Source organism: Streptosporangium sp. NPDC000095 (assembly GCF_042899335.1).
Taxonomy (GTDB): domain Bacteria; phylum Actinomycetota; class Actinomycetes; order Streptosporangiales; family Streptosporangiaceae; genus Streptosporangium.
In genome coordinates this window covers 357,054-414,724 of sequence record NZ_JBIAZS010000005.1, presented here as the reverse complement: position 1 = coordinate 414,724, position 57,671 = coordinate 357,054, and the positions used below count along the sequence as shown (strand labels likewise).

The window sequence follows — 57,671 nt, the reverse complement described above, 5'->3', positions numbered from 1 at the left end:
GCATCTGCATCGCCCGCAACTCCTCCGAGGGGTCCAAGCACGAGGGCATCACCTACTTCCTGGTCGACATGAAGGGGGCCGGTGTCACGGTCAGGCCGCTCACCGAGATGACGGGGGAGAACCTGTTCAACGAGGTCTTCCTCGACGACGTGTTCGTCCCCGACGAGCTCGTCGTCGGCGAGGTCGGGCAGGGCTGGAAGGTCGCGAGGAACACGCTGTCCAACGAGCGGGTCTCGCTCTCCTCCGGTTCCGGCGGCACCGGCTCGTCCGTCCCCGACCTGCTCGGCCTGACCGGGCGCCTCGGCAGGGAGCTGGCCCCCGCCGAGCGCCAGGAACTGGCCCGCGTGGTCTGCGAGGGCCACTCGATCGCCGCGCTCGGACTGCGGGTGACCCTGAAGCAGCTGACCGGCCAGGAGCCCGGCGCCGACGCATCGGTCCGCAAGTTCCTGTCCACCTCGCACGCCCAGCACGTCTCGGAGTGCGCGGTCTCGTTGCTCGGTTCCTCGGCCGTCGTCGCCGCCGACATGAAGCTCGGCGACGCGGGCTACTGGAACCGCGCGGTCCTCTCCACCCGGGCCATGACGATCTACGGCGGTACCACGGAGGTGCAGCTCAACATCATCGCCGAACGCATGCTCGGCCTGCCCCGCGACCCCGAGCCGGGGAAGTGAGCCGTTTGCCGTGGTGAGGGGACGTGCTCGGTTCGTCCCGAGTGCCCGCGCCCGGGGAGTGACCCGCCTCCCGTCGTGAGCGTAAGGAAGGCGCGTTCTCGCCCGCCCGTGATCCTGCGGGCGGGCACCGCAGGTCAAGGCCGGTTATTTCAGTACAGGTCGGGTTTGACCCCTTCGGTTAGGCTTCGCGCATGTCGATGCGGTTCCGGCCAGGTGTGGTCGTCCGGAGCGCCGTGGCCGGCGCGATCCCGCTGCGCTGGTTCGGCGCCCTGATCCGCCGGGTCTACCCCCGGCTGGACGCCGAACTGGCCCGTGCCGAGGAGTTCGTGCCACGCGGCGGCACCGCCGTCGACGTGGGCGTCTGGTACGGGCCGTGGACCGCGAGGCTTCGGCGGCTCGGCTGCGACGTCGTCTCGATCGAGGCGAACCCCCGCCTGGCCGCCATGCTCGGGCGGACCTTTCCCGACGTCCGGGTGATCGCGGCGGGTGCCTCGGACAGCTCGGGCACGGCGCGGCTGTGGATACCCGGCGGCGGGCGGGGAGCGGAGGCCACGGCCTCGCTCGTCCACGGCGAGGGGGAGGGGGTGCCGGTGGACATCCCGACCGTCACCATCGACGAGCTGGACCTGAAGGACGTCCGTTTCATCAAGGTCGATGTGGAGGGTCACGAACTCGCCGCGCTGCGCGGCGCCGCGCGGACCGTCCACCGGGACCGGCCCGTCCTGCTGGTCGAGCTGGAGACCAGACACCAGGACATCGGCCTGGTCGTCGACCAGCTCGCGGAGTGGGGCTACACCGGCTCCGTCCTCACCGGCGGCACCTGGGTTCCGCTGGACGGCTTCGACCTGGCCGCCCACCAGGCGGCGGCGGTCGCCGAGGTGGAGCGGAGCTTCGTCTCCCGTCTCGTCAGGCCCGGCGGTGAGTACGTGAACATGGTGCTGTTCCGTCCCACCGTCTCGTAGTGCGCGCTCCCCGCGTGTCCGCTCTCGGCGCCCTCGGTGCCATCGCCTCCCGCGTCTCCGCCCTCCGCGCGCTCACCCCCCGAGCCCTCACCTCCCGCGCGCTCGCCCCCCGCACCCCCGTCCCGCACCCGGCCGCGGGGCACGCCTTCGCGTCGTCCCTGGTCCCGGCCCTGGTAGGGCTCGCCCTCGGGGTGCTCGCGCTCTGGCCCGCGCTCGGCTCCGGTTTCGTGCTCCGCTACGACATGGTGTTCGTGCCCGACCCGCCGATCCCGGCGCGGAGCGGCGGTTTCCCCCGTGCCGTGCCGAGCGACCTCGTGGTGGCCCTGCTCTCCTCGGTCCTTCCCGGCCAGATCGTGCAGAAGGCGATCCTGTTGGGGATCTTCGTGCTCGCCGCGACGGGCGCCGCGGCCCTGGTGCCGGGGGAGCGCCGGGTCGCCCGGCTGGTCGCCGCGGTCTTCTACGCCTGGAACGTCTACCTCGCCCAGCGGTTGCTGCTCGGCCAGTGGGCGCTGCTGCTCGGGTACGCGGGCCTGCCGTGGGCGGTACGCGCGGTCACCCGAGGGGGGATGTGCAGGACGGTCCTCGCGCTGATCCCCGCGGCGATCGGGGGTTTCCAGGCGATGCTCGTCTCGGCGATGTCGGTCGTGCCGGTGGCGGGCCGCCGGGCGCCGCGAGCGCTGCTCGCCGTCGCCGTGCTGAGCCTGCCGTGGCTGGTCCCGGCGCTGGGCAGCTCCGCCGTCACCGATCCGGCCGGGGTCCGGGCCTTCGCACCACGGGCGGACGGGCCTTTGGGCACCCTCGGCAGCCTGCTCACCCTCGGCGGCGTGTGGAACTCCGGAGCGGCCGTACCGGGACAGGAGACCTGGTGGTCGGCCCTCGTCCGGCTCGTGGTGGCCGTGGCGGCGGTGACCGGGTACGCCCTCCTCACGCGGGGGTGGCCGTCGGCGGGCCACGTGGCCGGGGGCGGGCCGGTCGCGAAGAGCGGACGGGGTACGGCTGGAGGCGGGCGGGACAGCGGGCGGCCCGCGTACTGGGGTGGGCTGACGGTCGCCTCGGTGGCGGGGCTGACGGTGGCGTGTGCCGGGGCCTTCCTGCCGGGGGCGGTGGAGGCGCTGGTCGGGCTGTGGCCCGGCTTCGGGCCGCTCCGCGACGGGCAGCTCTATCTCGCCCCCTTCGCCTTGCTGCAGGCGGTCGGCCTGGCCGCGGTGACCGCGCGCCTGTCTCCGGTGATCCGTCCCGGCATGCTCGTGCTGCCCCTGCTGGTGCTGCCCACCTTCGCGTTGGGGGCGTTCGGCAGGCTGGTCGCGGTCGACTACCACCCGGACTGGTCCGGGGTGCGGAGCGTCGTGGACGCGGATCCCGCGCCGGGGGCGCTGCTGACGCTGCCGTGGGGGGCCTACCGGGTGTTCGGCTGGAACGGGGGCCGGGTGGTGCTCGATCCGGCCGTCAAGTCCTTCCGGCGCGAGGTCGTCTGGAACGACGGTCTGCCGGTCGGGCTGGGAGACGGTCGTACGCTCGTCCTCGCGGGCGAGGATCCGAGGGCGCGCAGGGTCGGCGCGATCCTCGCGGGGTCCGGCCCGCTGACCGGGCCGCTGGCCGCTGAGGGGATCAGCCACGTGCTGGTCCAGAGGTCGAGCGAGAACTTGTTTCGTTCCAGACTGCCCGGCGCGCGGCTGATATTCGCTGGTCAGGAGCTCGTGCTGTACCGCCTCTGATCCTCTGGGACGCGAATACACCGAGATTTACCAGCTGGTAGCATTTTCCACACACTTTCGGCGATTGACTAGCTGAGTACCTGTATCAGGTTCTACTGTCAGGCAGACCGCACGACCGCGCGTTGGAGGGAGAACTCGGGTGTTGCGAGTGATTGCCGCTCTGGCGGTAGGGGCAGTGCTGGCGGTCGGAGCCTCGGTGGCCGTCGTGAACGTCGCGGCACCGACCCCCGAGCCGCCCAACAGGCCGCTCTACAACTACGGCAACAGGTGACGCGCGAAGGCCGCGGATCGGTCCTGGCGCTCACCTGAGCATCCGGCCCTCGGGGGCGGAGACCCGCTCCGGATCACGTCGACGAGACAGGGCCTGGCCGCCGCATGCGCGAAAACCCTCGGTGCCGTCGTTCTCGCATGCCGGACAGCGACATTCACCCCATAAAGTGACACCTCGTCCGGAGAGTGCGGAGCGTACAGGGACACGGAGCGCTCGGAGAATTCGGAGATAGGAGTGGTCGTGGCCGGACAGGGCGCCAGGGCGACCCGCCGGGCGTCGGGCCCGTCCCCCGCGGGCCTGGTGGCCGCGACGGCGCGGCAGCGGCCGTTGCTGCGCGGGGTGCGCGTCGCCGTCCTGAACTTCCGTGAGCCGCTGCAGTCGGTGGCGGGGGGCGCCGAGGAGTACGCCTGGCAGGTGAGCCGCCACCTGGTGGGGCAGGGGGCGTCGGTCACCTTCGTCACCTCCAAGGAGGCGGGGCAGTCCTCGGCCGAGGAACGCGACGGCATCGCGCTGCGGCGGATGGGCAACCCGTTCCTGGTCTATCTGCTGGTCCCGCTCTGGATGCTGCTGCGGCGCCGGCGCTTCGACGTCGTCATCGACTGCATGAACGGCATCCCCTTCTTCGCCCCCCTGGTCACCGGACGGCGCACGGTCGTCATCTCCCTGGTGCACCACGTGCACGACCGCCAGTTCTACGCCTTCTTCCCGCGCTGGCTGGCCCGTATCGGCTGCTTCATCGAGGGGCCGGTCGCCCGGCTGGTCTACCGGCGCCGCGCGACCGTCACGGTCTCCGAGTCCTCCAGGAAGGAGTTGCGCGAGCGGCTCGGCTGGCTCGCGCCGATCCAGATCATCCCGAACGGCAGCCCGGTGGCGCGCCTGGTCGCGAGCGGCGAGGGCGTGGCGGGGGACCCCTCGGTGGTCTACCTCGGCAGGCTCGTGGGCCACAAGCGCGTCGAACGGGTGGTGGACCTCGCCGGAGACCTCGAAGGGGCGTGGCCGGGCATCCACGTGCACGTCATCGGACGCGGCTGCGAACAGGAGCGGCTCACGGCACACGCCGCCCGCCGCGGCCTCGAAGACCGGGTCCACCTGCACGGCTTCCTGTCCGAGGCCGCCAAGAACGCGATCCTGGGGGCGGCGCGGGTCAACGTCACCGCCTCGGAGTTCGAGGGCTGGGGGCTGACCGTCATCGAGGCCGCCGCGCTCGGCGTCCCGACCGTCGCCTACGACGTCGCGGGACTGCGCGACTCGGTGCGTGACGGTGTCACGGGCTGGCTGGTCGGAGAGGGGGAGGTGCTCGCCGACGTGGTGGACCGCGCGCTGCGGGAACTGTCGGACCCGGCCAGGCGCGAGGAGATCCAGCAGGCGTGCAGGCTCTGGGCGGCCGAATTCACCTGGGGGAGAACGGGCGCTACGATGACCGGACTAATCACCACAGAACTATCTAAAAACGGCCGCCACCTTCATGTATCCGATCTCTGTCTCGCCGCGGGTGAGACCGACCCGCCATAAGTGACGGTGATCCCCGAGGCGTGGATCACCCGCCTTTCCGCACCTCCCTCCGAGTTCGGAGCCTCCGACACCGGGCTTCGCCGCAGGCTCAGGCTGCTCGCCGGGTGCCTCTTCCTCGCCGCCGTCGCCTTCCACATGGCGCCGGGCATGCTCATCGCCGAGACGAAGCTGGACATGCCGATCAACCCGATCGGCTTCCTCTCCCAGGCGCTGAGCATGTGGGACCAGGACTACCTGGGACACCTGCAGAACCAGGCGTACGGCTACATCTTCCCGATGGGTCCCTTCTACACCCTGCTGATCAACGCGGGCATGCCCCCGTGGGTGGTGCAGCGGCTCTGGGTGACGCTGATCCTGTGCGTCGCCTTCGTCGGCGTCGCCCAGCTGGCCAGGGCGCTGCGGATCGGCGGGCAGCTCGCCGGGGTGCTGGCCGGTCTCGCCTACGCGCTCGCCCCGCACGCGCAGGCGCTCATGGGCTTCAACTCCGTGGAGTTCGCCCCCAGCGCCGTCCTGCCCTGGGTGCTGCTCTTCCTCGTCAGGGGCGCGCAGGGGGAGACGAGCCCGCGCAGGGCCGCCTGCCTGTCGGCGCTCGTGTTCCTGTTCGCGGGCGGCATCAACGCCGCCGCCGAACTGGCCGTGCTCGTGGTGCCGATGATCTACCTGCTCACCCGGGCGCGCGGCCCGCGCAAGCGGCGGCTCATCGCCTGGTGGCTCGCCGCGATCGCCGCCGTGTCGTTCTGGTGGCTCGTCCCGCTGGTGATGCTCGGCCGCTACGTCTTCTCCTTCATGCCCTTCACCGAGAACGCGTGGACGACCACGGTCGTGGGCTCGCTCACCAACGTGCTGCGCGGCATGAACAGCTGGGTCGCCTTCCTGCCGGTGGACGGACGCCCCTTCCTGCCCGCCGCCTACGAGCACGCCACCGTGCCCTGGCTCGTGCTGGTCACCGCGCTCGTCGCCGGGCTGGGACTGGCCGGGCTCACCCTCGCGCGCACGCCCGAGCGGACCTTCCTGATCCTGACCGCGCTCGTGGGTGTCGCCGTCCTCGTCGCGGGCCACGCCGGGCCGCTCGCCGAACCCCTCAGGGCGCTGCTGGACGGCCCGCTCGCGCCGTTCCGCAACCTGCACAAGTTCAACGCGCTCGTACGGCTGCCGCTGGTGCTCGGACTCGCCGCGTTCGTCTCCTACGTGGGAGCGCGCAGGCCCGCCGTCCGCCTCCCCGCCGTGGTGGTGGGGGCCGGGCTGGTCGGGCTCACCCTCGTCCCCGTCGCCACCGCGGGCATCGCCCCGAGCGGCGCCTTCGCCGACGTCCCCGAGCACTGGCGGCAGGCGGCCTCCTGGCTGGACGACCGGGCCGAGGAGGGCACCGTGCTGGTCCTGCCCGGAGCCCGGCGAGGCGAGTACACCTGGGGGCGCCCGCTCGACGAGCCGTTCCAGCCGCTGCTGAAGAAGGCCCGCTGGGTGAGCAACACGATCGTGCCGTGGGGCACGGCCGGCTCCAACCGGCTCGTCAAGGCGATCGACGACCGCTTCGCCAACGGGCAGGGATCGGAAGGGCTCACCCGGACGCTGCGCCGGATGGGGGTGCGCTACCTGCTGATCCGCAACGACCTCGACAGGGTCGCCTTCGGTGACGCGTGGCCCGCCCGGGTGCACGAGGCGCTGGACCGCTCTCCCGGCCTGACCCGGGTGCGCGGCTTCGGGCCCACGGTCGGCTTCGAGGACTCCCAGACCGGCGCGAGCTGGCTCGACCAGCCGTACGCGTCCCTGGAGATCTACGAGGTCACCGGGGCGCGTCCCGTCGTCGGCACGGTCGCGGCGCAGCGGCCGTTGCGGGTCTCCGGCGGTCCCGAGGCACTGCTCACCATGGCCGAGGAGGGGGTCCTCGAAGACGACCGGCCGGTGATCCTCGGCGACGACCCCGGAGCGGACGCGATCCCCGCCGCCGACACGGTGCTCACCGACACCATGCGGCGGCGCGAGCTGGTGGTGAGCGACCTGCGCAGGCCGTACGGCGAGACGATGACGCCGGACGAGCCCTACAAGGGGTACGGGCCCGCCTACGACCTCACCGACCCCGGCTGGTCCGATCCCGGCACCGTCGCGGCCTTCATCGGGATCAAGGGGGTGACCGCCTCCTCCTCGCAGTCCGGGCTCGGGGTGACCCCGGGAACCCGCGACAGCGGGCAGCAGCCGTACGCGGCGGTGGACTTCGACCTGCGCACCGGCTGGCGCTCCACCGGCTGGAAGCCCGCCACCGAGCAGTGGCTGGAGGTACAGCTCGCCAAACCGACCTCGGTGCCCTTCATCCAGGCGGTCTTCGAACGCTCGGAGGAGACGGTGACGGTCTCCGAGGTCATGGTCGAGACCGACACCGGCAGGGTGCGCACCCGGCTCGGCCTCACCTCGCTGTGGGAGCGGCTGAACGTTCCGCAGGGCGAGACGTCCCGGATCCGGATCCGGGTCACCGGCGTCCTGCGTGACCCCAACCCCCGGGTCGGCATCACCGAACTGTCCATTCCCGGGGTCCGCGCGGAGCGCACGCTCGTGGTGCCGCCTGTCTCCTCGTCCGCCTCCTCGGCCGACCCCGCTTCGCCCGGGCAGACGGTCGTGACCAGCCGGACGGACACCGCCCCCGGCTGCATGCTCGGCTCCTACGCCTGGACCTGCGCGGACAGGCTGCGCTTCGTGGGCGAGGACGGTTACGCCTTCGACAGGTTGGTCCCCGTCGCCGAGGGAAGGCAGGCGCTGGAGGGCAGGGCCGTGCTCACCGACCGGCGGGTGGCCGAGACCGTGCTGATGCCGGAGGGGAGCTTCCCCCGCGTCACCGCCTCCTCCACCGCGAGCGACATCCCGGCCACCGGCGCCTACGCGGCCTTCGACGACGACCGCAGGACCATCTGGTACGCCGGGGACAAGGACCTGGAGCCCTCGCTCTCCTTCGAGCTGGGCAGGGAGGTGAACCTGTCCCGGCTGCGCGTCGACTTCCCCGACACCAGGCTGGGCGCTCCGCCGGTCCGGGTCACCGTCACGACCGACGACGGCGTCCGGTACGCCTGGGCCTCGAAGGACGGGTGGATCCACTTCGCGCCGATGAGGGCGAGCCGGGTGAAGCTCACCTTCGCCGCCCTCGGCTCCTGGCGGATGGAGGTGCTCGGGGTGGCGATCCCGGGGGTCGAGCCGCTGCCCACCCCGGACACGCAGCCGGTGAGGATGCCCTGCGGGCTCGGCCCGACGCTCACCGTGAACGGGGTCGCGACGCCCACCGAGATCCACAGCGGGACCCTGGGCGACCTGCTCAACGGCCGTCCGGTCGGCTACCGGGCCTGTGAGGCGGTGGAGACGCGGGACGGCACGCTGCGGGTGCGCGCCGCCGCGCTCCAGGGCTTCCGGGTGGACTCGATGGTCCTGCGCGCCGCCGACGCGGAAGGCGAGGGGAGCGGCGACGGTGCCGCGAACGACGCCAAGAATGCCGCAGAGAGCCCGAAGAGCCCAAAAAGCCCGAACAGAAGCGGTGCCGGGAGCACCGGGAGCACCGGGAACGCGGGGAGCGCCGGGAACGTCGCGGCGCCGGAGGTGATCCTGCGGCCCGCGACCGTGGAGAGCTGGGAGGCGGGGGAGCGCCGGGTGAGGGTCTCCACGACGGAGCCCTCCTACCTGGCGCTCGGCGAGAACTTCAACAAGGGCTGGCAGGCGTCGTTCGACGGACGCGTGCTGGAACCGGCGAGGCTGGACGGGTGGCGGCAGGCGTGGCTGCTGCCCCCCGGGAGCGGGACCGTGGTGATGACGTACGCCCCCGACGGCCTGTATCGGATGTCGCTGGTCGTGGGATGGGTGCTGGTCGCGCTGGTCGTCGCGCTCGCCCTGGTCCGCCCCCGCCGCCCGCTCCGCGAGCTTCCCGCGTCGCCGCCCGCGGTGCTGCGGGCGGCCTGGCTGTGGCCGCCGGCCCTCGTGCTGGGCCTGGTGGCCGAGGGGTGGGCCGGTGCCGCCCTGGCCGGTCTGGTGGCGGCACTCGCCCTGTGGCTGCGAGGCATCGCGGGGGCCGAGCACAGCGCGGGCGGTCGGCTGTACAGGATCGGCCGGGTGCTGTTCACGCCGTTCCCGGTGGTGGCGGCGCTCGGCGCGGCCGGTCTCGCGCTCGGCTACGGCGGAGCGGCGGGAGCGGCGGGAGCGCAGTATCTCTCCCTGGTCGCCGTGGGCCTGTTGTTCGCCGCGGCGCGCGTGTCGAGGTCGCCCCGCCGTTGGCTACGGGCGTGGGAGAAGGACGATCCCCTCCAACCCGTGGAGCGACGATGATCGGCCGGAGACCGCGCGGTGTGCTCGTCCTGGTCGCCGGTGCCTTCCTGATCACGCTGGCCGCGCTGGTGCGCCTCTACATCTATCCCAGCGGCCTGGTACTGCCCGCGGAGCAGGACCGGATCACCAAGCTGACCACCGAGTCCGGCTCCTACTTCGACACCGCCACCCTGCGCACGCACCGGGGCGTCCCGCTGGAGACGGCCGTGGCCAGATACGGGGACACGGTCAGGTCCACGCCGGACGTCGCGGTGTGGACGGAGTTCGTCTCCCTCGCCACCCGCGACGGGCGGCGCATCGACTACCACGAGCGGCGGGCCGCGTTCGACCGCCGTACGGGGCAGGCGGTCAACTGCTGCGAGAACTACGTCGACGAGAACGGCAACCCCGCCCCGCGCGGGTTGGTGTTCCGCTGGCCCTTCGGAGCCGGGCCGGTCGCCTACCAGGTCTACGACCCGCTCGTCCGGCGTCCGGTGGCCGCCCGCTTCGAGGGGATCGAGACCCTGTACGGCGTCCGGGTCAACCGCTACGCGCAGCGTCTGGTCAACGAGCGGCTCGTCCAGCGGGCGATGGAACTGCCGGGGACGGTCCTCGGGCTGGGCGGCAGGGAGACGTTCCCCGTCAACGCCTACCTCGAAGGGACCCGTACCTTCTGGGTGGAACCGGAGAGCGGGATGGTGATCGGGATCAGGGAGAACCTGGTCAAGACCCTGCGCACCGACGACGGTGCGGGACGGCTGGTCGCGCTCGCCGCCGACATGCGCACCAGCACCGGGGACGAGCGGTGGAACGCGGGGGAGGCGCGGCAGTTCCTTCGCTGGGCGATGCTCGTCAATCGGGTGATCCCGCTGTCGTGCGCCGTGCTCGGCGTGCTGCTGCTGTTCGCGGGTTTGCGCCTGCAGAGTCGCGCCTCCGCCGCCCCCGCCCCCGCTCCCGGCGCCGGAGCCGCAGCGCCGGAGCCTCGATCAGCCGATGGCTGAGGTCGGCGAGCAGGACGGTGAACGCGGTGCACACCACCAGCGTCGTGAGCAGATCGCCGCTGAAGCTCTGCTGCCCGGTCAGCTCGTACCAGCCCACGATCACCACGAACTGCCACAGGAAGACGCCGTAGGAGATGCGGCCGAGATAGCGCATCACCCGGTTGCCGAGCAGCGAGCGCAGCGGCGAGGGTTCGGAGGTCTGCAGGGCCACGGGAGAGAGCAGGGCGAGGACGAAGACCGTGTAGAGGGTCATCTCGAAGATGTCCGTCCACAGGTCCTGGACCTCGAAGAGGCGGCCTCCCGCGATGGGGCTGGCCGCGACGGCGTAGACGAAAGCGGCGATGATCCAGCAGGTCACCCACGACTCGCGCACCCCCCTGGTGAGCCGCCGCACCGGGGCGTCGGGGTCGGTCTCGGCGTGCGCCCAGAACGAGACGACGGCGAGGGCCATGCCCGTCGCGAAGTAGAGCATCGACCGGGGGAGCCAGAGCCCGAGTTCGGGGCGGTGCGCGGGGATGTGGCTGAAGACCGCCCAGAGGGGGGAGACCAGGGCGAGGGCGCCGATGCCGACGAGCAGCCGCTTGGCCCTGGCCGCGGGGTCCGCGCCGCGCCGCGCGAGGGCGCGCAGCGCGACGGCGAGGAGCGGGAGGGCGAGATAGAAGGTCATCTCGACCGAGAGGCTCCACATCTGCCCGAGCCCCGGCGGGCTCGCGCCGGCCCACCACGGCTCCGGCACGTAGTTCTGCACCAGCAGCAGGAAGGGCAGCCAGTTGACGGGTTCGGCCGCCTGCGGCCACGACCACAGCGGCAGCGCGACGGCGACCACGAGCCAGTACGCGGGCAGGATGCGCAGCGCGCGCTTCCACAGGTAGCCGCCGGCGCCGGGGGGCGCCTCACCCCGCACGACCTCGCCGGCCCAGGGCCGGTAGAGGAGGAAGCCCGACAGCAGGAAGAAGATCGGCACCCCGATGTCGCCCCTGGAGAGCAGGGCGGGCAGGAAGCCCTCCCTGAGGGAGGCGCCCGTCGTGCTCGCCACGTGGTAGAGAAGGACACCGAAGGAGGCGACCGCGCGGACGCCGTCCATCGCGTCGAGATGCCCGCCGACCGCGGGAAGATCCCGCACGTCCCTGCCGGTGGACCCCTGGTGAACCGGCATAGAACCTGTTTCGGTCACTTTTCGGCATCCCTGGTGACTGTGGATGTTTGCCAGCACTAACATATCGCGAAATGGAACTTGTTATAGGGTGAGCGGGATATATGTGTAGCGGGCGGCCCCAGGAGGAGCGATGCGTCGCGTCATCGGTTTGATATTCATCGGACTCGGGGCGTTTCTCATCGTTCTGGCACCGCTCGTGCGGTTCCAGGTGGCGACCGGTCTCATCGCCGCCCCCGCCGACCAGTACGGCATCAGCAAGCTGGAGGCCGTCGACGCCCAGTACTTCAGCCCCGGGGACCTGAAGGTGGTGAAGGGCAACCTTGACATTACCGTCACCACCAGGGGGGACGTTACCGCGGCCGAAGGCGACCGGGTCGTCTGGGAGGAGGCCACGGCGGTCAACGACGTCACCAACCAGAACCCCCTCATCTCGTTCAGCGAGCGTCGCAGCGCGTTCAACAAGTACACGGGCGAGGGCGTGAACTGCTGCAACGTCAACGTCGACAAGACCCCCGTGCAACTCCAGGGGCAGATCTACAAGTGGCCCTTCGACGTCGAGAAGAAGACGTACAGCGTGTTCAACGCGATCACCGGCAAGGCGTTCGACGCCAAGTTCGTCGGTGAGGAGCAGGTCGGAGGGCTCTCGGTATACCGGTTCGAGCAGACCGTCCCGCCGACCAAGATCGACACCGTCACCGTCCCGGCCTCCATCCTCGGCATGGACGATCCCGGCGACGTGCAGGCGGACCGCGTCTACGACGGCGTGAACACCTTCTGGATCGAGCCGGCCACCGGCTCGCCGGTGCGGCAGGAACAGCAGCGCCACGACGTGCTCAAGACCTCGGACGGCGTCGAGCGCTCGCTCGCCTTCGCCGCCGACGTGAAGATGACCCAGAACACCGTGGACGACCTGGTCAAGAACGCGCTCGACAGCAGGAACAGCATCACGCTGCTCAAGACCATGATCCCGCTGGTGCTCCTGGTGATCGGCCTCGCCCTGGTCGTCACCGGCGTCCTGCTCGTGAGGCGCCGCAGGGACATGTGAGAGACCGGGGGCGCCGGGCCCTCGACGGGGAAGGTGTGGAGGGAGGCCGCGGGCGCGCGCCCGCGGCCTCCTTTTCCGTTCGCCGTGAACCTCGTGAACCCTCGTTCCCGGACGCACCGCTGGAACGCGTTCCATCGTTTTCCCCGCTTCATTACTCACGAGTAGCTTAGGTTTTCGGTCGAAAGAAAGGTTCTCTACTAGAACGCGTTGCAGTTAGTTTGACGCGGTCGTACAGTCGCAGCATGCGGACACGTGTTACCGACATGCTCGGGATTGAATTTCCGATCTTCGCGTTCAGCCACTGCCGTGACGTCGTCGCCGAGGTCAGTCGCGCGGGGGGGATGGGCGTGCTCGGCGCCCTCTACTTCACCCCCGAGGAGCTCGAGATGGAGCTCAAGTGGATCGACGACCACGTCGACGGCAAACCGTACGGCGTCGACGTGGTCATGCCCGCCTCGTACGCGGGCTCCGACCTCGGCGTCGACTCGCCCGAGGACCTCGTGGGACGGCTCCAGGGGATGATCCCCCAGGGCCACCGGGACTTCGTCGACGGCCTGCTCGCCTCCCACGGCGTGCCACCGCTCTCGGCCGACGCGGACGCGGGCAAGGTGCTGCTCGGCTGGACCGACGCCACCGCGCGCCCGCAGGTCGAGGTGGCCCTGCGGCACCCGATCGCACTGCTCGCCAACGCGCTGGGCCCGCCCCCCGCCGACGTGGTCGACCAGGCGCACGCCAAGGGGGTGAAGGTCGCCGCGCTCGCCTCCACCCCGCGGCACGCGATCAAACAGGTCGAGGTCGGGGTGGACATCGTCGTCGCCCAGGGCACCGAGGCGGGCGGGCACACCGGGGAGATCTCCACGATGGTCCTCATACCGCAGGTCGTGGACGCCGTTGACGTCCCCGTGCTGGCCGCGGGCGGCATCGGCGACGGCCGCCAGATGGCGGCCGGGCTCGCGCTCGGCGCCGAGGGCGTGTGGACGGGATCGATCTGGCTCGCCGTGGAGGAGGCCGACACCTCCGAGGTGGTCAAGCGCCGCATCCTGGGGGCGACCTCGCGCGACACCGTGCGCTCGCGGTCGTGGACCGGCAAGCCCGCCCGGCTGCTCAGGAACGAGTGGACCGACGCCTGGGAGTCCCAGGAGTCGCCCGGCACGCTCCCCATGCCGCTGCAGTTCATGCTGATCTCCGACGCGCTCCGCAGGATCGGCCGTTCCGACGCGACCGAGCTGGCGACCTTCCCGGCCGGGCAGATCATCGGCGCGATGAACCAGGTCAGGTCCACCAGGGACGTCGTCTTCGGCATGATCGAGCAGTACGTCGAGGCAATGGAACGATTGGGTCGCATTACCGGTGAGTAGGTAGCTCATGTCCGAAGGAATGGGCTAAGAACTCATCAGAGCCGATGAGTTTGGAGAATGATGGCGTCCCCGCAGGTCACCGATGGTGTCACTGACGATGTCACCGATCCCCCGACAGGACCTTCGCGGTCCTTTCCCGAGGGACGGCGGGTGCTCGGCGCCGCGCTCGTCCTCATCGTGGTCCAGCTCGCCTGGCGGGCCGTGATCCTGCACCGGGGCGGCTTCTTCGGCGACGACCTCAACATGGTGGGCAGGGCCGCGGCCGAACCCTTCGGGCTCGACTACCTCTTCGGCGTCTACTCCGCGCACGTGATGCCGGTCGGGATGATCGCCAACACGGTCGTCACCTCGCTCGGCGCGTACGACTGGACGGTGACCGCGGCGGCACTGCTGCTCTTCCAGCTCGCCGCCTCGCTCGCCGTGTACCGCATGCTGCGCGTGCTGTTCGGTGCCCGCTGGATGATCCTGGTGCCGCTGTCCCTCTACCTGTTCACACCGCTCGCCCTGCCCGCCTTCTACTGGTGGGCGGCGGCGGTCCAGGCCCTGCCGCTGCAGATCGCCATCGCGATGGCGGTCGCCTCGCACGTGACGTTCCTGCGCTCCGGGCGCGGCGTGGACGCGGTCGTGACCGGGCTGTGGTTCCTGTTCGGGCTCGGCTCCTTCCACCTCAAGGCCGTCTTCGCCATCCCCCTGCTGCTCGTCCTGGTCACCGTCCTGTACTTCCCCGTCCGTGAGCGCCTGCGTTCCCTGGCGACGGTGTTCGGCGCGTACGCGGTCATGGCGGGCGCCTACTCGATCCTGTTCCTCCTGCAGCTCGACCGCCTGCACGGCCAGGAGATCGGGGCGCCCTCCTCCGAGGTGGCCGGCCGGGCCATGGCGCGGATGCTGGGCGTCACCCTCCCGGTGCTCGCGGCAGGGGGACCCGGGCCCTGGTGGTACAAGTTCTACGCGGTGCCGCCGCAGGCGATGGTCGGCGCGGCCTGGGCGCTCATCGGGGTGGTCGTCGCCGTCACCCTGCTCCTCAGGCGGGGAGCGTGGAAGGCGTGGCTGATCCTCTGCCTCTATCCGCCCCTCCTCATGGTGCCGATCCTGGCCGGACGCTCCCTGGACCGGGCCCTGGGCGAGGAGGCCCGCTACCTCGCGGACGTGACCCCGGTGATCGCCCTCTGTCTGGGGCTGGCGATGCTCCCGCTGCTGGGCGAGGCGCGCCCGTACCGCTGGCGGATCCCGGCCCGCGTCGCCGGGACCGGCTGCGCGTTGCTGGCGATGACGGTCGCCGCCTTCTCCGTCTACTCCGCGCACAGATACGTGATGGGGACGGAGCCGGGGCGGGCCGAGATCCGCTCCTACCTCGCCTCGGTGCGGGCCACGCTCGCCTCCGCCCCGCCGGGCAGTGACATCTATCCCCAGCAGACGCCCTACGACCAGTTCGGCTTCGGGTACGGGGACGAAGGGCTCAGCCACCTCACCCTCAGCCCGCTCGCCCCGCCCGAACTCGCCGCCCTCATGCGCAACCCCCGGCCCGCCGTCGCCCCGCTCGTGCTCGACCCCACCGGGCGCCGCCTCGTCCCGGTCCGCCTCACCGGCCCCTACGTCGCCGCTCCCGGCGGCTGCTTCCCCCAGTTGGGCGGCACGATCTCGATCCCCCTCGCGCACAAGGGCGGCATGGTCGTCCTCGGCCTCGACTACCGCTCCACCGCCAGGACGGCGGCCTACGTGCAGGTGGGGGAGCAGGAGGTCGAGATCGTCCTCGAACAGGGAACCGGCAGGATCCACATCCCCTTCACCGCCCCCGGCGCCTCGGTACGGATGGAGGTCCTGTCCGCCGACACCCGGGTCTGCGTCATCGGCGGCCTCTTCGGAGGCCCGGTCCCGGGCTAGAGGGGCGGCTCCGAAGCGCGGTCGGTGATCGGTGGTGCGGTCGCGCCGGAGCGCGACGTCCTCTTCTTTTGCCGTGATAGGTATGACTTTTGCTGGTTTTCGGCATATACGTATGGGCAAGTGGAAAATCTTGCTTTAGATTACGGCCAGAGCGGCATTAACTCCTCCCCGTCACAGCGAATCAGGTCCGGCATCCGCCATCCGATCAGTCACACCGGCGGTGCCGCATCCCCCACGCCGCGCCGAAAAGCGGCCTCCTCACCGAGATGGAACGGTCATGCGGAAATCCCCCCTGTTATCCGTCTTACTGCTCACCGCGCTCTCATGGCTCGCCGTACCCGCTCAAGCACACGTGGCAGTGCCGCCACAGGTGCCGGGCGTCACCCTGCGCACCTACGACGTCCAGGTCGAACTGTCCAAGCTCTGCACGCTCAAGCCCGGTCAGACACCCAACGTGGACAAGCTGATGCCCACGATCGACTGGAGCTCCGACGCCGACTTCGGCCTGACCGACATGTTCGTCACCGAGGCGATCGGCAACATCTCCATCGCCACCGCGGGCACCTACGAGTTCCGGCTCACCAGCGACGACGGCTCTCGGCTGCGCATCGACGACACCGTCGTGATCACCAACGACGGGCGGCACGGGCCGATCGCCGTGGACGGCACGATCACCCTGACCACCGGTTACCACGCGTTGCGCGTCGACCACTTCGAGCACCTGTACGGCCAGCAGCTCAAGCTGGAGTGGAAACCACCGGGATCCTCGGGGTTCGCCCTCGTGCCGAACTCGGTGCTGAGCACGGACGCGGACGTGGTGCGGGTCACCGCCCCCGGGCGCAAGGAGTGCGAGAGCGGCGCCGACTCTCCGGGCGACGGGCTGCCGCTGGAGTCGGTACACCCCGACTTCACGCTCACCGACCTGCGACCGGAGGGTTTCCAGCCGCAGGTGACCGCGATGGACTGGCTGCCCGACGGCCGGTTGGCGGTCGCCACGTGGGGCGGCTCGGAAACCAAGCTCGGCGAGGTCTACCTGCTCGACAACGTCACGGGCAAGACCTCACCCGCGCAGGTGACCACCAAGAAGATCGCCGGTGGGCTCCAGGAGCCCATGGGGATCAAGTACGTGGATGGCAAGCTCTACGTCTCGGAGAAGTCCCGGCTGGTGGAGCTGAACGACACCGACGGCGACGAGGTCGCCGACAACCTCAGGACCGTGGCGACCTGGCCGTTCGGCGGCAACTTCCACGAGTTCGCGTTCGGGCTGCTCTACCGTGACGGCCACTTCTACATCAACCTCTCCGTCGCCATCAACTACGGCGGTGCCACCACCGACCCGCAACCGGCGCCGGACAGGGGCACGACCATCAAGGTCGACAAGGCCACCGGCAAGGTCGAGTACGTCGCCGGCGGCCTGCGCACGCCCAACGGGCTCGGCTGGGGCCCGAACGACGACCTGTTCGTCATGGACAACCAGGGCGGCTGGCTGCCCGCCTCGAAACTGGTGCACGTCAAGAAGGACCGGTTCTTCAACCACTACACCAACCCCGACGGCCGGTTCGACGACAACGTGGTGAGCGCGCCCGTGCTCTGGCTGCCGCACAACGAGATCGCCAATTCCCCCAGCACGCCACTGCTCATGAAGCAGGGCAGGTACGCGGGGCAGATGCTGTTCGGCGACGTCACCTACGGCGGGATCCAGCGCGGCTACCTGGAGAAGGTCAACGGCGAGTACCAGGGCGCGGTCTTCCGCTTCACCCAGGGCCTTGAGGCGGGGGTCAACCGGATCAGCCTGGGGCCCGACGGCGCCGTCTACGCCGGAGGTCTCGGCGCCGGCGGAAACTGGGGCCAGCCGGGCAAGCTCACCTACGGACTGCAGAAGCTGACCCCCGGCGATGACAAGACCTTCGACATCCTGAAGATGCGCGCGATCGAGGGCGGCTTCGAGCTGCAGTACACCCAGCCGCTGTCGGCCGAGACCGCCGCGTCGCTGGCGGCGAGGTACCAGGCCACCCAGTGGCGGTACGCCGCGGCCTCCACCTACGGTGGCCCCAAGGTGGACGAGGAGCCGCTGACCGTCACCTCCGCGGACCTGAACCCCAGCGGTAAGAAGGTCACGCTGAAGATCGCCGGTCTCAAGCCGGGGCGCGTGGTGCACCTGCGGTCGCCGCGCCCGTTCAGTTCGGCGTCGGGGCAGCCGCTGTGGAGCACCGAGGCCTGGTACACGCTCAACTCGATGGTCGACGGTCCGGAGACGGACACCGTGTACGAGGCGGAGAGCGCCTCGCACAGCGGCGGCGCGAAGCTGAACACCGATCATCTGAGCTACTCGGGAAGCGGCTTCGTCGACGGTTACCAGAGCGTGGGAGCGGCCACGCAGTTCGCCGTGCACGCGGCCAGGGAGGGCACGTACCACGTCGGCCTGCGCTACTCCAACGGCCCGAACCCCGCGCCCGGCACCAAGTCCCTGAGCGTGTACGTCAACGGGACCAAGGTCAGGCAGGTGCCGCTGCCCACCACGGAGACCTGGGACCTGTGGGCCACCCGGGTCGAACCGCTCGCGTTGAAGGAGGGCGCCAACCTCATCGCCTACAGGTTCGACAGCGGTGACGTGGGCCACGTCAACCTGGACTCCATCACCGTGGCCGCGCAGCGGGTGTTCGAGGCGGAGAACGCCACGCTGGCCGGTGGCGCGAAGGCGAACCAGAACCACCAGGGCTACACCTACAAGGGCTTCGTCGACGGCTACTGGAACCAGGGCGCGAGCACGTCGTTCTCCGTGTGGTCGGACACGACCGGCACGCACAACGTGGGGCTCCGCTACGCGGCCGACGTCGGCAGGTCGTTGAGCTTGTACGTCAACGGGACCAAGGTCAGGCAGGTGCGGCTGGCCGCCACCGGCGGCTGGGACGCCTGGGCCGTCCAGACGGAGCCGCTCAACCTGAACCGGGGCACGAACACGATCGCCTACAGGTACGACTCCGGCGACACGGGCAACGTCAACCTCGACCACATCACCGTGTCGAAGGCGGAGCGGATCACGCTGTTCGACGGGTCCAGTCTGGCGGCGTGGGAGAAACGGGCCGGCGGGACGGCGACCTGGCCGATCGCGAACGGCTCCGTGGAGTCCTACGGCGGCGACATCCGCACCCGGCGGACGTTCGGCGACTTCAAGCTCCACGCCGAGTGGTACGAGCCGGACTACCCGCCGGACGTGACCGGCCAGCAGCGGGGCAACAGCGGCATCTTCCTCCAGGAACGCTACGAGATCCAGGTCCTGGAGTCGTACGGTGACACCACGCCGGCCGCCAACGAGGCGGGCGCGATCTACAACAAGCGCGCGCCCGACCGCAACATGGCCACCGCCTCGGGAACGTGGCAGACCTACGACATCACCTTCCGCGCGGCCCGGTATACCAGCGCGGGAGTGAAGACCGACAACGCCCGGGTCACGGTCGTCTGGAACGGCGTGGTGGTGCACGACGACGTGGCCGTCGACGGCGGCACGGGCGACCACATCCCGGAGAGCGTGGCCTCGGGCGGGATCCGCCTTCAGGACCACGGCGACGCCGGCGAGAACCCCCGCTTCCGCAACATATGGATCGAACCTGTCTCCTGACCTCATCCGCTCAGCAGGCCGTCCCGCTCTCCGCGCGGGGCGGCCTGCCCTGTGCATGGGGCCACCCACCGGGCCGTGAGCGCACCGCGACGCCCTCGTCCTTCCCGCCGTTCGTCCGGGAACCGGGCTCCGCCCGTGGCGGTGCCGTTCACGCCGGTTCGGGCCGTACCGCCTCCCCGGCCAGCTCCTGGACACCCTTGAGGAGCCTGTCCACGTCGGACTCGTCGGTGTACGGCGCGATTCCGGCCCGGATGGCGCCGGTGTCGCCGAGGCCCAGGCGGCGGGAGCACTCCAGCGCGTAGAAGCTGCCCGCGGGGGCGTTGACGCCGCGTTCGGCCAGGAAGCGGTAGGCGTCGGCGGACCTGACGTGGTCGACGGAGAACAGGGTCGTGGGGGTGCGGGCGCGCGACGCCGCGCCGTAGAAGGTCACTCCGGCGATCTCGGCCAGCCCTGCGTCGAGCCGTTCGAGCAGGATCCTCTCGTGCTCCTCCAGCGCGGCCATCGAGCCTTCCAGGCGTTCGCGCCTGGTCCCCTCACCCGGTACGAGCCCGGCGAGGAAGTCGACCGCCGCCGTCGTGCCGGCGAGCAGTTCGTAGGGCAGCGTGCCCAGCTCGAAGCGTTCGGGCACCGCGTCGGTGGCGGGGAGCAGCTTGTCGGGGTGGACGCTCTCCAGCAGGCCGGGGTCGGCGGCGAGCACGCCCAGGTGCGGGCCGAGAAACTTGTACGGCGAGCAGGCGTAGAAGTCGGCGCCCAGCCGTCCGACGTCGACCAGGTTGTGCGGCGTCAGGTGCACGCCGTCGACGTAGAGCAGCGCCCCGGCCGCGTGCACCCGTTCGGCGATCGCCGAAATGTCCGGACGGCTGCCCAGCAGGTTCGACGCGGCCGTGACGGCCACCAGCCGGGTGCGCCCGCCGAGCAGGTGGGCGATCGTGTCGACGCTCAGCTCGCCGCTTTCCGGGTCGAAGTCGGCCCGGCGTACCGTGACCCCGCGCGCCTCGGCGGCATGCACCCAGGGCCGGATGTTCGCGTCGTGGTCCAGGGTGGTGACCACGACCTCGTCACCGGGTCCCCACTCCTTGGCGAGCGCGCGGGCCATGTCGTAGGTGAGCTGGGTCATGCTCCGGCCGAACACGACGCCGCCCGGGGTGGCGCCGAGCAGGTCGGCCATCGCCTGGCGCGCCTCGGCCACGATCCCGTCGGCGCGCCGCTCGGCGGCGGTCTCGGCCCCCCGGTTGGAGACGGCGGCCCGCAGCGCACCGGCCACGGCCTCCGCGACCGGCTCGGGCACCTGCGACCCCCCGGGCCCGTCGAAGTGCGCCGCACCCTCGTCCAACGCGGGAAAGTGCGCCCGTACAGCCGCCACGTCGTATGCCACAAAACCTCCAGGACCGCTGCCGGCCATCGGTGTTCTTGTCAGGCGTCCCCATTGGAGCGGAACGTGGCCAGAGTACTTCGTCAGGTTGATTTGGGTAGGTGGTGTGCCGGCTGGGGCGGGCAGGGGACGCGCTGGTCCACGCGTGGACGAGGGCTTGGAGCGTGGACGGCACCCGGGTCATTCGCCCCGGTAGGAGGGTGGGCGCTTCTCGCGGAAGGCGCGGGAGCCCTCCTTGGCGTCCGCCGAGCCGATGACCGGCCAGCCGACGGCGTCGGAGACCTTCAGTGCCTCGGCCTCGGGCATGCCCAGGGTCTCGCGGTAGGCGCGGAGGATGGCCTGGACGGCGAGGGGGCCGCACTCGGCGATCTGGGTGGCGATCTCCAGGGCGGTCGTGAGTGCCTCCCCGTCGGGGACGACCCGGTTGACCAGGCCCATGGCCAGTGCCTCCCGCGCGGTGACGGCGCGGCCGGTGAGCAGGATGTCCATCGCGAAGGCGTACGGGATCTGGCGGGGCAGGCGGATCGCGGAGCCGCCCATGGGGAAGAGGGCGCGGCGGGCCTCGAACAGGCCGAGGGTGGCGGACTCGGCGACCACCCTCATGTCGGTGCCGACGAGCAGTTCGGTGCCCCCGGCCACGGCGTATCCCTCGACCGCGCAGACGATCGGTTTCGTCGGCAGCGCGCCGGAGTCGCGGAGCAGGCCCTTCCAGTGGAAGTCGGGGATGGCCGCGGCGCGCTCCCTGACCCGGGCGTCCTGCGAAGGGGTGCCCATCGCCTTCAGGTCGGCGCCCGCGCAGAACGTCCCGTGCGCGCCGGTGAGGACGGCGACGCGGACCTCGGGCTCCTCGGAGACGTACGCCCAGGCGTCGGCCAGGCCGACCAGCATGTCGGTGGAGAGCGCGTTCCTCGCCTCCGGCCGGTCCATGGTGACGACCACGACGTGACCGTCACGCTCGATCCGGCAGTGCGGTGTGCTGATCGGCAGGAGTTCCACGGGACGACCTCCGTTGGTTCAACCAGGTGCCTGGTGGGGGAAATTCTGGACGCGTGCCGGCTCCCGTGCGGTGTGGCCGCCCGGGGACCGTTCGCTCCCGCGCGGTGAGGGGGCGTTCGCTCCCGTGCGGGGGGTGGGAGCGGGGTCTCGGCGACGCCGGGAGGGACGTCTCCGAGGAGGGCCGATCCCACGCGGAAAGAGTGGGCCTGTGCTGGGTCAAGCGCTTGCTAGGCGCACCTCCCGAGGTTAGTCTGCCCATGCGCACAAGAACAGATTCTTGTTCTATATACCCCGTTCCGCCAGGGCTTGTCGCGATAAAGAGAACGTGATGCACTTCGGTGTACCGGGGCCTTTCCAGCGAAAGGATGTCCGATGGGTACGCTCGGTTTCTGGAGACTGGCGCAGGCGGACCCCGACTGGGTGGCCGCCGTCGACCCGGACGGCGCGGAACATCGCGCCGGTGACCTCCTCGCCCGTGCCAACCGTCTCGTCCACGGCCTGAGAGAGCTCGGCCTCCAGGCGGGCGACGGCATCTGCGGCCTCGTGCCCAACGGCTCCGACGGGCTCGTCCTCTATCTCGCCGCCCTGCAGGCCGGCTGGTACTACACGCCGATCAACTGGCACCTCACCGGCCCCGAGATCGGCTACATCGTCGCCGACAGCGAGGCCCGGGCCTTCTTCGTCGACGAGCGGTACGCCGAGGAGGGCCTGCGCGGCGCCGCCGAGTCGGGCATCGCCCCCGAGCGGGTCTTCGCGTTCGGGCGGGTGGAGGGCGTGCGGCCCGTCTCCGAGCTGACCGAGGGGCGCCCCGAGGCCGCACCCGCCGACCGTACGGCGGGCGCCACCATGCACTACACCTCCGGAACCACCGGCAGGCCCAAGGGGGTGCGGCGCCCGCTCAGCGGCATGGACCCGGACGACGCCGCCGAGCTGATGACGTTCCTGCTCACCCTGTTCGGCATCACCCCCGGCAAGGAGAACGTCCACCTCGTCACCTCGCCGAACTACCACACCGCCGTCACCCAGTTCGGGGGGACGGCCCTGCACATGGGGCACACGCTCGTCTACATGGACAAATGGGACGCCGAGGAGACGCTCCGGCTCTGCGAGAGGTACCGCGTCACCAACTCGCACCTCGTCCCCACCCACTTCAAGCGCCTGCTCGCCCTCCCCGCCGACGTGAGGTCGAAGTACGACCTCTCCTCCCTGCGGTGGATGATCCACGCCGCGGCCCCGTGCCCGGTCCCCGTCAAGTGGGCGATGCTGGAGTGGTGGGGTGACTGCGTCTACGAGTACTACGCGGCCACCGAGGGCGGCGGCACCATCGCCACCCCGCAGGACTGGAGGAGCCGTCCCGGCACCGTCGGCACCGCCTGGCCGATCAGCGAGCTGCTCATCGTGGACGAGAACCTGGAGCCCGTGCCGGCGGGGACCCCCGGAACCGTCTACATGAAGATGCGGGGCCTCAGCTTCGAGTACAAGGGCGACCCGGCGAAGACCGAGGCCAACCGGCTGCGCGACCACTTCACCGTCGGCGACATCGGCTACCTGGACGAGGACGGCTTCCTCTTCCTCTGCGACCGCAAGGCCGACATGATCATCTCCGGCGGGGCGAACATCTACCCCGCCGAGATCGAGAACGAGCTGATGGTCCACCCCAAGGTCGCGGACGTGGCCGTGTTCGGCATCCCCGACGAGGAGTGGGGCGAGCAGATCAAGGCCGTGGTCGAGCCCGCGCCCGGCGTCGCACCCTCGCCCGAGCTCGCCGCCGAGCTCGTCGAGTCGCTGAGGGGCCGCCTGTCGACGATGAAGTGGCCGAGATCCGTCGACTTCGTCACGGAGATGCCCCGCGAGCCCAACGGCAAGCTCCTCAAACGCAAGCTGCGTGACCCGTACTGGAAGGGACGCGAACGTGCCATCTAGCGAAGACCCCCCGGCACCGCTGCGGGCACGGCACGTACTGGAGTTCCCCGGCGGATACACGCGCACGACGGGACCGGTGATCGGGCGCTTCCTCACCGAACTGCGCGACGGGCGGCTCTTCGGGGTCCGCACGGCGGCGGGACGCACGCTGGTGCCGCCGCTGGAGTACGACCCCGAGACCGGCGACGCGGTGACCGAGGAGTTCGTCGAGGTCGGCCCCGCGGGCACCGTGGAGAGCTGGGCCTGGGTGACCGTCCCCAGGAAGGGCCACCCGCTGGACCGGCCGTTCGCCTGGGCCCTGATCCGGCTGGACGGCGCCGACACCTCGCTGGTGCACGCGGTGGACGCCGGAGATGTCAGGGCGATGCGCCCGGGGCTGCGGGTGCGCCCCCGCTGGCGGGCCGAGCGCACCGGCCACATCACCGACATCGAGAGCTTCGTTCCCGAGGTCACCAGGATCGTCTCCGAGGTCCGCGCCGAGTACACGGTCACGCCGGGGCTCGCGCTGCGCCGCTTCCTGGAGGGGGTCGCAGAGGGCGTCCTCATCGGCTGCCGGTGCGGCACCTGCCACAAGGTCTACGTGCCCTACCGGCTCTCCTGTCCCGAGTGCGGGGTCTCGATCACCGAGGAGGTGGTCGTCCCGGACACCGGCACGATCACCACCTTCGCCATCAACAACCTGCCCGACCCACGGGCCCCCGAGGTGCCGTTCGTCTCGGCGTACATCCAGCTCGACGGCACCGACATCCCGATGATCGCCCTGGTCGGCGGGATCGCGGCCCACGAGGTGCGCCAGGGCATGCGGGTGCGGGCCGTCTGGGTGCCGCAGGAGGAGCGGACGATGTCCATGTCGAACATCAAGTGGTTCGCCCCCACCGGCGAGCCGGACGTGGAGCTGTAGATGCGGGAGATAGCGGTCGTCGCGTTCGCGCAGACCCGGCACAGCGCCGTCGACGAGGGACAGAGCGAGGCCGAACTCATCCTGCCCCCGCTGGAGGAGGTGAGGGCCGCGACCGGGCTGCGCAGGTTCGGCTTCACCTGCTCGGGGTCGTGCGACTACCTGGCGGGCGCGCCGTTCTCGTTCGTCTCCGCGCTCGACGCGCTCGGCGCCTGGCCGCCGATCTCGGAGAGCCACGTCGAGATGGACGCCGCCTGGGCGCTGTACGAGGCGTGGGTCAGGCTCCAGCACGGCGACGTCGACTCGGCCCTGGTCTACGGCTTCGGCAAGTCCTCCCAGGGGGACCTTCGGGAGATCATGACGCTCCAGCTGGACCCGTACTACCTGGCTCCCCTCGGGCTGGACCAGGTCTCCTTCGCCGCGCTGCAGGCGTCGGCCACCGGGGCGAAACGGGCCGAACTCGACGAGATCGTGCGGCGCAGCCGGGCCGACGGGAGGGCGAACCCCTACGCCCTCGACCTGCCGGACCCCTCGGGCGAGGACGCGGAGGTCGCGCCGCTGCGGCCGTACGACGTCGCCCCGATCACCGACGGCGCCGCCGCGGTGGTGCTGGCGGCCGGAGAGCTGGCCAGGGAGCTGTGCGAGCGGCCCGCGTGGATAACGGGGATCGCCCACCGCATCGAGCCGCACTACCTGGGCATGAGGGACCTCGCCCGGTCGGCCTCCGCCGCCGACGCCGCACGCGCGGCGGGGGCGGGCAAGGGTGACGTCGACGTGGCCGAGCTGCACGTCCAGTTCAGCCACGAGGAGCTCATCCTGCGCGAGGCGCTGGAACTCGGTGAGGGCACACGCGTCAACCCGAGCGGCGGCCCCCTCGCCGCGAACCCGGTCATGGCCACCGGCCTCATCAGGATCGGCGAGGCGGCCGCCCGGGTCATGGACGGCACCGCGAGCCGCGTCCTCGGGCACGCCACGAGCGGACCCTGTCTCCAGCACAACCTCGTCACCGTGATGGAGGCGTGAACGACCATGGGTAACCCCTGCGCGGTCATCGGTGTCGGCCAGACCCACTACACGACCAAGCGACGTGACGTCTCCCTCGCCGGGCTGGTCCGCGAGGCGGCCCTGCGCGCGCTCCAGGACGCGGGCCTGACCTGGAAGGACATCGACGCGGTCGTCATCGGCAAGGCCCCCGACCTGTTCGAGGGCGTGATGATGCCCGAGGCGTACCTCGCCGACGCGCTGGGCGCCGCGGGCAAGCCGATGATGCGGGTCCACACGGCGGGCTCGGTCGGCGGGTCCACCGCGCTCGTCGGCGCCTCGCTCATCCAGGGCGGCGTGCACGACCGGGTGCTGGTGGTGGCGTTCGAGAAGCAGTCGGAGTCCAACGCGACCTGGGCCCTGTCCACCCACCTGCCGTTCAGCGCCTCGCTCGTCGTCGGCGCGGGAGGCTACTTCGCCCCGCACATCCGCGAGTACATCCGCCGCTCCGGCGCCCCCGAGCACATCGGCCACCTGGTGGCCGTCAAGGACCGGCGCAACGCGCTGAAGAACCCGTACGCCCACCTGAGGATCCCCGGCATCGACCGCAAGATGGTCGAGTCGACCCCGATGCTCTGGGAGCCGATCCGCTACCTCGACACCTGCCCGTCCTCCGACGGCGCCTGCGCGATGGTGCTGGCCGCGCAGGACAAGCTCACCGACAGCACCCCCGCCTGGGTGCTCGGCGCGGCGACCCGCTCCGAGCCGATCTTCCGCGCCGGTCGCGACACCGTGAACCCGCAGGGCGGCAAGGACTGCGCGGCCGACGTCTACCGGCAGGCCGGGATCACGGACCCGCGCAGGGAGATCGACGTGGCGGAGGTGTACGTGCCCTTCTCCTGGTACGAGCCGATGTGGCTGGAGAACCTCGGCTTCGCCGCCGAGGGGGAGGGCTGGAAGCTCACCGAGTCCGGAGCGACCGCCCTGGACGGCGACATCCCGTGGAACGCCTCGGGCGGTGTGCTGTCGAGCAACCCGATCGGCGCCTCGGGGCTGATCCGGTTCGCCGAGGCGGCGCTCCAGGTGCGAGGGATGGCGGGGGAGCACCAGGTGGACGGCGCCCGGCGGGCGCTCGGGCACGCCTACGGGGGCGGCGCGCAGTTCTTCGCGATGTGGATGGTCGGCAGCGACAAACCCTGATCCCCCAGGAGGGGTGCGAATGGAGTTCAACCACGCGGATCTGTTCGAAGGACTCGCCGACGCGATCGGGGACCGCACGGCCGTCGTCTGCGGCGACCGCCGCGTGACCTACGCCGAGCTGGACGCGCACGCCAACCGGCTCGCCCACTTCCTGGAGAGCAGGGGAGTGCGCGCCGGGCAGCACGTCGGAATACACCTCTACAACGGCATCGAGTACGTGGCCGGACTGCTCGCCACCCTCAAGATCCGCGCCGTGCCGGTCAACGTGAACTACCGCTACGTCGAGGCGGAGCTGCTCTATCTCTACCGGGACTCCGACATCGTCGCCCTGCTGTTCGACGTGGAGTTCGACGCCCGGGTGGCGGCCACGGCCCCCGACGCCCCCGCCCTGCGACACCTGATCGCCGTGGGAGGGCCGTCCCAGGTCGAGGGCGCGGTGCCGTACGAGGAGGCGCTCGCCGGGCAGCCGGAGACGCGCGGATTCCCCGAACGCTCGGGCGACGACCTCTACATCATCTACACCGGCGGCACGACCGGCATGCCCAAGGGCGTGATGTGGCGTACCGAGGACCTGTTCTTCGCCTTCGGTGGCGGCAACCCCTACGGCGAGCCGCGCGCCACCCCCGGCGAGGTGATCGAGGCGGCCTCGGCCGCGGGCGAGATGACCATGATGGCCGCGGCGCCGCTGATGCACGGCGCCGCCCAGATGGGCACCTTCATCACCTGGTGCATGGGCGGCACGATCGCGTACGTCCGTAGGTTCGACGCGGCCGAGGTGCTGCGGACGATCGAGCGGGAGAGGGTCCTCACGCTCAACATCACCGGGGACGCGATGGCCCGTCCGCTCGCCGACGAGATCGCCGGCGGAGGCTACGACCTGTCCTCGCTGTTCGCGCTGAGCTCCACCGGCGCGATCCTCAGCGGTTCGGTACGCGAACGGCTGGAGGAACTGCTGCCCGGCAAGATGATCATCGACAGCTTCGGCTCCACCGAGTCCGGCTACACCGCCTCGGCGGTTCCCGGATCCTCCCCCGAGTCCGGGCTGCGCTACCAGGCGAACCCGCACGCCGGCCTCGCCGTGCTCAACGAGTCGCTGGAACCGGTCAAGCCGGGCTCTGACGAGCTGGGCACCGTGGCCAGGAGCGGCCGGATCGCCTCCGGCTACTACAAGGACGAGGCCAAGACGGCCCGCACCTTCGTGACGGACAAGGACGGGGTCCGCTGGCTGCTCACCGGAGACATGGCCAAGGTCGAGGAGGACGGCACCATCGCGGTCTTCGGCCGGGGCTCCGCGTGCATCAACACCGGCGGGGAGAAGGTCTTCCCCGAGGAGGTCGAGGCGGTGCTCAAGGGCCACCCGGCGGTCTTCGACGCGGTCGTGACCGGCATCCCGGACGAGCGGTGGGGCACCCGCGTCGCGGCGGTGATCGAGCCGCGTCCCGGCACGGCGCCGACGGCCGAGGAACTCGACGCCCACTGCCGGGAGAAGATCTCCGGCTACAAGGTGCCCAGGACCTTCGCCTTCGTCGACGAGATGGTCCGCTCCCCGGCGGGCAAGGCCGACTACCGCTGGGCCAGGACGACCGCCGAGGCCGCCCGTTCCTGACGGTTTCACCGGGTCACTCCTCCCGCACGTCACCGGCTCTCCTGGCCGGAGGCCGTCAGGACGTCGCCCTGTTCGTCGCCGGGGGCCGCTGGACGGGCTGGGCTGTCGTGCTGCCGGAAGCGCGGCGTGGACCGGCCGGACACAAGATCACTGCGCGGCTGCGGTGAAAGACTCAGCAGGGGGGGCGCTGGGGCTGTCTCGGCCGTATCGCTCGACGAGCGCGTTGCCGATCAAGGTGAGGTGGTCTCGCACACCAGGCGGGCCGGTCACTTCGAGCCATTCGACCAGTCCGGCGAGCTCGCCCGCGAGCGCGTACTCGTTGTAGCCGCGGATCACGACCTCGATGCGGCCGTCGACCGTGGAACCTCCAACCTCAAGCCGGTCCCCGAGCGTCATTCGGAGCTTGCCGATCCCTTCGGGAGTGCACACGGCCTGGATTTCGAGGGGTGTTCGCCTTCGGTCGACTGCGTCGGCGATCTCCCTCCAGCTCTCGGCAAGGTCGAACCCCTCTGGCCGGTGCACGGGATCGTCGGTCGGCTCGACGGATGACACGCGATCGATCCGGAACGTCCGCCGACCGGCGTCGGTGTTGGTGACGAGGTACCACGTCGGCCCTTTGGCGACGATGCCCAGCGGGTGGACGGTTCTCTCGGTTTCGGTGCCTTCGCGGTCGACGTAGCCGAGCCGCACCTGGACGCCGCGGATCACCGCGTCCTGGAGTTCGTCGAGGAAGCGAGGTGGCCGGCGCTCGACCCAGCTCGCCCCCCATCGTTGCGGGTCCATGACCAACGACGACGCCGCCGCCTCGGCCTGCACCCGGAAGGGCTCCGGCAGGGCGTGGACGAGCTTGCGCAGAGCCGCTTTCACGGCCGGCGTCGCAGTCGAGACCGGGCTGGCAACCAGGAACAGGGCGCGGGCCTCACTCGCGGTCAACCCGGACAGGTCGGTGCGGGCGCCGCCCACGAGGCGCCAGCCGCCGCTTCGGCCCTGCATGGAGTACACCGGCACCCCGGCCATGGCCAGGGCGTCGAGGTCGCGGCGGGCGGTGCGCTCGGAGACCTCCAGTTCTCGGGCGACCTCTGCCGCCGTCACCTGCTCGCGCCGTTGCAGCAAGAGGAGGATGGCCACCAGCCGGTCGGTTCGCACGCCGACAACACTTTCACGTAAAACCGGTCATGGGGTGACCGGTTTCGGTTGGCAGGATGGCGACATCACCTCACCGACGAGGTCGACCACAGGCGAACACCCCCGGCCCGTCAGGGGTGCGCCGACGTCGTCTCCGGGAACCTTCGTCGCCCGATCACTCCGAAAAGACAGAGGAAACGCGATGCCCAATCCAACCGATTTTCCCAAGCCCACCCTTGTTCCGGTCAACGGTGTGGAACTCGAAGTCTTCGAGGCGGGCCGAGAAAATGCGGGAAAACCCATCGTGCTCTGCCACGGCTGGCCGGAGCACGCCTTCTCCTGGCGGCACCAGATGCCCGTCCTCGCCGCTGCCGGCTACCACGTCATCGCACCGAACCAGCGGGGTTACGGCAACTCGTCCCGCCCGGCCGAAGTGACGGACTACGACATCGAACACCTGTCGGGTGACCTCGTCGCACTCCTCGACCACTATGGATACGAAGACGCCGTCTTCGTCGGCCATGACTGGGGTGCGTTCGTCGTCTGGGGACTGACCCTGTTGCACCCCGACCGTGTGAACAAGGTGATCAACCTGAGCCTGCCCTACCCCGAGCGCGGAGAGAAGCCCTGGATCGAGTCCATGGAGGACATGCTCGGCGGCGACTTCTACTTCGTCCACTTCAATCGACAGCCGGGCGTCGCGGACGCCGTGTTCGAAGACAACACATTCCAGTTCCTCCGCAACATCTACCGGAAGAACGAGCCCCCCAGAGAGCCTCAGCCGGGCATGGCGCTGATCGATCTCGCCAGAGCGGAAACACCGCTCGGCGAGCCCATCATGAGCGACGGCGAACTGGCCGTCCTCGTCTCCGCCTTCGAATCATCGGGATTCACGGGCGGCATCAACTGGTACAGGAACCTCGACCGCAACTGGCACCTGCTGGCGGACGTGGACCCGATCATCCGACAGCCCGCACTCATGATCTATGGCGACAGGGATCTGGTCGCACGGGGTGAGAACCTGGCGGAGTTCGTGCCCAACGTGGAGGTGGTCAGCCTTGATTGCGGTCACTGGATCCAGCAGGAGAAGCCGGAAGAAACGAACCGAGCGATTGTGAAGTGGCTGGAACAGCAGGACGCCACCTGACCGCGATATGACAGGCCGACATCCGGGAAGTGGCCGGTCCGCTCGACACCGAAGACGTACGTGACCTCTGCAACCCCGGTAATCGGTCGTTGTCTGCGATAGCTATCATGATCGTCTCCGCCGCCGACTTCTGCCCCCGGACCCCTCGCTCAGTAGGGCGTGAACCGCTCTGGCCCGCGATCCGTTTCCGGAAGGTGATGCGTTTTCTGCGGACCGTCGTCCCGCTCCTCCTCATGGTCGGCTGCTCGGGGACCACCACCGTCGCCGTCGAGACCACCGCGCCGGCCGGGGAACGGCCGGGTGCCGTCGTCGTTCGGTACGTCAGCTGCGGTGGGATGACGTGCGAGGGCGGCGACAGCATGAGCGTCACCGCCGACGGGCGGGCCGGCTCGCTGCGTGACGGAGAGCTGGTCGTCGTGCCCCTCCCGGCGGCCGAGTTGCGTGACCTGCGGGCCGGGCTGGTCGAGTCCCTGGCCGGGAGGGAGGGCACGCTCGACCGTACCGGAGGGGCCACCGACCAGCCCTTCGCGGTCGTCACCGTGGTGGACTCCGCAGGCAGGACCCACGAGACCCGGCTGGAGGGGACGCCGACGGCGGAGGACGCCCCGGTCGTCGCCGCGACCGAGCGCCTCTCGAAGCTGACCGCGCGGATCCGCGCCACCGGCACGCCCGATGTCACCGCGCCGGTCACGGTGACGATGTACGAGGACCCGAGCACCAGGCCCATCCGGCAGGCGACCTGGCCCGAGGGGATCACCACCCCGATCGAGGCCGCGTCCGGCGGCAACTTCGGCACCGCGACCTATCGGGGAGACGAGGCGAAGGCGCTGCGTACCGCCCTGGGCAAGGCAGGGGAGAACGTGACGGTGACCGCCGGGGGCAAGACCCTCATCGCCCGCTGGGAGGCCGTGCTTCCTTGATCTAGGGAAAGCGCTTACCGTTGACGGGTAGCCTGGCGTGGCAGGCTCCGCTGAGGAAAGGCTTTCGTGGTGATCCACTCAATCGACCCCAGGACCGGTGAGTCCTTCGGAGATCCCTTCCCCCTCACCTCGGACGACGAGGTGGACGCGAGCGTCGCGGCGGCTCTCGCGGCCGGGCCCGCCTGGCGTTCCGCGGACCGGGCGGCGGCGCTGGAGGCGGTGGCGGCGGCGCTGGAGGGAGGCGTCGAGGAGCTCTGGCGGGCCGCCGACGCGGAGACCGCGCTCGGGGAGACCAGGCTGCGCGGGGAGGTGGCGCGGGCCGCCGGTCAGTTCCGGCTCTTCGCCCAGGTGCTGCGGGACGGCGGGCACGTGGAGGCGGTGATCGACCACGCGACGGCCCAGCCGCCGGTCCCCGACCTGCGGCGGATGAACCACCCGCTGCCCGGCGTGGCCGGGGTCTTCGCGGCGAGCAACTTCCCCTTCGCCTTCTCGGTCGCGGGCGGCGACACGGCCTCCGCGCTGGCCGCCGGATGCCCGGTGGTGGTCAAGGCCCACGACGGGCACCCCGGCACGTCGGAGCTGTCCTGGCAGATCATCCGGGGCGCCCTGCCCGACCCGGCGCTGCTCGGTCTGGTCCGCGGGCTCGACGCGGGGAAGCGGCTCGCCCGGCACCCGTCCGTGGCGGCCGTCGGGTTCACCGGCTCCATCCCCGGTGGCAAGGCGATCCAGGCGCTCATCGCCGAGCGGCCCGACCCCATCCCGTTCTACGGCGAGCTGGGCAGCGTCAACCCCGTCGTCGTGCTGCCCTCGGCCGCCCGCGACGGCCTCGCCCAGGGGTTCGCCGCCTCGCTCACCCTCGGCACCGGGCAGTTCTGCACCAACCCCGGACTGGTGTTCGTCCCCGACGACGCCGACCTCCTGGCGTCCATCTCCAAGGCGGTCTCCGAGACCGCGGGCGGGCCGATGCTCACCGAGCGGATGCGGGGGGGCTTCCAGCACGGGCTGGCCAGGCTCGGCAGGCTCACCCCGCTCGCCGAGGGAAGGCCCGGCGAGGGGGCGTTCGCGGTGACCCCGCAGGTGTTCGTCACCGACCTGGCGACGTTCGCCGCCGACCTGCCGGAACTCGTGGAGGAGTGTTTCGGTCCGGCCGCCCTCGTGGTCGTCTACGCCGACGCCGCCGACCTGCCTGCCGTACTGGAGCGGCTGGACGGCTCGCTCACCGCCACGGTCCACGCGACCGACCCCGCCGAGGCGCGCGAGAGCGCCGAAGTGCTGCTCAGGAAGGCGGGGCGGCTGATCTGGAACGGCTGGCCGACCGGGGTGGCGGTCCGCTGGGCGATGCACCACGGCGGTCCCTGGCCCGCGAGCACGGCCGCCGCCCACACCTCGGTCGGCGCCGCCGCGATCCGCAGGTGGCTCGTGCCCACCGCCTACCAGGACTGGCCCGCCGAGCTCCTGCCGCCGGAACTGCGCGACGACAACCCCCTCGGCATCCCCCGCCGGGTCGACGGGGTCCTCGTGGAGGGGCACGCCTGACGCCTCCCGCCGGTCTTCGGACCGGTCAGAGAGCGGCGCGCCCCCCCACCGGCCCCGCCGATGCCTCTTCGGCGGGCCGGCTCTACCGGCCCGAGGGGAGAACCCGAGGACCGGACGGCTCGTGAACGACGGGCCGTCCGGGTCCGCGGTGCCGGGCCGACGCGTTCTCAGCCGATCTCGCCGACCCCCGCGTGCCGGGAGACCGAACGCTCCACCGACGCGGCCGGGTCGATCCCGGTGTGCAGGGCCGGGGTCCAGCCAGCGTCGGAGCCGAGGTCGGGGTCGTGGGCGGCGTTGTAGACGGAGACGAGGTCGACGGGGGAGACCTTGCCCCCGACACGGAGCAGGTTTCCCCTCGCGGTGAGGGCGGTGCCGCCCCAGTCGTAGAGGAGACTCGACGGGGCGACCGCCCGGCTCAGCCGGAAGAGGTTGTTCTCGGCGAAGATCTGCGACTGCACGCCCACACCGAGGGCGTACTCGAAGGTCGAGGCGTCGGGGATCTCGTAGTAGTTGTTGTAGACGTGCACCTGGCCGAAGCGCACGCGCGGGAGCCGCTGGAGCACGTTCTCGAAGTGGTTGTGGTGGAGGGTGACGTTCAGCTTGCCCGTGTCGTTCGCCGGGTTGTTGGTGGAGCCGATCAGCATCGTCTTGTCGTGGCCGGAGAACCGGTTCCAGGAGGCCGTGACGAAGTTGGAGGCGTGGGTGATGTCGAGCTGCCCGTCGTGCACCTGGTAGGGCCTGCCGAAACGCAACGGCTGCTTCGAGTCCGGGTTGTCGCCGTCGGTGAAGGTGTTGTGGTCCACCCACACGTGTGTCGAGCCGGTCACCGAGATGTTGTCGTACAGGGAGTTCCAGTTGCCCTCGGCGCCGTCGGTCGGGGTCCACCGGGGGAAGCAGTCGGCGGTGTCCTCGAAGAGGATGTTGCGGATGATGACGTTGTCGACCTTGTCGACGTGCAGGTTGACGCCGCGGATCCGCGCGTTCTTGCCGAGGCCGACGATGGTGGTGTTCGAGCCGACCTTGAGCCTGATGTTCGCGCTCTGCTTCGCGGCCGAGGCGACCCGCGCGTCCTCCAGCGGGCCCGAGGGGTCGCTCTCCCTGCCCCACACCGCCGGGTCGTACGCGGCGAGATAGCCCTCCAGGGTGTAGCCGCCGGTCGCGTAGTCGGCGCAGGTCCTGTCGGTGTCGATCGTCCCCTTCACGTAGATGATCTTTGGTGAGGGGGCGGCGAGCGCGGTGGCCAGTTCGGTGCGGGTGGAGACGGTGTGCACGTTCGACGCGGGCGCCGCGGCTCCACCGGTGGTGCCGGAGCCCTCGGCGGCCCAGCCGTCGTTCGCGGGCAGGGTCTGGCGGCCCAGGTCCGGCCTGCGCCCGGCGGCCTTCGACTCCGACTCCGACTCCGACTCCGACGAGGTCGTGGTCTCGGGGGCGCCGGTACTCAAGGAGGTGGCGGACGCGGCAGGGGCGGAGAGGACCGCCAGGGACAGCAGGGCGGTGAGCGCGACGGCTCGTTTCATGGTCTTCCTTCACGAGGTCAGGTGGGAGGGACGCTGCGGGGCAGGGCGGCAAGGCGCGTACGGCCCCGGGGTTTTTCCGGATACTGGAGCGGGCGCGCCCAGGTCAGGGGTGGGTGCGCCCGCTCCAGGGCATGCGCGGGTCCGGGTGAGGACGGGTGCGCCCTCGGGAACGACGCCCGCTTCCGGGCAAGGCCGCCTTGCGGCGCGGCCGAAGACGGGCACGCCCGATCCAGGGTTCTCGGGGTTTCGGTCAGGGGCGGGCACGCTCGCTCCAGGGCACGCGCAGTTCCGAGTAGAGCGCGAGCCGTTCCGCGCTCGCCGCCGTCACCTCGGCGATCCTGGGCAGCACCCGGCGCTCGTCGCCGACCTCCTGGAACACGTCCGGTATGGCGAGCGGTCGCGGCGCGAGCCGTACCGCCTCCAGGACGCGCATGAAACCCGCGGTCCTCTCCAGCGGTACGAGCAGTTCGGCGCCGTCGCGGAGGTGCGCGACGAGGTTCTCCAGCAGGTCGGTCCTGGGGTGGACGACCGAGGTCCCCGCGAACTCGACCCGGTCCTCGGTGTAGGTCAGCCGGATCCGCCCCCTCTCGCCGTGCACGATGAGGTACGGCTCGTGCCGCCGGTCCGCGCACAGTGAGGCCGCGACCGTCACCGTCGTCCCGTCGTCCATCCGCACCCGCGCGCACGAGGTGTCGTCCGCCTCGATCGCGTTGGCCCGGTAGAGCTCGACCTCGACGTTCTCCACCGCCGCGCCGGAGACGGCGAGCGCGGTCGCGGTGGCGTGCGCGAGCGGGTTGGTGAGAACGCCGTCGCCCGTGGGAACGCCGCCGGCCTCGCGCCTGCCCGCCCACGGCACCCGGTCGTAGTAGGAGTAGGGACGCTCCCACGCGCCCGCCGCGCCGATCCCGGTGACCTGGCCGATCGTTCCCTCCGCGACCATCCGCCGGATCGCGGGGATCGCCTCGGAGCCCAGGCTCTGGAATCCCACCTGGCAGGCGAGCCCGGTCTCCTCGGCCACCGCGACGATCCGCAGGTAGTCGGCGTACGTGGCGGCGGGCGGCTTCTCCAGCAGCACGTGCGACCCGGCGCGCAGCGCCTTCTCCGCCAGCTCGGCGTGGGTGTGGATGGGGGTGCACAGGATCGTCACCTCGGCGCCGGTACGCCCGATCAGCTCGACCAGGTCGTCGGAGAACTCCGCGCTCTCGGGCAGGCCGTCGACCGGCCGCACGTCGCACACCCCGGCGAGCCTCACCAGCCCGGCCTCGGCCAGCCGCCGCACGTTCGACAGATGCCACCAGCCGTGACCGTGCGCTCCGGCGAGCACCACGCGAACCGGTTCCATTACGCCATCTCCCATCGCGGTCCCGTGCCCCGGCATCCTGCAACCGGTTGCAAGAAACATTGATGACATCCGTGATTAACGTCAAGGGCCCAATTTAGTAAGGCGCTTCCCATCTGCGGGTTTTTCGAGATTTCCTATCGCCAGGGCGACGCGAGCCCTCACATATCGTTTGGCAGACCGCTCGATCCCGGCGTTGACAGTCGCGCAACCGCTTGCACTAATGTGCTTCAAGGCCCCATGGTGGGCCAGGGCGAAGGAGCACGGTGGCAGCGACGATCAGGGATGTGGCACGGGCGTCGGGAGTGCACGTCTCGACGGTGTCCCGCACCTTCTCCGCGCCACACCTGGTGAACGCCGAGACCCGCAACCGCGTGCTCGCCGTCGCCGAGGAGCTCGGCTACCGGCCCAACCGTGCCGCCCGGGCGCTCACCACCGGCAGGACCCACAACATCGGCCTCATCGTCGCCGACATCTCCAACCCGTTCTTCCCGCCTCTGATCAAGTCCGCCCAGGCACAGGCCAGAGCCCGCGACTACCACGTGTTCGTGGCCGACACCGACGAGGACCCGCTGGTCGAGGAGGAGCTGATCCAGACGCTCGCCAAGCAGGTCGACGGGGTCCTGCTCTGCAGTCCCAGGTTGTCCAACCGGGTCATAGAGCGCCTCCGCGCCGACGTGCCGTTCGTGGTCGTGAACCGCAGGGTGAGAGGCATGCCGACGATCCTGATGGACGTCGGCCAGGGCGCCCGCCTCGCGATCGAGCACCTGATGCGGCTCGGCCACCGCAGGATCGCCCTGCTTCTGGGGCCGGCCGGCTCGTGGACCAGCGGTGAGATGCGCGCCGCCGCGACCGCGACGGACGGCGTCGAGCTGGTGATCCTCGGCCCGAACGCGCCCACCGAGCAGGGCGGCCTCGCCGTCGCCGCCGAGGTGATCTCCGCCGGGGTGACGGGCGTGCTCGCCTACAACGACCTGGTGGCGATCGGCCTCATCGAGGGCCTGTACGAACGCGGCGTACGCGTCCCGGACGAGGTCAGCGTGGTCGGCGTCGACGACATCGTTCCCGGGCGGCTGAACCGCCCCAAACTGACCACCGTGGCCATGCCCACGGCCGCCGCCGGGCGGATGGCCGTGGACCTGCTGCTGCAGTCGTTCGACGCCGGCGCCACCCCCACCCTGGCCACCCTGGACACCAGCCTGGTCGTCCGTGAATCCACCGGAGAGGCACGCAAATGAGCTTCGGAACCACCCCGTCGGGCGAGCGAGTCGAGCGGCACGTGCTGTCGAACGGGCCGATGCGCGCCGCGATCCTCAGCTACGGGGCGATCCTGCAGTCGCTGGAGGTCTCCGGCGTCAACGTGGTCCTCGGCTACGACGACCTCGACGACTACCTGACGCGCAGCCGCTACTTCGGCGCGGTGGTCGGCCGGTACGGCAACCGCATCGCGGGCGGACGCTTCACCCTCGACGGCCGCGACCACGAGCTGCCGATCAACAACGGCCCCAACAGCCTGCACGGCGGGCCGCACGGCTTCGACACCCGGGTCTGGCGGATCACCCACGCCTCGGACACCGCCGTGACCCTGGAGTACGTGAGCCCGGACGGCGAGGAGGGCTACCCCGGCACGCTCACCGTCGCGGTCACCTACACGCTGACCGCCGACGCGATCCGGATGGACTATCGCGCGGCCACCGACGCGCCGACCGTGCTGAACCTCACCAACCACTCCTACTTCAACCTCGCCGGGGGCGGCGACGTCCTCAAGCACGTGGTCCGTATCGACGCCGACCACTACCTGCCGGTCGACGCCACGCAGATCCCGACCGGGGAGATCGCCCCGGTCGCCGGGACCCCGTTCGACTTCACCTCGCCGCGCGAGATCGGCGAGCGGATCGCCGACCCGCTGCTCGGGGACGGCTACGACCACTGCTACGTCCTGCGCGGTGGCATGGAGGTCCGCGAACCCGCGGGCGGGCTCACGATGGAGGTCACCACCACCGAGCCGGGCGTGCAGTTCTACACGGGCAACTTCCTGGACGGCGTCGCCACCGCGTACGCGAAGCACGCGGGCCTGTGCCTGGAGACCCAGCACTTCCCCGACTCGCCCAACCAGCCCGGCTTCCCCTCGGTGGTCCTGCGTCCCGGCGAGCGGTTCGAGTCCACCACCACCTACCGCTTCACCTGACGGCACCGGGACCTCCGGAAGAATTTCCGGGGGTCCGGGCAGGGAGGTCCTTCCGAGGGTTCGGGACCCATGTCCCGCCGGGCTCCTCGGCGGGCCGGAAAGGGGAGGGCGAGGCTCGCGGTGCGGGGTCTGCCCCGCTCAGGCCTTGGCCGCGGCGCTCTCGCCGCTGAAGGCCGCGACGGCTCCCAGGCCGAGATAGACGAAGCCGCTGGTGACGTCCAGGCGGCGGCGGGCACGGGCCGAGCGGCGCAGGCGGCCCGCCAGGGCCGAGGAGAGCAGGGCGAAGGCGCCGTCGCTCGCGATACCGAGCACCGTCCAGATCAGGCCGAGCAGCACGATCTGCGGGGCGATCGGTCCGGCCTGCGGGTCGACGAACTGCGGCAGGAAGGCGAGGAAGAAGATCGCGGTCTTCGGATTGAGCACGTTGACCACGAAGCCCTCCCAGAACATCCGGGACCTCGTCGCCGTCTTCGGTTCGAAGGAGCCCTCCCCGTTCGAGCGGGTCATGAGCTTGCGCACGCCCAGCCAGACGAGGTAGGCGGCACCGAGATACTTGACGATCATGAATCCGGTCGACGAGGCCGCGAGCAGGGCACTGACGCCCAGGGCGGCGGCGGCCACGTGGACCAGCGAGCCGAGGTGGATGCCGAGCACCGATATCAGTCCGGCGGACCGGCCCTGGGCGACACTGCGGGTCACGATGTAGAGGACCGCGGGTCCCGGTACGAGCAGCAGGGCGAGGGTCGCGGCGGCGAAGAGCGCGAGTGTGGACAAATCCGGCATAGCCGGATCGTAGAGGCATCGACTTCCCCGGCGCCTCGCATTTTCACCGTCGGTCGGTTCCGCGCGGACCCCGCCCGGAGCAGACCGTTGTTCAGTTCCGCACGGACCCCGCCCGAAGCAGGTAGCCCAGCAGGACGGCCGTACCGGCCAGAGCCTGGACGGCGAGGAACCCCACGAGGGAGGAGGGTTGGAGACCCAGGGCGAGCGTCAGCGGCAGGCACCCGAGCACCGCGAGATCCACGCCGGTCAAACCCCAGATGAGCGGGCCTGTCGGTATCGCCCCTCCTCCCGTCTCGATGACCGGCATGGAGTGGTCGATCGGGTTCCGGCGGGCCATCCGCAACCCTCCGGCGGCCAGCGCGGGGGCCGCGAGCGGTCCGAAAAGCCACCACGGGCCCGTCCCGAGCGCGCCCGTCAGGGACATGAAGGCGAGGGCGACGGTCAGCCAGCCGCCGCCCAGCAGCGCCGGCAACAGCGACCTGGCGGCCAGAGCCGCGCGGGCGCCGACCCCGAGGAGCCGGGCCAGAGCCGGATTGTCGCCGTCGCGGCGCGCGCCCGAGATGCCCGTCGTCGCGGCGGTCAGCGCCCCGGCGAACACGACTCCCGTCACGACCGTGCCGACCTCACCGGCCGCGAGCGCCGCCAGCGCGGGGAGCGCCGTCCCCCCGAGCAGGGCGGCCAGACGGCCCGGGCGCCGCCCCAGGCGACGCCAGTCCTGCCAGGCCAGGGCGAACGGTGCGGGCAGCGGCGGCCAGGGGCGCGAGCGCAGGGTGCGCCCCCGCCAGTGGTTGTCCTCGGCGATCCAGGTCAGGGCCGACGGGTCCATGCCGACGGCGGCGGTGCCCACGTGGCCCGCCCGGGTGGAGGCGGAGAGCACGGTCCGCGCCGGAATCCCGGCCAGGGCCGACCACGCACGCCACCCGAGCAGGGCGGCCGACACGGCGGCGAGGGCGGCCACCACCGCGCCGTGCGACGCGGGCACGTTCGCGATCTCGGCCACGAAGCGCCGCGTCGGGCCGCTCGCCGCCGACAGCGCCGTCACCGCGGCCAGCAGGGCGGTCACCACGACGACCGCGTTCAGCCACGGCTGCCAGCTCTGCGACGACTGGGCGAGTACGGTCAGCGCCACGCCGCCCACACTCGCCGAGACCCCCAGGATCACCGCTGTGGCCAGCCGCAGCGCGAGCAGGTCCGGCGCGCCGAGGACGGCGAGCGCACCCACCCCGAGCGCGACCCCGGCCAGGACGGACCCCACCAGGAGAATCGTCGCCGTCCGGCCCAGCACGCCACGGCGGTGCAGCGGGGACAACAGCAGCCAGGCGGCGTCGGCGGCCGACAGCGCGACGGGACCGATCGCGCGGGCGGCGAGGAGAAGGCCGGCGTAGGCGAGCATGACCAGGGCGAGGCCGGCTCCGGCTCGCCACGGGTCCACCTGCCGGGAGAGCGAGGCGAGCGCGGAGGAGAACGGCTGGGCCAGCACCACGAGCAGCATCGCGAGGCCGAACAGCCGCACGTAGCGGTCCAGCCAGCTCATGGGGGCGCCGCGGCGCGCTCCGACGAAGGCGCGGACGCTCCGGACCGTGGCCGTGCCCTGGTCCACGTCCACACCCGGCGCCGTGTTCGCAACCGTGTCCACGCCTCGTTCCGCGTTCGCGTATGGCGCCGTGTTCATGTCGTGGTCCGCGTTCACGATCGGCTCGTCGCCTGTCCGGCCTGCAGCACGACCTGGCGGGCCCGGGTGTTCTCGGCGAGCCGGTGGTCGTGGGTCGCCATGACCACCGTGCCGCCGGCGCCCGCGTAGTCCGTGAGGACCGTGGCCAGGCGCTCGCGGAACGCCTCGTCGAGCCCGCGCTCCGGCTCGTCCAGGAGTAGCAGCCTGCTCGGCCTGAGCAGGGCGGCCGCGAGTGAGAGCCGCTGCCGCTGGCCGGTGGAGAGGGCCTGCGGCGACGCGTCGGCCCGCTCCCGGAGGTCGAACGACTCCAGCGCCGCCTCGACCTCCAGCCGGGCCGGAGCGTGGACGGCGTACGTCAGCTCCAGGTGCTCGCGTACCGTCAGCCCCGGATACCAGGCCGGTTCGTCCCCGACCAGGGCGACGTCACGCCAGAAGCCGGCGTCGTCCCTCGGCGGGCCGCCCAGGACGCGCAACGCGCCGGAGGGCGTGGGGTGCAGCCCCGCCAGGCAGCGCAGCAGCGTCGATTTTCCCGCGCCGTTCGCGCCGATCACGGCGATGACCTCGCCGGGGGCCGCCGTCAGGCCGATGTCGCGGAGCACGGGGTTGCCGCCGAGTTCCACGCTGAGACCGCTCACCGTGATGATCGCTGTGGACACCGTTCGAGCCTAGCCACTGCCGACTCCGCGCGGGCAGGCCGTCGTGACCCGTGGCGGCCTGCCCGCGCGTTCGGCCGGGGATCGATCACGGGTGGCTACGGGGACCCACCGCCGCCCCCGCCGCCACCGAGGTCACCGAGGTGAGGGCGCTGAGCAGGGCGGTGGTGGCCGGGGGGTCGGGGGGCTCGCCGTAGGTGGCGGCGTAGACGTGGCGGGTCGAGCCGGGAAGCTCGGTCGTGGTGATCTTCGGATGCCGGTGGGCGTGCAGGGCGAGTCCCGGCAGGGCGCTCACCCCCACCCCGGCGGCGACGAGGGCCTGGACGGCGACGACGTCGTCGGTGGTGAAGGCGATCTCCGGCTCGAAGCCCGCCCTGGCGCACAGCTCCAGCAGGTGACTGCGGCACCGGTCGCAGCCGCCGATCCACCGGGAGTCGCGGTACGAGATCAGCTCGCCGACCGGACCGGAGGTGATGAGGTAGCTGGGATCGTCCAGCAGGGGGAGCAGCCGGATCCCGTCGGCCTCGGGGGCGGTGTCGTCGTAGCGGAAGATGACCGCCACGTCCACGTATCCGGCCTTGAGCATGCGCAGCGCGTCGGGAGGCTCGGTCTCGGTCAGCCGCAGCTCCAGGCCGGGGTGCGTCCCGGCGAGGGCGGCGGCGGCCTCGGGCACGAAGGTCCCCAGGGCGGAGGGGAAGGCCGCGAGCCTGACCCGTCCGGCGCGCAGGCCCACGTGTGCCGACAGCTCGGCGGACGCGGAGTCGAGACGGCCGATGATCTCGATGGCCCGTTCGGCGAGCAGGCGGCCCGCCTCGGTCAGCCGGATGCCCCGGCCGGCCCGCTGGATCAGCTTGGCTCCGGTCTCGGCCTCAAGCTTCGCGAGATGGTGGCTCACCGACGGCTGGGAGTAGTGCAACTCCCTCGCCGCCGCGGTCACCGAGCCGTGCCGGGACACCGAGGCGAGGACACGAAGCCGCACGATATCGAGCATGTATCAACTTTATCTATGAATACGGGGAAAGATAGGCATTAGACGTTATGTATCCCTCCTGCGCATCCTTGAGGCATGACAACCTTGACGCTCACCCGCCCGGGCCTGGCCGAGTTGGTCGCGGGGGTCCGGGAACTCGCCGACCCGTCCGCCGACCCTCGGGCGACGGCCTTCGCCGTGGCGGCGCTGCTGCGTGAACGGCTGCCGTCCCCCGAGATCCTCACCGAGGAGGAGCGCCTCGGCGACCCCGACCACTACGTCGGCCACACCCTGCACACCGAGGACGCCTTCTCGGTCGTGGCCGTGGTCTGGCGGCCGGGACAGAAGACCGTGATCCACGACCACATCGCGTGGTGCGTGTTCGGTGTGCTGCAGGGCGTGGAGTACGAGACCCTCTACCGCGACCACGGCGACCACCTCACCGAGATCGGCAGGACCGCCAACCAGACCGGCGAGGTGAGCGGTTTCGCCCCGCCCGGTGACATCCACCGCGTCCACAACACGGGCGACGAGACGGCCATCTCGCTTCACGTCTACGGTGCCGACCTCGGCGACGCCCCCACCAGCGTCCGCCGCGTCTACGACCTGCCCGTCCGCTGAACGAATCCCGCGTTCCTCTTCTTCCGGGGAACGGGGTGATGGATCCGGGGGAATCCCGGTGGCCCTCCTCGCTGAGCGGGTGACGGGCGCGCGTGAATCCCGCCTCCCCTGCCGGTGAACGGGGTGACGGATCCGGCGCAGGGACCGCTGTCGCTTATTTCTCGACTTCGGGCTTCCCGTCCGGGTGCAGGCTCTTCCTGATGGCGTCCAGACGGGCGGCGCCCTCGGCGTCGATGGCGGCGCGCTCGACCTCGATCATGCGGGCCTCGACGGACCCCGAGGTCAGCTCGGCCTCACCCAGGGCACGGGCGTAGCGCTTCTCGATCTTGTCGCGGACCTCGTCCATGGTGGGGGTGTCGCCGGCCGGGGTGAGGCCCGACAGATCGGCCATCGCCCTGTTGAGCTCCTCCTGCACCTTGGCCTGGTCGAGCTGGGAGAGCAGGCGCATCCGCTCGGCGATCTTCTTCTGCAGGGCCATCGCGTTGGTCTCGACCGCGGCACGTGCCTGGGCCGAGGCTCCCGCTGCCCGTTCGTGCGCCAACCGCGACTCCTGCTGCGCGCCCTCGGCCGCCACCAGGCGCGAGGCGAAGGCGCGGGCCGAGTCCTCGTACGACAGTGCCTTGCTCTCGTCGCCCGCGGCCCGGCTCTGCTCGGCGAGCAGGAGGGCCTGGCGGGCGTTGGCCTGGAGCCGCTCGGTCTCCTCCACCGAACGGGCGAGCCTCATCTCCAGCTCACGCTCGTTTCCGATCACCGCCGCGGCCTGCTGGCTCAGCCGCCGGTGCTGCTCCTTGGCCTCCGCGATGGCCTGCTCGATCTGGACCCGGGGGTCGGACAGCTCGTCCAGCCGCCCGGAGAGGGCGAAGACCAGGTAGCGCCAGGCCCGACGGATGACCTTGAACATGGGGGACTCCTTATCGATCCAGCGCGTCGCGCGTGATCTGTTCGGTTTCGTGGAGGCCCTGGCGGACTCCTTCGAGGGTGTCGGCGAGCTCGTCCAGCACCCGCAGTGGCTCCAGCGGCCCGTTCGTCGACACCGCGGACAGCTCCACCAGCCGGGCGAGGAGCCCTTCGATGCCGATCGCGCTCGACTCCATCCTGGCGAGCACCCGCTGCCGGGTCGCGGAGAGCCGCTCGACGACGGCCCGCTGGGAGTCCAGAGAGGCGAGGGCACGGTCGAGGTCCTCGGCCAGGCCGGGCCCCGCCTCCTGCCGGGCCCGCGCCAGCCTGGCCCGCTCGTGCCCGAGCATCTCCAGGTCGAACCTGGCCAGCGCGGTGCCGGTGAGCGAGGCCTGCTCGGCCAGTCGCTCCAGCGTTGCCGTCGAGTCGTCCACCTGGGGACGCATCAGCGCGACCCTTTCGGCGAGCGGGCCGCGCTCCATCGAGGCGCTCAGCTCGCCGAACCCGTGCGCGGCGGATCCGGCCCGGGTGAGCCAGTACTCCTCCTGGCTGCCGGGGGTGACGGCGGGCCGGTCGCGGTCCCCGCGCTCCGACAACGCCGAGATCCCGGCCTTGGTCAGCCAGACGACGACACCGACGAACCCCGCGGCGATCGGGTGCACGCTGACGGCCCACGCGGCGCCGCCGGCGGTCGCGCCCAGCAACAGCCCCCACGGGTCCTTGAGTTCGTCGACGAAGCGTGCCATCAGAAGTTGGATACCACCGCGGTGAACACCTGGTCGATACTTCCCGGCTCGCGAGAGTCGTACGCGGCGGCGGCGGTCGCCTCGGAGATCTGCTTCAGCACGTCGAGGTCGGCGTCCTGGCCGTAGGCGATGGTGAACATCCGCACCGTCTCCTGACCGGCCTCGGTACGCAGGTCGGGCAGCAGGTTCTCCAAAGAGAGGCTCTCGGGGTCCTCGTTCTTGCCGTCGGTCAGGAAGACCACCGCGTTGATCGCGTCACCGCCGCGTAGCTTGCGCACCCGCTCGTGGGCGGCGAGCGCGGTGTCGTACAGGCCGGTGCCGCCGTCGGGGGTGAGGCCCTCGAGCCTGGCGCGCAGCTTCTCGCGCTGGGCCTTGTCGACGGCGGAGAGCGGGGCCAGTTCCAGGTGGTCCTTGTCGCCGTCACGCTTGGTGGAGAACATCCACAGCCCGACCTTGTCGTGCGCGGCGAACTGGGGCAGCGAGTTGATCGCGGCCTGCTTGGCGAGGTCGAGCTTGCTCTTGCCGGTTCCGGGCACGGTGGCGCCCATCGAGCCGGAGACGTCGATGACGATGAGGACGTTCGCGGGCTTGCGCAGGTCGGCCCAGCCGGTGAGCACCTTGTCGAGCACGTTCGGCGCGGGTGGGCTGAGGGTCGTCCTCGGCTCGGCGGGCAGCAGCCCGTTCGCCTGGGTGATCAGCTTGCCCGGCTTGCCCTCGTGGGAGCGGAAGGCGAACTCGGCGAACCGGTCCTGCTGCTCGGGGGCCTGCAGGTGGGCGAGGAAGTCGGCCGCCACCGCCCGCTTGGCGTCGTCGACCCACGGGGCGCTCAGCACCGCGTACGGGTTGTCGGAGTAGAGCGTGCCCTCCTTGGGATAGATCGCCGCGAGCGGCACCTTGGGCTTGGCGTGCTTGCCCAGCGTCGCGGGGTCACCGGTCGGGTTGCCCTGGTTGTAGTCCCAGACCGACTTCTCCTCCACCGCGACCGCGGAGATGTAGCTCAGGCCCGCACCCGCGTCGTCGGCCCGCTGCAGGTTGGACAGGAACGTCAGCGTCGTGTCGCCGTAGTGCACGATCGAACGTTCCACGTCCCGGACGAAGTCCCTGGTCCTGGCGTCGGCCACGTTCTTCTCCGACAGGTCGCCCGACAGGCCGGTCGCCGCGAAGTAGGCGCCGATCGTGGCGTTCAGGCCGCTGGTGGAGAAGTTGGGGTTGGTCTTGCCGAGCTTGAAACTCCCCCACTCGGGGTGGTCGTACTTCGCCCACGATCCGGCCGACACGGCGAGCACGTCGGACCAGCCGAGCTTCTTGTCCGGCCAGCCCAGCGCCTGGGCCATCGGCATGGGCATCGCGACGACCAGCGGCGTCTTGGCGATCGACGGGTTGTCGGCGGCGACGAGGGAGGCGGAGTCGTTTCCGGTGGCGCGCTGCTGGAGCAGGGTGATCCAGCCGCTGCTGGCGGGCGACCACACGTCGGGGCGGGGGCCGTCCTGGCGTTCGTCCCAGCCCCTGGCCAGCGCCTGCATCGCGCCGCCGCTCGCCTTGGTCTCGATGACGACGTCGGCGCAGCGCCCCTGCACGGTCTTGCCGTTGTAGTCGGAGGCGATCGTCCGAAGCAGCTCGGCCTTCTCCGACGAGGCGGCGACGGTGAGGGTGACGCCGTCGTCGCACGCCGTGGACTGCTCGCCGGTCTTCGGCGCCTCCGACGTCCCTGACGACCCTGACGCCCCCGACCTTCCGGGTTCGTTTCCGCCGACGAAGATCCGCAGGGCGACGATCAGAGCTCCGGCGAGAATGATCGCGACGATGAACGGCGCGAAGTTCCTACGCCGGCGCTGCGGTTGCTGGTACAACCCTGCCTCCTGGGGGGATGTCTGTACTTATCCGACGAACGAACCGCCCCGAGAGTTCTCCGCGACCGGAGTTCGTCGCGGGCGCGGCAGCGGGCAGGGGGAGGGAACGCTCCGCGACCGGAGACGCGAGCCCCGGAGAAACAGGGGTGCCCGTACGCCAAGGGCACTCCCGGTAAGCACCGGAAGTGCCCGATGGATGTCGGCCGCCGGACCGCCGCGGAGGCGTACAGCCTGTCAGATCGCGACGGAGGCGTACAGCCTGTCAGACCGCCGCGGAGGCGTACTCCTGGAGGAAGAGCGCCTCGGCGGTGGCGGTGCGGCGCAGCTCCTCGATGTTCACCCGCTCGTTGGGGGCGTGGATCGCCGCGTCGTCGTCCTCGGCGCCGAAGAGCAGGATCGTGGCGGCGGGGAACTGCCTGACGAAGGTGGAGACGAGCGGGATCGAGCCACCGGCGCCGACGTCGCGCGGGGGGCGGCCGAAGGCGCGCTCCATGGCCCGGTTCAGCGCGGAGCGGGCCGCGCCACCGGTGTCGGCGAGGTAGCCGGAGCCCATGGTGTAGTCGCCGACCTCCACCTGGACACCCCAGGGGGCGACCTGCCGCAGGAAGTCGACGACGGCCTCGACGGTCGTCTTCGGGTCGCCGGCCGGGGGAACCCGCACGGTCACCCGGGCCCTCGCGACGGCTTGCACCGCGTTGATCGCACCGGAGACCGTCGGCACGTCCAGGCCGGTGACCGTGATCGCGTACGAGGCCCACAGGCGGTCGGCGAGCGAGCCGGAACCGATCGTGGAGACGCCGTCGAGCACGCCCGCGGTGACGCGGAACTCCTCCTCCGACGGGCCCGAGCCGAGGAAGCTGCCGCGAGGCAGGCCGGGCACGCGGATGTCGCCGTGGTCGTCGTGCAGGGCGGCGAGCATCCGGATCAGCGCGGCGAGTGCGTCGGGGGCGGCGCCGCCGAACGAGCCGCTGTGCAGCGACTCCTTGAGGGTGCGCACCTCGACGGTGAAGGCGCCGGTGCCGCGCAGCGAGGTCGTCACCGCGGGGTCGCCGACGCGGGGGTTGCCGGTGTCGGCGACCACGATCGCGTCGGCGCGGAACAGCTCGGGGTTCTGCTCGACGAAGGCCTCCAGGCGCTCGCCCGCGTACTCCTCCTGGCCCTCGACGATGACCTTGACGCCGACCGGGAACCGCCCCTGGAAGGCGCGGAGCGCCGCGACGTGGGAGATGACGCCCGACTTGTCGTCGGCCGCGCCACGGCCGTAGATCGCGCCGTCGATCTCCGTCGGCTCGAAGGGCGGGGTGCGCCAGAGTGCGAGGTCGCCGGTGGGCTGCACGTCGTAGTGCGCGTACAGGAGCACGGTCGGCGCACCGGGCGGGGCGGGGGCCTCGGCGTAGACGGCGGGGTAACTGCCCTCGACGGGGATCTGCCGGACGTGCGGCAGGCCGGTGCTGCGCAGCAGTTCCTCGGTCACGGCGGCGGCCGCGTGCACGGGCTCCTCGGGGTGGCCGGGAAAGGCCACCGAGGGGATGGAGACGAGCCGCTTGAGGTCGGCCACCGCCTGGGGCAGGCCGGTGGCGACGGCGTTCTCGATCTCGTCAGGAGTCACGACTTTCCCCCGCATCTCAATATCTGGTGCGTCCTATTGGATCACAGCCGTGAGTACGGCCGCTCTCGCGCACGATTCCAGCACATCAGGGTTCCGCCAAGTGGAACCGGGGTTTGGGTAATGATCGGCCCGTCATCTCATCTGATCGCGGATTTCGTCGTTGTTACATGACGGTTTTGCGGATTCCGAGGTTCTCGCACTTTAATGCCACGTTTTCACTTGGCAAGCGCTGTTCTGGCAGGCAGACTGTTGGAAGCCCAGCTCAACGAGGGAAGATCGCGATGACGCACCCTGAAAACACCGACGTGACCTCGCTCATGAAGGCCGCCCAGGACAACCTGTGGATGCACTTCACCCGGCACAGCTCGTACGAGGGTGCCGAAGTGCCGATGATCGTGCGGGGCGAGGGCTCCTACATCTACGACGTGCACGGCAAGCGCTACCTCGACGGACTCGCGGGGCTCTTCGTGGTCCAGGCGGGGCACGGCCGCAGCGAGCTGGCCGAGGCCGCCGCCAAGCAGGCCCAGGAGCTGGCGTTCTTCCCGCTGTGGTCGTACGCGCACCCCAAGGCCGTCGAGCTGGCCCAGCGGCTCGCCGCGGAGACCCCCGGCGACCTCAACCGGGTCTTCTTCACCACCGGCGGCGGCGAGGCCGTCGAGACCGCGTGGAAACTCGCCAAGCAGTACTTCAAGATCACCGGCAGGCCGCTCAAGCACAAGGTCATCAGCCGCCAGATCGCCTACCACGGCACCCCGCAGGGCGCCCTGTCGATCACCGGCATCCCGGCCTTCAAGCAGATGTTCGAGCCGCTGGTCCCGGGTTCCGTCAGGGTGCCCAACACCAACCACTACCGCGCCGACGAGATCACCGGCATGCCCGGCATGACGCCCGAGCAGTACGGCTACTGGGCCGCCGAGCGCGTCGCCCGCGCCATCGAGATGGAGGGCCCCGACACCGTGGCCGCCGTCTTCGTCGAGCCGGTGCAGAACGCGGGCGGCTGCTTCCCGCCGCCCCCCGGATACTTCCAGCGCCTGCGCGAGATCTGCGACGAGTACGACGTCCTGCTCGTCTCGGACGAGGTCATCTGCGCCTTCGGCCGCCTCGGCACCATGTTCGGCGGGCAGAAGTTCGACTACGTGCCCGACATCATCACCTGCGCCAAGGGCATGACCAGCGGCTACTCGCCGATCGGCGCCATGATCGCCTCCGACCGCCTCTTCGAGCCGTTCAAGAACGGCACCGAGATGTTCGCCCACGGCTACACCTTCGGCGGCCACCCGGTGTCCTCGGCCGTCGCGCTGGCCAACCTCGACCTGTTCGAGCGGGAGGACCTGCTCGGCCACGTCACCCGCAACGAGCCGGTCTTCCGCTCCACCCTGGAGCGTCTACGCGACCTGCCGATCGTCGGCGACGTGCGCGGCTCCGGCTACTTCTGGGGCATCGAGCTCGTCAAGGACAAGGCGACCAAGGAGACCTTCAACACCGAGGAGTCCGAGCGCCTCATCAGGGGCTTCCTCTCCGGCGCCCTCTACGAGGCGGGCCTGTACTGCCGCGCCGACGACCGGGGCGACCCCGTCATCCAGCTCGCCCCGCCGCTCATCTGCGGGCCGAAGGAGTTCGACGAGATCGAGTCCATCCTCCGCTCGGTGCTGACGGAGGCATGGAGCCGCCTCTGAGCGCGCACGTCCGCGCCTTCCGGGCGCCGGATCCGCCGGAGTGACCCGCGCCGCACCCGCACAGACCTCGGCGCCACTCCGTTGAACCAAGGAAAGGAAATCCCATGAAGATCGGCGTGCCTGCCGAGGTCAAGAACCACGAGTACCGCGTCGCCGCGACCCCGGCGGGCGTGCACGAGCTTGTCCGTCACGGCCACGACGTCTACATCCAGCGCGAAGCGGGCCTCGGCTCGCACCTCACCGACGAGGAGTACCTCTTCGCCGGCGCCAAGATCCTCGACACCGCGGACGAGGTGTGGGACCAGGCCGAGATGATCCTCAAGGTGAAGGAGCCCATCGCGGAGGAGTACCACCGCATGCGCCCCGGCCAGGTGCTCTTCACCTACCTGCACCTCGCGGCGGGCCGCGAGTGCACCGAGGCCCTCCTTGAGCGCGAGGTCACCGGCATCGCGTACGAGACCGTCCAGGTCGGCAACACCCTGCCGCTGCTCGCCCCGATGTCCGAGGTCGCGGGCCGGCTCGCCCCGCAGGTCGGCGCCTACAACCTCATGCGCTTCAACGGCGGGCGCGGCGTGCTGCCCGGCGGCGTGCCCGGTGTGGCGCCCGCCAAGGTCGTCGTCATCGGCGCGGGCGTCTCCGGGCTCAACGCCGCGCAGATCGCGGTCGGCATGGGCGCCGACGTCACCGTCCTCGACCTCAACGTCGACCGCCTGCGTTTCATCGACGCCATCTACCAGGGCCGTCTCAAGACCCTCGTCTCGACCTCGTACGCGATCGAGAAGGAGGTTCTGGAGGCCGATCTCGTCATCGGCGCGGTGCTGATCCCCGGGGCCAAGGCCCCGACCCTCGTCTCCAACGAGCTGGTCTCCCGGATGAAGCCGGGCTCCGTGCTCGTCGACATCGCGATCGACCAGGGCGGCTGCTTCGAGGACTCCCGCCCGACCACGCACGCCGAGCCGACCTACCAGGTCCACAACTCGATCTTCTACTGCGTGGCCAACATGCCGGGGTCCGTCGCCAACACCTCCACCTACGCGCTGACCAACGCCACGCTGCCCTACGCGGTCAAGCTGGCCGGCCTGGGCTGGAAGGAAGCGCTCCAGCAGGACGCCTCCCTCGCACCGGGTCTCAACACCCACGCGGGACGGCTCACCAACGAGCAGGTCGCCATCGCCCTCGAACTGCCGTACGTGCCGGTCTCCGAGGTCATCGCCGCCTGAGCCGGATCCCGCACGTCTCGCGCGGTCAGGGTGCGGGACGTGCGGGATCCACAGGTCCGGCCGGACCGGTTCGTGAGAGGCGGCCGACGCCGGTCACGGTGATCGGTACCGACCGCAGGGCAGGATCGGTGCCGGTCGCGATGATCAGCCGGAGCGCAGGGCAGGGCCGGTGCGGATCACGGTGAGCAGCCGGGGCACGGGACACGATCGGTGCCGATCACGGTGACAGAGCCGAGCGCAGGGCGCGGGCGGTGATCAAGATGTGCTCGATCTCCGCCGGGGTCGGCCAGGGGGCGCCGCCGGGACGCAACAGCGCGGCCCGTACGGCGGCCAGGTGCTCGACCGCGCCCAACGGCAGCCCGCTCCGCTCGGCCAGCCACGCCGTGACGTCGGTGTGGTCGCGCAACGGCCGGGTGACGAGATCCCAGGTGCCGAGGATCTCGGTCAGGTCGGCGATCCTCAGGGTGGCGCCACCCCGCCGGGCGACGGCGGCCGCGGCCAGCTCGGCGCGGGCGACGAGCTCCGGCTCGGCGGTCCGGCCCCACGGGGGAGAAGGCGGGTCGGACAGCCACCGCTCCGCCTCGCGGGAGAACCCCGCGGCCGACAGCAGCGCGGCCAGCTCGACCGCGGCCCGGTGGTGCCCGGCCTGTGCCGCCTGGCGGAACCAGTGCTGACCGCCCTGCAGGTCGCTGTGCTCGGCGATGAGCAGCAGGCCGAAATTGAAGGCGGCCTCCGGGTCGCCGCTCGCCGCGGCCCGGCTGAACCAGTGGCCGGCCCCCTGCGCGTCGCTCATCTCCACGCATACGAACCCGGCCGTTCGCTGGTCGTCGATCCTGCCGGTGCAGGCCGCCCGCTCGAACCAGGCACGCGCGGTGCGCAGGTCACCGACGGAGAGCGCGATCCCGCCCAGTTGGGACGCGGCACCGGGGTGCTCGTGCCTGGCGGCCAGCCGGAAGAACGCCTCCGCCCCCTCGGGATCGAGATTGGCCTGCAGGAACAGCCCGAGATGGTAGGCCGCGTCGGCATGACCGTTCCTGGCGGCCGACTCCCACCAGCGCAGCGCCTCGTCCTCCTCCCCGGCGGCGTAGGCGAGGAAGCCGAGATCGTGGGCCGAGGCGAGGTCACCGTCCATCGCGGCCCTGCGATGCCACTCCACGGCGGCCTTCACCTCGCCGCCGTCCTCACAGAGCAGCGCGAGCCGCCTGGCCGCCGCCCGGGAGCCCGCCCCGGCCGCCGTCTCGAACCACCGCCGGGCGGCGGGGACGTCGCCGTGCTGGTCCAGCAGGAGGGTCGCCAGGTTCACCGCCGCCTCGACGTCTCCGGCGTTCGCCGCCAGCTCGTACCACCTCGCGGCCTCCGCGGGGGTGCCGTGTTTCTCGTGCCAGATGCCCAGGTTGTAGGCGCTGTCGAGGTTTCCCGCGGCCGCTGCGCGCTCCCACCAGTGCCGCGCCGCCGAACGGTCACCGCACTGGGCGAAGTGGCGGCCGAGCAGGTGGGCCGCCTGTACGTCGCCGCCGTGCGCGGCGAGCAGCAACTCCGTCTCGCCGTCCATGTCGTTCTCGTGCTCGCTGCCGCGGGGGGTGGGTATCAGCCCCGCGGTCGTCTCCGGGTCGTCAGGCCACCCCATGATCACACTCCTCGCCGACGGCGCCCAACCGACAGATCACAGGGTGACACGTAAGCACTCCGTGACGGAGGGTAATCGCGGACTTTCGCTCGACACCCCGCCTCCCGGTCCGCTCCGGTGCTCGGACGAGGCGTACGAATCCCGCCCGCACGCCTGTCGAGTCATCGGGGTGCCACGTCCGGTGAGTGTGGACGAACGCCTTCCGGCCGAGGTCGGCAGATCCTGTTGAAGACACCACGGTCGGTCGGACGACGAGCCAGACCTCACCAGGAGGCGTTCACCTCCATCCTCACGGTCAGACGAAGCGGATGAACCCCACGTACATCCCCATCGAGCAGACGTAACGCAGCGAGCCCGCGTCCCGAGCGCCCAGCCGTACGGTGGCGGGCAGTGTCACGTCGCGACCGTCGATCGTGAGCGTCCGGGTGCAGCCGGGGGCGCCCACCAGGTGGAAGACGAGCTCCGTGGGGAATCCCGCGCGGGCGGTCACCACACCCGGCCGGTAGCCCCGGTCGGTGGCCCAGATGTCGATCCGCTGGACGCCGCCGGAGTGTACGGCCGCCCGCGCTTGATCGCCCGTCGTCCCTGCCGGGCCGTCGGGGATGCCGCCCGCCGGGCCGTCCGCCGCTCCCGCCTCGTCCGTCGCCCCCGCCATCGGGTTCCGCGCGGTCCCCGCCGGGGCGCCCGCCGCCATCGCCGGGCCGCCGGATCCGGGGAGCCACCCTCCGAGGCTCAACCCCGAGGAGATCGTCCACAGACCCGTCGCGAGTGCGGCGACCCCGGCCAGCGCCGCCAGCCTGGTGGTCGCGGCCCGCCGCAGGACCAGCCCGAGAAGCGCGAACGCGGGCGTCGTCCCCACCACGAACCCCGCCATCACCGCGCCCCCGCCCAGCACCGACCCGCTGGAGACCGCCACCGTCTCGATGCCGAGCGTCACCCCGCACGGCAGCAGGATCGTCGCGGCACCGAGCGCGAGCGCCCTGGGAGCGGGGGCTGTGATCCGGGTGATCCCGGTGATCCCGGACACGCCGCCGCGACGGGACGTACGTCCGCCCGATGCGACGCCCGGGTGGCATCCGGTTCGCGGTCCGCGCCCGAACATGCGGATTCCGAAGCCCGCGACCGCGATCCCGGCCGCGACGAGCAACGCGGCCCTGACCTGAGGGCCGAGCAGCACGGCGGACCCGGCCAGTCCGAGCAGCGCCCCGGCCACCACGTGGGAACCGAGGCGCCCGGCGAGGAAGAGCGCGACGACCACGGGACCCGAAGGCCCCGCCCCGGCCCCGCCGTCCTTGCCGTCTCCGCCGGTCCCGCCGGTCTCACCGTGCTCGTCGGCTCCGTCGGTCCTGCCGGGTTCGTCGGTCCCGTCGCATTCGCGGGTCTCGCAGTGCCGGCGGGAGCGGGCAGGAAGGTCACGAGAGGTGAGACCGGTGAGCAGGCCGCCCTGCACGGCCGTGCACGAGGCCGTACCCGCGACCAGTCCCGCGGCGAGCCCGGCGGCGAACAGCGCGGCCGGCCCCGCGCTCAGCGGACATCCCCGGTAACCATCCCGATCTCCACTGACCCAAGGTAATCTCACCAGAGGATGACCGATAGTGATATTTCCTTACCGAGCGCTCACGCTGTCCTTACCGGACGTCCACGTTTCGCGGCGTTTTTCCGATGTTCCTCGACGCCAACGGCCCGGGGGCCTCCCGGGCCGTTCTCGCTGTGCGACGGACATCACGGCGCGCGGTGAATCCCGCCGATGGCGAAACTCAGCGGGCGGCGGCGTTCAGGTCGACGAGAACCTGCGTGCCCGACCCCGACCGGAACCGGAACATGTCCTCGTGCATATACAGGGTGGGAGCGGCCTTGTCCCCCCGGCGCGTCGGAACCGGGAACAGCCGGCCGGTGCGTCCCGTGGCGAGGTCGTGCACAGAACTCGCCCCCCTGCCGTCGCGGTCCTCCTGGTGGAGCAGGACGAAGCGGCCCGAGTGGAGATACCCGCGAGCCGTCCCCGGCAGTGCGTGCCGCCCGGTTCCGTCGCGTTGCCACGCCTCGATGTTGTTGAAGCACCACGTCACCCCGCAGTCGTTCCACGACGTCCGCCCGGCGGGAGGAACCACGTCCCTGGCCTCGCCGGTGAGCACGTTCTTCAGGTGCTCCATGGGGCGGGAAGCGGATCTCTCCTCCGTGCCTCGCCGAGGCCGTTCGGCCCACGGCCAGTCGGCGAGGTGGAAGCCTTTGGTGCCGTCGACCAGGGACGCCTTCCCGCCCTTCAGCGGAGCCCGGTAGACACCGCCACCGTCGACCGGCGACCAGACGGCCGTGCCGTCGGCGACGGCCAGGTCGATCCCGCTGTAGCTGTCGTCGATGATCACGGCCTTGACCGAGGCGATCCGCCGTGGGACGCCGCCCGTGACCGGCACCGCCCATATCTCCGTCCTGCGGTCGTTGAGCGTGGACCATGCGAGGTACCCGTCGCCGAAGACCAGCTTGCTCGACGCGTTCGAGCTCTTGAGCGCCGCGATCCGGGTGAACCTCCGTCTGTCGACGTCGTAGGACCAGATCCCGTCGGGGCGGTTCCCGGTGAGTGCCGCCCCCACCACGACCCGGTCGGTGACGAACAGGTCCGGGGTGAACACCCGGCCCCCCGGTGCCTTCGTCGGGATCTCGTGCACCGCGCCCGGCCAGACCTGCCTGACCGGCGGCGCGAGGGGACCGACGTAGGGCGTCGGCTGTGCCGCCGGAGTCGTTGGAACCGCCGGAACCGTCGGAGTAGGTGACGCGACCGTACGTGTTCCCACGACGGTGGCCGTCGTCACGATCGCGATGGAGGCCGCAACCGCCACCGGTGCCCACGACCTGAAGCGCGGCGACGACCCGCGTGACGCGGGTAGCGTCCTGAACCGCCCATCGTCTTGTACGGCCTCCGCCCTGGCGGTCATCGCGTCCCTGAGCCGATCCTCGATGTCGGTCATGCCCTGTCTCCCAGTTCGCGTTCAAGCCGTTCCAGAGCCCTGAAAACGGTGGACCGTACGGTGCTCTCTCTGACGCGCATCGCCTCGGCGATGCCGGCGTGGGACAGGTCGAGGTAGTAACGCAGGACGAGGACCTCGCGCTGCCGCCTGGGCAGCCGGTTGAGCGCGGCCAGCATCTCCTGTCGTGACTCGCCGAGCAGCGCGGCCGTCTCCGCCGAGTCCACCGGCTCCTCCCGCCGCCCCACCATCACCCTGGCGGCGATACCGCGCCTGCGCAGGACGGAACGCGAGGCGTTCAGCACGCAGACGCGGACGTATGTCAGGGTGAGCGGCTCGGGGGGCCTGTCGTGCAGCCTGGAGAAGACGTCCTGTACGACGTCCTCGGCGGCCTCCCTGTCGCCGACGAGCAGCACGGCGAAGCGCACCAGGGCGAGGCGGTGCTCGCGATACAGGCCGACCAGTATCGTCTCGGCACCTGGTGGTCCGGGCGCGCGAGCGGCTATCTCACCGTTCATGACCTAAAGAACGCGTACCGCTCCCGATCCGCTGCTTCGTCGGGCACAGTTATCGCGGCCCCGCCCTGTCGGCCGATCGGGGCCGTGGAGCCTACCTTCCGTGGCGTACGGCCCCGCTCGTCACGGTGCGCTCTGGGTGTCGGTGAAGATCGAGGTGTCGAGGGTGAAGTCGACCGGCTCGGGCAGGTGCAGGCGCGAACCCATCTCGACGCGGGTGGAGGTCCGGTACTCGTCCTTCTTGGGGTCGCTGAGGACCGTCACGGTGGCGGGGGAGACCACGGGGTCGATCAGAAGCATCACGGGGACACCGCCCGAGGCGTAGATGGCGGGCTTGCGGTCGCGGTCGTCGAAGATGCTGCCCGGGGACACGATCTCGGCGACCATGAGGAGGCCGGAGGAGCGCAGTTCGCGGTCACCCCAGCGCGGGCAGTCGACGGGCGCCAGCACGAAGTCGGGAACGATCGGGTCACGCGGTCCGTCTATGCAGACGTCGACGTTGCCGCTGAAGCCATCCCACTCTTTCTCCTCAAGGAGGGGAAGAAGGGCGCGATACAGGCGCATCGCGATCCTGGCGTGCTCGGGGGTGCCCATCGGGCTCACTATCAGTCTCCCATCGATGATTTCGGTCCGCAGTCCTGGAAGCTGCGGAAGCGCGTCGAAGAGTTCGCGCGCCGTTCCTGGCAAGGGCTGGGACGAGGTCTCGGGGGAGGGGCACAGCTTGGCGTGGCTCCGTCGCGATGTCATGAGCATGACGATATGTCCCTTCGTGTTCTTCTGAACACGTTGAGTATCGCAAGTGGTGTGGGCCGGCGCGAGCCTTTACCGGAATGTGGGGCGTCAGATCCAGCCGGGGCGGACGAGGCCGGATTCGTAGGCGATGACGACCAGTTGGGCGCGGTCGCGGGCGTGGAGTTTCATCATGGTCCGGCTGATGTGGGTCTTGGCGGTGGCGGGGCTCATGAAGAGTTTGCCCGCGATCTCGTCGTTGGTCATGCCGGTACCGACCAGGGCGAGGACCTCGCGCTCGCGGTCGGTGAGCAGGCCGAGGTCGCGGGCGTGGCGCGGCTCCTTGGCCCGGCTCGCGTACTCGGCGATCAGGCGACGGGTCACGCCGGGGGAGAGCAGGGCGTCACCGGCGGCCACCACCCGGACGGCCTGGATGAGCTCGGCCGGTTCGGTGTCCTTGACGAGGAAGCCGCTGGCGCCGCCTCGGAGGGCCTCGAAGACGTACTCGTCCAGTTCGAAGGTCGTGAGGATGATGATCTTCGGTCCGGCCGGCATCTCCCGGGTGGCGGTCAGCCCGTCCATGCCGGGCATGCGGATGTCCATCAGGACCACGTCCGGCTCGTGCTCGGCGGCGAGCCGCAGGGCCTGGGCCCCGTCGGAGGCCTCGGCCACCACGGTCATCCCCGGCTGCGCGTCCAGCAGGGCACGGAACCCCGCCCTGACGAGGGCCTGGTCGTCGGCGAGAACAATCTTGATCATCGGGATTCCTCCGGGATCGGCAGCAGGGCCTCGACGCGGAAACCCCGGCCGTGGTGCGTGGCGGTGAGCGTTCCCCCGAGCGCCGATGCCCGCTCCCGCATGCCGGGAACGCCGTTCCCGCTGCCCAGGCTCTCCCCGGGGGCGTCGCCGCCCGAGTCGGTGACCTGGAC

General features: G+C 71.0%; 44 protein-coding genes and 1 pseudogene (2 of these 45 cut by a window edge). 24 read left to right on the top strand and 21 right to left on the bottom strand.

Annotated elements, in window-relative coordinates; genetic code table 11:
* The 7 genes and pseudogenes from ACFY3V_RS14930 to ACFY3V_RS14900 all read left to right on the top strand — a co-directional run.
* A protein-coding gene (locus ACFY3V_RS14930; protein WP_389773576.1) for an acyl-CoA dehydrogenase crosses the window boundary here: on the top strand, window positions 1–671 show its 3' portion. Its footprint begins 1,555 nt before the window's first position; the window shows 671 of its 2,226 coding nt (coding positions 1,556–2,226); its start codon lies beyond the left edge, outside the window; it ends in the stop codon at window positions 669–671.
* A 191-nt stretch (window positions 672–862) separates the two neighbouring features.
* Window positions 863–1,633, top strand: a complete 771-nt coding sequence (locus ACFY3V_RS14925) for an FkbM family methyltransferase (RefSeq protein ID WP_362905206.1) — start codon at window positions 863–865, stop codon at window positions 1,631–1,633.
* The gene (locus tag ACFY3V_RS14920) at window positions 1,633–3,348 is read left to right on the top strand and encodes a hypothetical protein (RefSeq protein WP_389773572.1); all 1,716 of its coding nucleotides are present in this window, start codon (window positions 1,633–1,635) and stop codon (window positions 3,346–3,348) included. Before ACFY3V_RS14925 ends, ACFY3V_RS14920 begins: the two co-directional genes overlap by 1 nt.
* Window positions 3,349–3,487: 139 nt before the next feature.
* Complete coding sequence (locus ACFY3V_RS14915; RefSeq protein ID WP_350946543.1) at window positions 3,488–3,619, top strand: hypothetical protein; 132 nt, start codon at window positions 3,488–3,490, stop codon at window positions 3,617–3,619.
* 240 nt (window positions 3,620–3,859) lie between these two features.
* Entirely contained in the window at window positions 3,860–5,131 is a 1,272-nt protein-coding gene (locus ACFY3V_RS14910) for a glycosyltransferase family 4 protein (protein WP_389773568.1), read from the top strand.
* Complete coding sequence (locus tag ACFY3V_RS14905; RefSeq protein ID WP_389773565.1) at window positions 5,132–9,427, top strand: alpha-(1->3)-arabinofuranosyltransferase family protein; 4,296 nt, start codon at window positions 5,132–5,134, stop codon at window positions 9,425–9,427. It abuts the gene before it with no gap.
* Window positions 9,424–10,260, top strand: a pseudogene (locus ACFY3V_RS14900) (DUF3068 domain-containing protein); the annotation flags it as partial. The gene ACFY3V_RS14905 and the pseudogene ACFY3V_RS14900, both read left to right, overlap by 4 nt.
* On the opposite strand, the gene ACFY3V_RS14895 reads toward ACFY3V_RS14900, so the two are convergent.
* On the bottom strand, window positions 10,259–11,563 hold the full coding sequence (locus ACFY3V_RS14895) for an acyltransferase family protein (RefSeq protein ID WP_389773562.1): 1,305 nt from the start codon (window positions 11,561–11,563) through the stop codon (window positions 10,259–10,261). The pseudogene ACFY3V_RS14900 and the gene ACFY3V_RS14895 sit on opposite strands and share 2 nt — an antisense overlap.
* Window positions 11,564–11,693: 130 nt before the next feature.
* Here ACFY3V_RS14895 and ACFY3V_RS14890 point away from each other — a divergent pair, with 130 nt between their 5' ends.
* The 4 genes from ACFY3V_RS14890 (at window position 11,694) to ACFY3V_RS14875 (ending at window position 19,466) form a co-directional block, all read left to right on the top strand.
* Window positions 11,694–12,608, top strand: a complete 915-nt coding sequence (locus ACFY3V_RS14890) for a DUF3068 domain-containing protein (RefSeq protein WP_362905198.1) — start codon at window positions 11,694–11,696, stop codon at window positions 12,606–12,608.
* Between the two features lie 242 nt (window positions 12,609–12,850).
* Window positions 12,851–13,966, top strand: a complete 1,116-nt coding sequence (locus ACFY3V_RS14885) for a nitronate monooxygenase family protein (protein WP_362504135.1) — start codon at window positions 12,851–12,853, stop codon at window positions 13,964–13,966.
* Window positions 13,967–14,026: 60 nt separating this feature from the next.
* Entirely contained in the window at window positions 14,027–15,847 is a 1,821-nt protein-coding gene (locus ACFY3V_RS14880; protein ID WP_389773557.1) for a hypothetical protein, read from the top strand.
* A gap of 277 nt (window positions 15,848–16,124) precedes the next feature.
* Window positions 16,125–19,466 (top strand): family 16 glycoside hydrolase, encoded by a 3,342-nt coding sequence (locus tag ACFY3V_RS14875; RefSeq protein ID WP_389773554.1) that lies wholly within the window; start codon window positions 16,125–16,127, stop codon window positions 19,464–19,466.
* 148 nt (window positions 19,467–19,614) lie between these two features.
* On the opposite strand, the gene ACFY3V_RS14870 is transcribed toward ACFY3V_RS14875, so the two are convergent.
* The gene (locus tag ACFY3V_RS14870; RefSeq protein WP_389773551.1) at window positions 19,615–20,841 is read right to left on the bottom strand and encodes a cysteine desulfurase-like protein; all 1,227 of its coding nucleotides are present in this window, start codon (window positions 20,839–20,841) and stop codon (window positions 19,615–19,617) included.
* Between the two features lie 177 nt (window positions 20,842–21,018).
* Window positions 21,019–21,834, bottom strand: coding sequence for a crotonase/enoyl-CoA hydratase family protein (locus ACFY3V_RS14865; protein WP_389773548.1), 816 nt, complete (start codon window positions 21,832–21,834; stop codon window positions 21,019–21,021).
* Window positions 21,835–22,206: 372 nt separating this feature from the next.
* Here ACFY3V_RS14865 and ACFY3V_RS14860 point away from each other — a divergent pair, with 372 nt between their 5' ends.
* Genes ACFY3V_RS14860 through ACFY3V_RS14840 form a run of 5 tightly spaced genes read left to right on the top strand, consistent with a single transcriptional unit; the run spans window position 22,207 to window position 28,442 of the window.
* Complete coding sequence (locus tag ACFY3V_RS14860) at window positions 22,207–23,757, top strand: acyl-CoA synthetase (protein WP_389773545.1); 1,551 nt, start codon at window positions 22,207–22,209, stop codon at window positions 23,755–23,757.
* Window positions 23,747–24,658 (top strand): OB-fold domain-containing protein, encoded by a 912-nt coding sequence (locus tag ACFY3V_RS14855; protein ID WP_350946553.1) that lies wholly within the window; start codon window positions 23,747–23,749, stop codon window positions 24,656–24,658. Before ACFY3V_RS14860 ends, ACFY3V_RS14855 begins: the two co-directional genes overlap by 11 nt.
* Window positions 24,659–25,678, top strand: coding sequence for a thiolase domain-containing protein (locus ACFY3V_RS14850; RefSeq protein WP_362905186.1), 1,020 nt, complete (start codon window positions 24,659–24,661; stop codon window positions 25,676–25,678).
* Window positions 25,679–25,684: 6 nt separating this feature from the next.
* Complete coding sequence (locus ACFY3V_RS14845) at window positions 25,685–26,836, top strand: thiolase domain-containing protein (RefSeq protein WP_350946555.1); 1,152 nt, start codon at window positions 25,685–25,687, stop codon at window positions 26,834–26,836.
* A 19-nt stretch (window positions 26,837–26,855) separates the two neighbouring features.
* A complete protein-coding gene (locus ACFY3V_RS14840; protein WP_350946556.1) occupies window positions 26,856–28,442 on the top strand; it encodes an acyl-CoA synthetase in 1,587 nt (528 codons plus the stop codon).
* A 147-nt stretch (window positions 28,443–28,589) separates the two neighbouring features.
* Here ACFY3V_RS14840 and ACFY3V_RS14835 read toward each other — a convergent pair whose 3' ends face one another.
* A complete protein-coding gene (locus ACFY3V_RS14835) occupies window positions 28,590–29,588 on the bottom strand; it encodes a helix-turn-helix transcriptional regulator (protein WP_389773539.1) in 999 nt (332 codons plus the stop codon).
* A 181-nt stretch (window positions 29,589–29,769) separates the two neighbouring features.
* On the opposite strand from ACFY3V_RS14835, the gene ACFY3V_RS14830 reads away from it, so the two are divergent.
* The 3 genes from ACFY3V_RS14830 to ACFY3V_RS14820 all read left to right on the top strand — a co-directional run bounded on the left by ACFY3V_RS14830 (window position 29,770) and on the right by ACFY3V_RS14820 (window position 33,170).
* Window positions 29,770–30,714 carry an alpha/beta hydrolase gene (locus ACFY3V_RS14830; protein ID WP_362905179.1) on the top strand — a complete coding sequence of 315 codons (945 nt, stop codon included), beginning with the start codon at window positions 29,770–29,772 and terminating at the stop codon, window positions 30,712–30,714.
* Window positions 30,715–30,911: 197 nt separating this feature from the next.
* Entirely contained in the window at window positions 30,912–31,634 is a 723-nt protein-coding gene (locus tag ACFY3V_RS14825; protein WP_389773536.1) for a hypothetical protein, read from the top strand.
* 66 nt (window positions 31,635–31,700) lie between these two features.
* On the top strand, window positions 31,701–33,170 hold the full coding sequence (locus ACFY3V_RS14820; protein ID WP_389773533.1) for an aldehyde dehydrogenase (NADP(+)): 1,470 nt from the start codon (window positions 31,701–31,703) through the stop codon (window positions 33,168–33,170).
* 167 nt (window positions 33,171–33,337) lie between these two features.
* Here ACFY3V_RS14820 and ACFY3V_RS14815 read toward each other — a convergent pair whose 3' ends face one another.
* Together ACFY3V_RS14815 and ACFY3V_RS14810 are read right to left on the bottom strand one after the other, a co-directional pair.
* Entirely contained in the window at window positions 33,338–34,687 is a 1,350-nt protein-coding gene (locus ACFY3V_RS14815; RefSeq protein ID WP_389773530.1) for a polysaccharide lyase family 1 protein, read from the bottom strand.
* A 250-nt stretch (window positions 34,688–34,937) separates the two neighbouring features.
* Window positions 34,938–36,029 (bottom strand): Gfo/Idh/MocA family protein, encoded by a 1,092-nt coding sequence (locus tag ACFY3V_RS14810; protein WP_389773527.1) that lies wholly within the window; start codon window positions 36,027–36,029, stop codon window positions 34,938–34,940.
* A 263-nt stretch (window positions 36,030–36,292) separates the two neighbouring features.
* On the opposite strand from ACFY3V_RS14810, the gene ACFY3V_RS14805 reads away from it, so the two are divergent.
* Entirely contained in the window at window positions 36,293–37,264 is a 972-nt protein-coding gene (locus ACFY3V_RS14805; RefSeq protein ID WP_350946563.1) for a LacI family DNA-binding transcriptional regulator, read from the top strand.
* Window positions 37,261–38,214 carry an aldose epimerase family protein gene (locus tag ACFY3V_RS14800; protein ID WP_389773523.1) on the top strand — a complete coding sequence of 318 codons (954 nt, stop codon included), beginning with the start codon at window positions 37,261–37,263 and terminating at the stop codon, window positions 38,212–38,214. The genes ACFY3V_RS14805 and ACFY3V_RS14800 overlap by 4 nt, the downstream gene beginning before the upstream one ends.
* Before the next feature lie 138 nt (window positions 38,215–38,352).
* Here the strand turns inward: ACFY3V_RS14800 and ACFY3V_RS14795 are convergent, their stop codons facing one another.
* The 4 genes from ACFY3V_RS14795 to ACFY3V_RS14780 all read right to left on the bottom strand — a co-directional run bounded on the left by ACFY3V_RS14795 (window position 38,353) and on the right by ACFY3V_RS14780 (window position 42,313).
* Window positions 38,353–38,997 (bottom strand): LysE family translocator, encoded by a 645-nt coding sequence (locus ACFY3V_RS14795; RefSeq protein WP_389773520.1) that lies wholly within the window; start codon window positions 38,995–38,997, stop codon window positions 38,353–38,355.
* Window positions 38,998–39,088: 91 nt separating this feature from the next.
* The gene (locus ACFY3V_RS14790; protein WP_389773517.1) at window positions 39,089–40,633 is read right to left on the bottom strand and encodes a DUF6297 family protein; all 1,545 of its coding nucleotides are present in this window, start codon (window positions 40,631–40,633) and stop codon (window positions 39,089–39,091) included.
* Window positions 40,634–40,683: 50 nt separating this feature from the next.
* Window positions 40,684–41,325 carry a heme ABC exporter ATP-binding protein CcmA gene (ccmA, locus tag ACFY3V_RS14785; protein ID WP_389773514.1) on the bottom strand — a complete coding sequence of 214 codons (642 nt, stop codon included), beginning with the start codon at window positions 41,323–41,325 and terminating at the stop codon, window positions 40,684–40,686.
* 85 nt (window positions 41,326–41,410) lie between these two features.
* A complete protein-coding gene (locus ACFY3V_RS14780) occupies window positions 41,411–42,313 on the bottom strand; it encodes a LysR family transcriptional regulator (RefSeq protein WP_389773511.1) in 903 nt (300 codons plus the stop codon).
* A 75-nt stretch (window positions 42,314–42,388) separates the two neighbouring features.
* On the opposite strand from ACFY3V_RS14780, the gene ACFY3V_RS14775 reads away from it, so the two are divergent.
* The gene (locus ACFY3V_RS14775; protein ID WP_362905156.1) at window positions 42,389–42,913 is read left to right on the top strand and encodes a cysteine dioxygenase family protein; all 525 of its coding nucleotides are present in this window, start codon (window positions 42,389–42,391) and stop codon (window positions 42,911–42,913) included.
* A 154-nt stretch (window positions 42,914–43,067) separates the two neighbouring features.
* Here ACFY3V_RS14775 and ACFY3V_RS14770 read toward each other — a convergent pair whose 3' ends face one another.
* From ACFY3V_RS14770 to ACFY3V_RS14755, 4 genes are all read right to left on the bottom strand, one after another.
* Window positions 43,068–43,814 carry a PspA/IM30 family protein gene (locus ACFY3V_RS14770; protein WP_350946571.1) on the bottom strand — a complete coding sequence of 249 codons (747 nt, stop codon included), beginning with the start codon at window positions 43,812–43,814 and terminating at the stop codon, window positions 43,068–43,070.
* Between the two features lie 10 nt (window positions 43,815–43,824).
* Window positions 43,825–44,556 carry a hypothetical protein gene (locus ACFY3V_RS14765; RefSeq protein ID WP_389773505.1) on the bottom strand — a complete coding sequence of 244 codons (732 nt, stop codon included), beginning with the start codon at window positions 44,554–44,556 and terminating at the stop codon, window positions 43,825–43,827.
* Window positions 44,556–46,406, bottom strand: a complete 1,851-nt coding sequence (locus ACFY3V_RS14760) for a substrate-binding and VWA domain-containing protein (RefSeq protein WP_389773501.1) — start codon at window positions 46,404–46,406, stop codon at window positions 44,556–44,558. The genes ACFY3V_RS14765 and ACFY3V_RS14760 overlap by 1 nt, the downstream gene beginning before the upstream one ends.
* Window positions 46,407–46,668: 262 nt before the next feature.
* Entirely contained in the window at window positions 46,669–48,015 is a 1,347-nt protein-coding gene (locus ACFY3V_RS14755; protein WP_362905151.1) for a M20/M25/M40 family metallo-hydrolase, read from the bottom strand.
* A 281-nt stretch (window positions 48,016–48,296) separates the two neighbouring features.
* Between ACFY3V_RS14755 and ACFY3V_RS14750 the strand changes: the two genes are divergently transcribed.
* The gene (locus ACFY3V_RS14750) at window positions 48,297–49,691 is read left to right on the top strand and encodes an aspartate aminotransferase family protein (protein ID WP_350946575.1); all 1,395 of its coding nucleotides are present in this window, start codon (window positions 48,297–48,299) and stop codon (window positions 49,689–49,691) included.
* Window positions 49,692–49,795: 104 nt separating this feature from the next.
* Window positions 49,796–50,911, top strand: a complete 1,116-nt coding sequence (gene ald, locus ACFY3V_RS14745) for an alanine dehydrogenase (RefSeq protein ID WP_389773496.1) — start codon at window positions 49,796–49,798, stop codon at window positions 50,909–50,911.
* Window positions 50,912–51,128: 217 nt separating this feature from the next.
* Here the strand turns inward: ald and ACFY3V_RS14740 are convergent, their stop codons facing one another.
* From ACFY3V_RS14740 to ACFY3V_RS14710, 7 genes are all read right to left on the bottom strand, one after another.
* Window positions 51,129–52,538: a tetratricopeptide repeat protein gene (locus tag ACFY3V_RS14740; protein WP_362905149.1), complete on the bottom strand. Its 1,410-nt coding sequence runs from the start codon at window positions 52,536–52,538 to the stop codon at window positions 51,129–51,131.
* Window positions 52,539–52,833: 295 nt separating this feature from the next.
* Window positions 52,834–54,117 (bottom strand): sulfite exporter TauE/SafE family protein, encoded by a 1,284-nt coding sequence (locus ACFY3V_RS14735; RefSeq protein WP_389773493.1) that lies wholly within the window; start codon window positions 54,115–54,117, stop codon window positions 52,834–52,836.
* Between the two features lie 178 nt (window positions 54,118–54,295).
* Entirely contained in the window at window positions 54,296–55,501 is a 1,206-nt protein-coding gene (locus tag ACFY3V_RS14730; RefSeq protein ID WP_389773491.1) for a hypothetical protein, read from the bottom strand.
* On the bottom strand, window positions 55,498–56,016 hold the full coding sequence (locus ACFY3V_RS14725) for an RNA polymerase sigma factor (RefSeq protein WP_389773488.1): 519 nt from the start codon (window positions 56,014–56,016) through the stop codon (window positions 55,498–55,500). Before ACFY3V_RS14725 ends, ACFY3V_RS14730 begins: the two co-directional genes overlap by 4 nt.
* Before the next feature lie 120 nt (window positions 56,017–56,136).
* Complete coding sequence (locus tag ACFY3V_RS14720) at window positions 56,137–56,760, bottom strand: Uma2 family endonuclease (protein WP_362905141.1); 624 nt, start codon at window positions 56,758–56,760, stop codon at window positions 56,137–56,139.
* A gap of 93 nt (window positions 56,761–56,853) precedes the next feature.
* Window positions 56,854–57,501 (bottom strand): response regulator, encoded by a 648-nt coding sequence (locus ACFY3V_RS14715; protein ID WP_389773484.1) that lies wholly within the window; start codon window positions 57,499–57,501, stop codon window positions 56,854–56,856.
* Window positions 57,498–57,671, bottom strand: the 3' end of a protein-coding gene (locus ACFY3V_RS14710; protein WP_389773481.1) for a sensor histidine kinase. It continues 954 nt past the right edge of the window; only the last 174 of its 1,128 coding nucleotides appear in the window; its start codon lies off the right edge, out of view; its stop codon occupies window positions 57,498–57,500. Before ACFY3V_RS14710 ends, ACFY3V_RS14715 begins: the two co-directional genes overlap by 4 nt.

Excerpts from the sequence above, each read along its gene's own strand:
- ACFY3V_RS14780 (WP_389773511.1), bottom strand. The coding sequence starts at position 42,313 with ATGCTCGATATCGTGCGGCTTCGTGTCCTCGCCTCGGTGTCCCGGCAC.
- ACFY3V_RS14860 (WP_389773545.1), top strand. The coding sequence starts at position 22,207 with ATGGGTACGCTCGGTTTCTGGAGACTGGCGCAGGCGGACCCCGACTGG.
- ACFY3V_RS14815 (WP_389773530.1), bottom strand. The coding sequence starts at position 34,687 with ATGAAACGAGCCGTCGCGCTCACCGCCCTGCTGTCCCTGGCGGTCCTC.
- ACFY3V_RS14845 (WP_350946555.1), top strand. The coding sequence starts at position 25,685 with ATGGGTAACCCCTGCGCGGTCATCGGTGTCGGCCAGACCCACTACACG.
- ACFY3V_RS14825 (WP_389773536.1), top strand. The coding sequence starts at position 30,912 with ATGCGTTTTCTGCGGACCGTCGTCCCGCTCCTCCTCATGGTCGGCTGC.
- ACFY3V_RS14800 (WP_389773523.1), top strand. The coding sequence starts at position 37,261 with ATGAGCTTCGGAACCACCCCGTCGGGCGAGCGAGTCGAGCGGCACGTG.
- ACFY3V_RS14885 (WP_362504135.1), top strand. The coding sequence starts at position 12,851 with ATGCGGACACGTGTTACCGACATGCTCGGGATTGAATTTCCGATCTTC.
- ACFY3V_RS14725 (WP_389773488.1), bottom strand. The coding sequence starts at position 56,016 with ATGAACGGTGAGATAGCCGCTCGCGCGCCCGGACCACCAGGTGCCGAG.
- ald (WP_389773496.1), top strand. The coding sequence starts at position 49,796 with ATGAAGATCGGCGTGCCTGCCGAGGTCAAGAACCACGAGTACCGCGTC.
- ACFY3V_RS14925 (WP_362905206.1), top strand. The coding sequence starts at position 863 with ATGTCGATGCGGTTCCGGCCAGGTGTGGTCGTCCGGAGCGCCGTGGCC.
- ACFY3V_RS14715 (WP_389773484.1), bottom strand. The coding sequence starts at position 57,501 with ATGATCAAGATTGTTCTCGCCGACGACCAGGCCCTCGTCAGGGCGGGG.
- ACFY3V_RS14720 (WP_362905141.1), bottom strand. The coding sequence starts at position 56,760 with ATGACATCGCGACGGAGCCACGCCAAGCTGTGCCCCTCCCCCGAGACC.
- ACFY3V_RS14730 (WP_389773491.1), bottom strand. The coding sequence starts at position 55,501 with ATGACCGACATCGAGGATCGGCTCAGGGACGCGATGACCGCCAGGGCG.
- ACFY3V_RS14810 (WP_389773527.1), bottom strand. The coding sequence starts at position 36,029 with ATGGAACCGGTTCGCGTGGTGCTCGCCGGAGCGCACGGTCACGGCTGG.
- ACFY3V_RS14795 (WP_389773520.1), bottom strand. The coding sequence starts at position 38,997 with ATGCCGGATTTGTCCACACTCGCGCTCTTCGCCGCCGCGACCCTCGCC.
- ACFY3V_RS14740 (WP_362905149.1), bottom strand. The coding sequence starts at position 52,538 with ATGGGGTGGCCTGACGACCCGGAGACGACCGCGGGGCTGATACCCACC.
- ACFY3V_RS14770 (WP_350946571.1), bottom strand. The coding sequence starts at position 43,814 with ATGTTCAAGGTCATCCGTCGGGCCTGGCGCTACCTGGTCTTCGCCCTC.
- ACFY3V_RS14880 (WP_389773557.1), top strand. The coding sequence starts at position 14,027 with ATGGCGTCCCCGCAGGTCACCGATGGTGTCACTGACGATGTCACCGAT.
- ACFY3V_RS14750 (WP_350946575.1), top strand. The coding sequence starts at position 48,297 with ATGACGCACCCTGAAAACACCGACGTGACCTCGCTCATGAAGGCCGCC.
- ACFY3V_RS14830 (WP_362905179.1), top strand. The coding sequence starts at position 29,770 with ATGCCCAATCCAACCGATTTTCCCAAGCCCACCCTTGTTCCGGTCAAC.
- ACFY3V_RS14840 (WP_350946556.1), top strand. The coding sequence starts at position 26,856 with ATGGAGTTCAACCACGCGGATCTGTTCGAAGGACTCGCCGACGCGATC.
- ACFY3V_RS14850 (WP_362905186.1), top strand. The coding sequence starts at position 24,659 with ATGCGGGAGATAGCGGTCGTCGCGTTCGCGCAGACCCGGCACAGCGCC.
- ACFY3V_RS14875 (WP_389773554.1), top strand. The coding sequence starts at position 16,125 with ATGCGGAAATCCCCCCTGTTATCCGTCTTACTGCTCACCGCGCTCTCA.
- ACFY3V_RS14895 (WP_389773562.1), bottom strand. The coding sequence starts at position 11,563 with ATGCCGGTTCACCAGGGGTCCACCGGCAGGGACGTGCGGGATCTTCCC.
- ACFY3V_RS14765 (WP_389773505.1), bottom strand. The coding sequence starts at position 44,556 with ATGGCACGCTTCGTCGACGAACTCAAGGACCCGTGGGGGCTGTTGCTG.
- ACFY3V_RS14775 (WP_362905156.1), top strand. The coding sequence starts at position 42,389 with ATGACAACCTTGACGCTCACCCGCCCGGGCCTGGCCGAGTTGGTCGCG.
- ACFY3V_RS14890 (WP_362905198.1), top strand. The coding sequence starts at position 11,694 with ATGCGTCGCGTCATCGGTTTGATATTCATCGGACTCGGGGCGTTTCTC.